The sequence below is a fragment of the Xanthomonas sp. LMG 12462 genome, from assembly GCF_009192885.1.
Lineage (GTDB): Bacteria > Pseudomonadota > Gammaproteobacteria > Xanthomonadales > Xanthomonadaceae > Xanthomonas_A > Xanthomonas_A sontii.
Window position 1 is genome coordinate 1 of record NZ_NMPP01000034.1, and the last position, 52,900, is coordinate 52,900.

The window sequence follows — 52,900 nt, forward strand, 5'->3', positions numbered from 1 at the left end:
CGCGCCACCTTCTCCCGGGGGGAGAAGGGAGCGGAGTGGAGGTGTTGCCGCTGCATGGCGAATTGCCGGTGGAACAGCAGAGCAAGGTGCTGCAGCCGGATCCGCAGGGGCGGCGGCGTGTGGTGCTGGCGACCAACGTCGCCGAGTCCTCGGTGACGCTGCCCGGGGTGCGCGTGGTGATCGACGCCGGGCTGGCGCGGGAGCCGCACTACGATCCCAACAGCGGCTTCTCGCGGCTGGACGTGACCGCCATCGCCCAGGCCTCGGCCGATCAGCGCGCCGGCCGCGCCGGCCGTGTCGCCAGCGGCTGGGCCTACCGGCTGTGGCCGCAATCGCAACGCCTGGAGGCGCAACGCCGCGCCGAGATCCTGCAGGTGGAACTGGCCGGGCTGGCGCTGGAACTGGCCGCCTGGGGCAGCGATGGGCTGCGCTTCGTCGATCCGCCACCGCCCGGCGCGCTGGCCGCCGCCCGCGAGCTGCTGCAGCGGCTGGGCGCGCTCGGTCCGAACGGGACCATCACCACCAGCGGCCGGCGCATGCTCGCGCTGGGCACGCATCCGCGGCTGGCGGCGATGCTGCTGGCGGCCGGCGATGCACGCGCGCAGGCCCTGGCCTGCGACCTCGCCGCGCTGATCGAAGCGCGCGATCCGCTACGCCAGGGCGGCGATGCGCTGGCCGCGCGCTGGCGCGCCCTGGCCGCATTTCGCCGCGGCCGCGTGCCGCACGACGCCAACCGCGGCGCGCTGGCGGCGATCGACGCGGCGGCCAAGCAGTGGCGGCGGCGCCTGCGCAGCGACGCCACCGCGCCGGACAGCGTGGAGGCGCACGAACTCGGCGATCTGCTGGCGCACGCCTTTCCCGACCGCGTCGGCACGCGTCACCCCAGCGATCCGCTGCGCTACCAGCTGGCCAATGGCCGCAGCGTGCGTTTGTTCGACAACAGCGACCTGCGCGGCGAGCCCTGGCTGGTCGCCACCGAGCTGCGCCACGAGGCCAAGGACGCGCTGCTGCTGCGCGCCGCACCGGTGGACGAGCGCTACCTGCGCGCGCAGTTTCCGCAGCGCTTCGCACAGGAAGACGTGGTGCGCTGGGACCCGGAACGGCGCGCGCTCACGGCGCTGCGCGAAACCCGTTTCGACCGCATCGTGCTCGACAGCCGCCCCGCCGGCCGGGTCGAACCGGCGCAGGCAGCCGCGGCGCTGACCGAGGCGGTGCGCGAACTCGGACTGCAGGCGCTGCCCTGGAGCGAGAACCTGTCGCAATGGCGCGCACGGGTGACGGGACTGCGCCAGTGGATGCCGGAACTGGACCTGCCGGACCTGGGCGATGCCGCGCTGCTGGCCAGCCTCGACGACTGGCTGCGCCCGGCCTTCGCCGGCAAGACCCGGCTCGACGCGCTCGGCGAGGACGAACTGGGCGAGGCGCTGAAGGCGCGGCTACCGTGGGACCGCCGCCAGGCCATCGACCGCCACGCGCCGGTGCGCATCGCGGTGCCGTCGGGGATGGAACGGCGCATCGACTACAGCCTGGACCACACCGGGCAGCCGCAGCCGCCAGTGCTGGCGGTCAAGCTGCAGGAGCTGTTCGGCCTGGCCGACACCCCGCGCATCGCCGACGGCCGCGTGCCGCTGCTGCTGCACCTGCTCTCCCCCGGCGGGCGGCCGCTGCAGGTCACCCAGGACCTGCGCAACTTCTGGTCCAGCACCTATCCGGAAGTGAAGAAGGAAATGAAAGGCCGCTATCCGCGCCACCCGTGGCCGGACGATCCCTGGACCGCCACCGCCAGCCATCGCGCCAAGCCGCGTGGCACCTAGTGGGTCTGGCGCACCGCATTCAGCCGGCAGACGAATCCACGGCGCTGCGCTAACGCCCCGTATACGGTAGGCCGGCGACACTGCAGCCCTTCATTCCTGCCAGTAGGGGACGCCCATGAGCAAGCTGACCATCATCACCGATCGCGCCCTGGATCTCGCCAGCCACGCCGGCGACAGTCTCAAGCACTTCGGCCCGCAGGCGAACAAGTGGCTGCAGTCGGGCAAGGCGATGGGCGCGCTCAAGGCGGGCGCCGCGATGGGTGCAGTGAAGACCGGCTCCAAGGTCGCGCGCACCGCCGTGCGCCGCAACCCGGCCATCGCGATCGCCGCTGCCGCCGTGGGTGTGGGTCTGCTCGGCTACGCCATCTACCGCAAGCGCCAGCGCGACAAGGGCGCGCCGATCGAAGGCAATGCGCAGCGCATCGAAGCGGCCAACAAGCGCGGCAACGTGGGTGCGCGCCGCAGCGCCGCCAGCACCCGCGGCACGCGCCGCAATGCCGCAGCGCAGGACGCCACCGAAGAGTGAGATCCGCGCACTGCCGCTGACGGCAGCCGCCGCATGAAACGCAGCGACCGGGAGACATCCCGGTCGCTTTTTTATGGTTCGCCGCGCCTCTACCTTTCCAGCGCAGGAGCGGCTTCAGCCGCGACCGAGGTGTTACCGATGCGCTCCGGTCGCGACTGACGCCGCTCCTACGCGTCATTCGGCACAACACGCACTACAGCGCGCGCCAGGCCCCCGGCGCCAACCCGTCCAGACGGTGCGCGCCCATCGCCGCACGCACCAGGCGCAGGGTCGGCAGGCCGACCGCGGCCGTCATCCGCCGCACCTGGCGATTGCGGCCTTCGCGCAGCACGACCTGCAACCAGGCATCGGGCACGCTCTTGCGGAAACGCACCGGCGGATCGCGCGGCCACAGCGATGGCGGCGCGTCCAGCAACGTCACCTCGGCCCGCGCGGTCGGGCCGTCGTTCAACAGCACGCCGTCGCGCAGGCGCTGCACCTGCTCCGGTTGCGGCGCGCCTTCCACCTGCACCCAGTAGGTCTTGGGCTGCTTGTGCCGCGGATCGGTAAGACGGTGCGCCAGCGCGCCGTCGTCGGTCAGCAGCAGCAGGCCCTCGCTGTCGTAGTCCAGGCGTCCGGCCGCGTACACATCGGCGGGCAGGCCGAACTCGGCCAGGGTGCGCCGCGGCGGCGTGCTGCGGTCGGTGAACTGGCACAGCACGTTGAAGGGCTTGTTGAAGGCGATCAGCATCGACGGGAACGGCGGCGGGCCTGCGCCGCACGGCGCGGCGCAGACATTGTCCCATGCGTCCGCGCCGCGCCGCTCGTGCGCCGGCTCAGCGCTTGACGAACTTCAGGGTCATCCGGTCGCTCTCGCCGATCGCCTGGTACTTGGCATCATCGGCGGCCTCGTGCTGGTTGCTCGGCGGCAGCGTCCACACACCGCCCGGATAATCCTTGGTGTCGCGCGGATTGGCGTTGAGCTCGCTCTTGCCGGCGAGCTTGAAACCGGCCGCCTCGGCCATGGCGATCACCTGCGCCTGACCGACATAGCCGCTCTTGTCGTCGGCCGGCGCGTCGGCCTTGGCGCGGTGCTCGACCACGCCGAGCACGCCGCCGGGCTTGAGCACGTTGTAGAAGCCCTTGAACATGCCCTCGGCCTGGCCGGCCATGCGCCAGTTGTGCACGTTGCGGAAGGTCAGCACCAGATCGGCCGAGCCGGGCGGGCCGAACACCGGTGCGTTCGGCGCATACGCGACGATGCGCGCGCGGTCGTACTGCGCCGGTGCCGCGGCGAACTTCTGCTCCAGGCCGGCGCGCGCCTTCTGCTGGTAGTCGCGGCCGCGCCCTTCCGGCACGGCCGCCGGATCCACCACCGCGGCGATGTACTGCCCGCGCTCGCGCAGGTACGGCGCCAGGATCTCCGCATACCAGCCGCCGCCCGGGGTGACCTCGATCACCGTCTGGGTCGGCTTGATGCCGAAGAACGCCAGGGTCTGGCCGGGATGGCGGTAAGCGTCGCGGGCGACGTTGGCGCGGTCGCGCCAGCTGCCGTTGATCGCCGCCTGCAGGGACGCGTCCGGCGCCGGCAGCGTCGCGGTGTCGGCAGGCTTGATCGCCTGCGCGGCAGGGGCGAGCAAGGCGGTGGCGACGGCCAGGGTACAGGCGCAGGCGAGCGAGGTTCGAAGCGTCATGGCAGGCATCCGCAAGAGGAGGTGGGGCGAGCCTAGCATGCGGCCCGACAAGCCCGAATGTTGCGCTCCCGTTAGCGCGAATCACGCCGGCGGAACGCTGTTTTCGCGAGCATTGGCCGATCCTTCGATCCCCGGCGACTATCCTGTCGCCTTTCCCCACAGTGGAGCGTTTTCCATGCTGCACACGCGCGAACTCGGCCGCTCCGGCCTGCATGCGGCACCGCTGGCGTTCGGCGGCAACGTGTTCGGCTGGAGCGCCGACGCCAAGACCTCCTTCGCCTTGCTCGATGCCTTCGTCGAGGCCGGCTGCAATCTCGTCGACACCGCCGACATCTACTCGGCCTGGGTCCCCGGCAATCGCGGCGGCGAATCGGAAACGCTGATCGGACAGTGGCTCAAGCGCAGCGGCAAGCGCGACAAGGTGCTGATCGCGACCAAGGTCGGCAAGTGGGCCGAACGCCCGGGCCTGTCGGCCGACACCATCGCCGCCGCCGCGGAGGACTCGCTGCAGCGCCTGCAGACCGACGTCATCGATCTGTACCAGGCGCACGCGGACGACGATTCGGTGCCGCTGGAAGCCACGCTGGCCGCGTTCGGGCGGCTGATCGAACAGGGCAAGGTGCGCGCCATCGGTGCTTCCAACTACAGTGCCGCGCGCCTGCGCGAGGCGCTGAACGTCTCCGCGCAATACGGCCTGCCCCGCTACGAAACGCTGCAGCCGGAGTACAACCTGTACGACCGCGCCGGCTACGAGGCCGAGCTGGAGCCGCTGGTGCGCGAACAGGGCCTGGGCGTGCTGTGCTACTACGCGCTGGCCAGCGGCTTCCTCAGCGGCAAGTACCGTCAGGCCGAAGACGCGGGCAAGAGCCAGGCGCGCGGCGCCAGCGTGGTCGCGCGCTATCTCAACGCGCGCGGCCTGCGCATCCTCGCCGCGCTCGACGACATCGCCGGCAAACATGCGGCCACGCCCACGCAGGTGGCGCTGGCCTGGTTGATGGCACGACCCGGCATCGTCGCGCCGATCGCCAGCGCGACCAGCCTGGAGCAACTGCAGGACTTGCTCGCCGCCGCGCGCCTGCAGCTGTCGGCCGAGGACATCGCGCAATTGAATACCGCAAGCGAGGAAACCGCATGACCGCCCCCACCCAGACCACCCGCATCGTCCTCGCCTCGCGTCCGCAGGGCGCGCCGGGCACCGACAACTTCCGTACCGAACAGGCCCCGATTGCGCCACCCGGCCCCGGCCAGGTGCTGCTGCGCAACCGCTGGCTGTCGCTGGACCCGTACATGCGCGGGCGCATGAGCGATGCGCCGTCCTACGCGCCGCCGGTGCAACTGGGCGAGACCATGGTCGGCAGCACCGTGGCCGAGGTACTGCACTCCAATTCCCCCGACCATGCGCCGGGCGATCTGGTGCTGGTGCAGAACGGCGGCTGGCAGACCCATCTGGTCGTCGACGGCGCCAGCCTGCGGCGCAAGCTCGACCCCAACTCGCCGCTGCCGTCGAGCACCGCGCTGGGCGTGTACGGCATGCCCGGCTTCACCGCCTACGCCGGCCTGCACGAGATCGGCAAGCCGCAGCCAGGCGAGACCGTGGCGGTCGCCGCGGCCACCGGCCCGGTTGGCGCCACCGTGGCGCAGATCGCCAAACTGCGCGGGGCCAAGGTCATCGCCATCGCCGGCGGCGCGGAAAAATGCCGCTACCTGCGCGAGGAACTGGGCGTGGACGTGGCCCTGGACCACCGCGCCAAGGACTTTGCCGAGCAGTTGCGCGCCGCCGCGACCGACGGCATCGACGTGTACTTCGAGAACGTCGGCGGCCACGTGTTCGATGCGGTGCTGCCGCTGCTCAACGATTTCGCGCGGGTGCCGGTGTGCGGCACCATCGCCACCTACAACGCCAACGGCGCCTTGCCGCCGGGGCCGGACCGGATGCCGGCACTGATGGGCCAAGTGCTGCGCCAGCGCCTGACCTTGCGCGGCTTCATCGTCAGCGACTTCGTCAAGCTGTACCCGGAGTTCCTGCGCGAGATGGGCGCCTGGCTGGCCGACGGCCGCGTACGCTACCGCGAGCATGTGGTGGACGGGCTGGAAAACGCACCACAGGCCTTCATCGACATGCTGAGCGGCGGCAACTTCGGCAAGCTGGTGGTGCGGCTGGGCGACTGAGGCGACAGGTCTGAGGCAGGGTCGCCGGTGGAAGGAACTTCGGTCCCGACCCACCGAATCACGCCCACCGATCCTCGCACGTCGCGGCTGAAGCCGCTCCCACACGTGCGGAACCGACAGTGTCGGAATCTGCACTGTGGGAGGGACTTCAGTCCCGACGCGCCGAATCCTCCCGATCGGGCCGCATTCCAATCTCTGCGCGTCGCGGCTGAAGCCCCTCCGACATGTTTCATGACGCTGGCGATCGGCCATCTCGCCACACCGCGGCATCGACGCCCGCGGATGCAGCCACTACCATCGGACGCATCGCCGCCGCCGCCGCTTCCATGTCCGAGTCCCCGCGCCCCCCTCGCGCACGCCGCACCGCGCGCGCCGCCACCGCCCCCACCCCGCCCGAGCGCGGCCTGGCCGCGGAACTGATGCGGTGCATCGGCGAATGCGAAGGCGACCCGAACTTCATGACCTCGCTGGCGCGCGGCCTGGCCGTGCTCAGCGCCTTCGGCCAGCACAGCCGCGACGTCAGCATGGCTCAGCTCAGCGCCGACACCGGCATCCCGCGCGCGGCGGTGCGGCGCGTGCTGTACACGCTGGAGAAGCTGGGCTATGCCGGCACCCACGGCCGCGGCTACGTGCTGCTGCCGCGCGCGCTGGGCATCGGCAGCGGCTACCTGTCCACCGCCGCGCTGTCGGTGGCGGCGCAACCGGTGCTGGACGCGCTGCGCGACACCTTGCACGAGTCCTGCTCGCTGGGCGTGCTCGACGGCGACGACCTGCTGTACGTGGCGCGTGCGGAAACCGTGCGCATCATGTCGATCGGCCTGCGTGCCGGCAGCCGCCTGCCGGCGTACTGCACCTCGATGGGCCGGGTACTGCTGGCGGCGCAGCCGGGCGACACCTTGAACAGCTATCTGGAGCGCAATCCGCTGCGCCCGCGCACCGAGCGCACCGTCACCGACCGCGCGCAGTTCCAGGCCCTGCTCGAGCGCGTGCAGCGCGACGGCTACGCGGTGGTGGACCAGGAACTGGAGATCGGCCTGCGCTCGGTGGCGGTGCCGGTGCGCAACCGCCAGGACCGCGTGGTCGCCGCGCTCAACGTCGGCAGCTCGGTGGCGCGGATGACCCTGGGCAGCCTGCAGAGCACGGTGTTGCCGGCACTGCGCTACGCGGCGCAGCAGTTGAGCCGCGTGCTGGACTGACCCGCATCCGCCCCTGCTGGGCACCTTCCTCCGGTGGAAGAAGGAAGAGCCAAAGCCCCTCTCCCCCCGGGAGAGGGGTTGGGGTGAGGGTACGGCGCGCGAAGCGCCGCGCGGATCCGGCTTGCGTGAGGCACCGTCGCAGGACCTACAGCAGGCACACTTCGTCCCGTGCACGACGCGGTCGGCGCTCAACCGTGGGCCGCCGCCATCCTCTGCCGCGACAGCAGCGCCGCGCTCAGTCCGCAGCGTTCGCGCCGCCTTCGGCCGCCTGCTCGGCCAGGATCGGCGCGGCCAGGGCGAAGGCGTGGTTGGCCGCGGGCACGCCGCAATAGATCGCCGCCTGCAGCAGCACTTCCTTGATTTCGTCGGCGCTGACGCCGTTGTTGCGCGCGGCGCGCACGTGCAGCTTGAATTCTTCGTCGTGGCCGCGCGCCACCATCATCGCCAGGGTCAGCAGCGAGCGCGTGTGCCGCGGCAGGCCCTCGCGGGTCCACACCGTGCCCCAGGCGGTGCGGGTGATGAACTCCTGGAACTCCTCGGTGAACGGCGTGCGCGCGGCCAGCGAGCGGTCGACATGGGCATCGCCGAGCACCGCGCGGCGCACCTGCAGGCCGGCGGCGTAGCGTTCGTTCTCGTCCATCGGGGCGACTCCTGAAACGTGGGGAAAAACGGGCGCTGACTACTGCAGCAGGAAGCGCAGCAGCGCGTCGTTGAAGGCGTGCGGCGACTCGACGTTGCACAGGTGGCGGCCGTGCACCTCGGCCTCCTCGCCCTGCGCCACCTGCGCGGCGATGACCTGCAGATCGGCCGGCGGACACACCGGATCGTCGTGCCCGGCCACGGCCAGCACCGGCACGCCGATCTCGCCCAGGCGCGCGCGGAAGTCGGCCTCGGCCAGCGCCTGGCAGCAGCCGATGTAGGCCTGCGCATCGGTGGCGCGGAAGCTGTCCAGGATCGCCTCGACGGTGGCTGGCTGCGCCTCGGCGAAGGCCGCGGTGAACCAGCGCGTGCGGGTGCCGTCGCACAGCGGCGCCAGACCTTCGGCGCGCACCTGCTCGATGCGCGCCTGCCAGCTCTCGGCGCTGCCGATTTTGGCCGCGGTGGCGCACAGGGTGAGGCTGAGCAGGCGCTCGCCCGCGTGCAGGCCCAGCCACTGCCCGGTCAGCCCACCGATCGACAGGCCGCAGAAATGGCTGCGCTCGATCGACAGCGCATCCCAGAGCGCCACCACGTCGCCGCCGAGGTCGGCGATGGCATAGGGCGCCGGCGGTGTGGTGGACGCGCCATGGCCGCGACGGTCGTAGCGCAGCACGCGGAAATGCGGCGACAGCGCGGCAATCTGCGCGTCCCACATGTGCAGGTCGGTGCCGAGCGAGTTGCACAGGGTCAGCCACGGACGGCCTTCGCTGCCGTCGATGCGGTAATGCAGACGATGCGTGGGCAGGTCGAGGATGGGCATGGGCGGCGCTCGCAGGGAAAGTGGAAGGGGCCACGGCGGCACGGAACCGCGCGGCACCGACAAGTCTAGAACGTGGCGCCGACGCTGCGGCAGACAGGCACGGCGCGACGGTTCACGCGCGCGCCTGCGCGGCGAGCACGCGCTCGATCCACACCGCTGCCATGCCGCGCCAGCTGTCGCTGGCGAACAGCGCATCCAGATCCGCCGGCGCCAGCACCGCGGTCACCTGCGGCTCCTCGGCCAGCACCGCGCGCAGGTGCTGCTGCGTGGCCAGCGCGCGGCGCACCGCGGTTTCCACCAGCGCGTGCGCGGCAGTCTTGCCCAGATGCGCAGCCAGGGTCACCGCCACCGCCTCGGCGTAGAGCAGGCCGCCATGGCTGTCCAGATGCGCGGCCATGCGCGCGCGGTCCAGTTCCAGGCCCTCGATCAGCACGCGCACCTGGGCCAGGCTGCCGGCGCTCAGGCGCACCAGTTCCGGCAAGGTTTCCCATTCGGCATGCCAGCCGCCGACCGCGCGCTCGTGTTCCTGCGGCAGCGCCGCGAACAAGGTCGCCAGCAGGCCGGGCGCGCGCGTGGCGGCGGCGATCGCGACCACGCAGCCGACCGGATTGCGCTTGTGCGGCATCGCCGAGGAGCCGCCCTTGCCCGCCGCCGCCGGCTCGAACGCCTCGGCCACTTCCGACTGCATCAGCAGGGCGACGTCGCGGCCGATCTTGCCGAGGCTGCCGGCGAGCAGCGCGAACGCCGCGCCGATCTCGCCGATACGATCGCGCGCCGCGTGCCAGGGCAGCGCCGGCAACGGCAGCCACAATTCCTCGGCCAACGCCTCGGCCACGGCCAGGCCCTGCGACTGCAGCGCAGCCAGGGTGCCGGCGGCACCGCCGAACTGCAGCACCAACGCATCCTCGCGCAGCGCCTGCAGGCGTCGGCGGCTGCGCTGCAGCGCGTCCAGCCAACCCGCGGCCTTCAGCCCGAAGGTCACCGGCACCGCCTGCTGCAACAGGGTGCGCCCGGGCAGCCCGGTGTCGCGCTCGCGCTGCGCCAACGCCGCCAGCGCCGTGCACAGCGCGTCTAGTTGCGCTTCCACGTGGTCGAGCGCGGCGCGCAGTTGCAGCACCGCGCCGCTGTCGATGATGTCCTGGCTGGTCGCGCCCCAGTGCACCCAGCGCGCGGCGTCTTCATTGGCGGCGGTGACCTGCGCGGTGAGCGCCTTGACCAAGGGAATGGCCGGATTGCCGGCCAACGCGGTAGCGGCGGCCAGCGCCGGCAGGTCGTAGCGCGCGGCATCGCAGGCGGCGGCGATCGGCGCCGCTGCGTCGGCAGGGATCACGCCGCAGCGTGCCTGCGCGCGCGCCAGCGCCGCTTCCACGTCGAGCATGGCCTGCAGGCGCGCGCGGTCGTCGAACAGCGCATCGACGGCCGGATCGCCGAACAGCGGACGCAACAGGGACTCGGAGACGCTCATCGGTTCGTAGGCGGTGGAGAGATCATGCAGCGTAACCGCTGCAGCCTGTGCGGGATGTCGCTGCGCTCAGTAGCGGAAGAACACGGTCTCGTGCTCCCCCTGCATGCGCACGTCCCACCGGTAGCGATTGGGCGCCAGCGGTTGCGCGACCAGGGTCGCGCGGCGCTCGGCCGACACCTGCGCCAGGATCGCGTCGCCATCCAGGTTGTCGTCGCCGAAGTACAGCCGGGTCGGCGCGGCGCGCAGCAGGCCGCGCATGAACACCAGCACCACCAGGTGCGGCGCCTGCGGACCCTTGGGCCCGGCGACGCGGCCGGGCTTGACCGTGCGGAAGGCGAAGCGGCCCTGCGCGTCGGTCGGTACCCGGCCCCAGCCATGGAAGGCGGGATCGTGGTCGCCGCGGCGCGGATCGGCGGCATGGTCGTAGATGCCGGCGGCATCGGCCTGCCAGATCTCCAGCAGCGCATCGCCGACCGGTGCGCCGTTGCCGTCGAACACGCTGCCGACGATCTCCACGTGGGTGCCCTGCGCCTGCGCCGGCGCGATCTCGGTGCGGTACAGCGGCTCCAGCCCGATCCGGTAGTAGGGGCCGACCGTCTGCGAAGGGGTTGCCTGGAAACTCATCGCCTCACTCCCAAGGGGTCTGCTTGCGTCCGCGCAGGACGATGTCGAAACGGTAGCCCAGCGCGAACTCGTTGGCGGTGGTCTCCCAGTCGAACGCGGAGACCATGCGCTCGCGCGCCTTCGGGTCCTCCACGCAGTTGAAGATCGGGTCGAACGCCAGCAGCGGATCGCCGGGGAAATACATCTGCGTGACCAGGCGCTGGCCGATGCCGTCGCCGTGCAGCGAGAAGTGGATGTGCGCCGGGCGCCAGGCGTTGTAGTGGTTGCGCCACGGATAGGCGCCGGGCTTGATGGTGGTGAAGCGGTAGCGGCCGTGGTCGTCGGTCAGCACCTGGCCGGTGCCGGTGAAGTTGGGATCCAGCGGCGCGTCGTGCTGGTCGCCGGCGTGCAGGTAGCGGCCGGCGGCGTTGCACTGCCACACCTCGACCACGCTGTTGCGCACCGGCTTGCCGTTCTCGTCGAGCAGGCGCCCGCTGACGATGATGCGCTCGCCCAGCGGTGCATCGGGAAAGCCGACGGTGAGATCGGCGGCGTGTTCGCCGAGGGTGGTGCGGTCCAGGGTCGGGCCGGTCGCTTCGGACAGGGTCAGCGGGATCGCGATCGGATCGCGGGTCGGGCCGCGGGCGCCGGTGGAGGCGTAGGGCGGGTGCAGGTAGGCCGGCTGCGTCCCGGGGTACGGGCGCCGATAGCCGAGCAGGGGATCGATGGGGGTGTCGTCGCGCATCGTGCGGGTCTCGCTGGCTCCGCGCGGAGCCGGTTGGCTGGAAGAATGATGCAGGCGTATGCGGCGCAGCGTCGATGGGGCGAGCGGCTACAGCCGCTCGATCGCCAGCGCCACGCCCTGGCCGACGCCGATGCACATGGTCGCCAGGCCGCGGCAACCACCGCTGGCCTCGAGCTGGCGCAGCAGGGTCAGGGCGAGGCGCGCACCGCTCATGCCCAGCGGATGACCGAGCGCGATCGCGCCGCCGTTGGCATTGACGTGCGCGGCATCGTCGGCGAAGCCGAGTTCGCGCAGGCAGGCCAGGCCCTGCGCGGCAAACGCCTCGTTGAGTTCGATCGCATCGAAATCGCCGATGGACAGCCCCAGCCGCGCCAGCAGCTTGCGCGTGGCAGGCACCGGGCCGATGCCCATGTAGGCCGGCTCCACGCCGGCGCTGGCGAAGCCCAGCACGCGTGCGCGCGGGGTCAGGCCCAGCGCCTGCACCTGCGCGGCGCTGGCCAGCAGCAGCGCGGCGGCGCCGTCGTTGATGCCCGAGGCATTGCCGGCGGTGACGGTGCCCGGCTGGCGAAAGATCGGCTTGAGCCTGGCCAGCGCCTCAAGGGTGGTGTCGGCGCGCGGATGCTCGTCGGCACTGACTTCGACGGTCTCGCCACGCTTCCTGCCCGGCGCGGTCACCGGCACGATCTCGCCGTCGAAGAAGCCGGCGGCCTGCGCGGCGGCGGTGCGCTGCTGGCTGCGCAGGGCGAAGGCGTCCTGGTCCTCGCGCGAGATGCAGTAGCGTGCGGCTACGTTCTCGGCGGTCTCGCCCATCAGCTCCACGCCATACAGTTGCTGCAGCTTCGGATTGACGAAGCGCCAGCCCATGGTGGTGTCTTCGAGCTGCTGGTTGCGGGCGAAGGCACTGTCGGCCTTGCCCATCACCCACGGCGCGCGCGACATCGACTCGACGCCGCCGGCGATGGCCAGGCCCAGCTCGCCGGCGCGGATACCGCGCGCGACGGTGCCGATGGCATCCAGGCCGGAACCGCACAGGCGGTTGACCGTGCTGCCCGGCACGCCGAACGGCAGGCCCGCCAGCAGCAGGCTCATGCGCGCGACGTTGCGGTTGTCCTCGCCGGCCTGGTTGGCGCAGCCCAGGTAGACGTCGTCGAGTTGCGCCGGATCCAGCTGCGGCTGCCGCGCCAGCAGCGCCTGCAGCGGCACCGCACCGAGATCGTCCGCACGCACCCCGGCCAGGGCGCCGCCGTAGCGGCCGATCGGCGTGCGGATGCCGTCGATGATGTAGGCCTCGTTCATGCCGCCTCCGTGGAATCGGTCAGGGTCAGCGCCAGCCCGGTGGCCTGGCGCAGGTCGTCCAGGCTCACGTCCTCGACCAGTTCGAGCACGCGCGCGCCGTCCGGCCCGAGCGCGAACACGCCCAAGTCGGTGTACACCCGCGACACGCAGCGCAGCCCGGTCAACGGATAGCTGCAGGCGTTCACCAGCTTGGGCTCGCCGCGCTTGGTCAGCAGTTCCATCATCACGTAGACCTGCTTGGCGCCGATCGCCAGATCCATCGCGCCGCCGACCGCCGGGATCGCATCGGCCGCGCCGGTGCTCCAGTTGGCCAGGTCGCCGTGCACCGACACCTGGAACGCGCCGAGCACGCACACGTCCAGGCGCCCGCTGCGCATCATCGCGAACGAGTCGGCGTGGTGGAAATAGCAGCCGCCGGTCAGCAGCGTCACCGGCTGCTTGCCGGCGTTGATCAGGTCCAGGTCCTCCTGCCCCGGCGGCGGCGCCGGCCCCATGCCGAGCAGGCCGTTCTCGCTGTGCAGGAAGATCTCCTTGTCCGCCGGCAGGAAGTTGGCCACCGCGGTCGGCAGGCCGATGCCCAGGTTGACGTAGGCGCCCTCGGGGATGTCGCGCGCCACCCGTGCGGCCAGCGCGTTGCGGTCGATGCCGCGGCCGGTCAGTGCGTGCATGCGCCCTCCTGTGCGGTGGCCACCGCCACCACGCGTTGCACGAAGATGCCCGGCGTCACCACCGCTTCCGGATCCAGCGCGCCGAGTTCCACCACTTTCTCCACCTGCACGATCGCGCAGGTCGCGGCCATCGCCATCAGCGGGCCGAAGTTGCGTGCGGTCTTGCGGTACACCAGGTTGCCCCAGCGGTCGCCGTGGTGCGCCTTGATCAGCGCGAAGTCGGCGCGGATCGGATACTCCAGCACGTAGTGGCGACCGTCGATCTCGCGGGTCTCCTTGCCGGCGGCCAGCTCGGTGCCGTAGCCGGTCGGGGTGAAGATCGCGCCCAGACCATTGCCGGCCGCATGGATGCGCGCGGCCAGGTTGCCCTGCGGCACCAGTTCCAGTTCCAGCTCGCCGGCGCGGTAGGCCGCGTCGAAGTGCTGCGAGTCGCTCTGCCGCGGGAACGAGCACACGATCTTGCGCACGCGCTTGTGCTTGATCAGCGCGGCCAGCCCGGTCTCGCCGTTGCCGGCGTTGTTGTTGACGATGGTCAGCTCGCGCGCGCCCTGCGCGATCAGCGCGTCGATCAGCGCATCGGGCATGCCCGCAGTACCGAAGCCGCCGATCATCACCGTGGCGCCATCGTGGATGTCGGCCACTGCGTCGGCGCACGAAGCCAGGGTCTTGTCGATCATCGGCGCCGCTCCACCGTCGCCGGCCGGGGGCGCAGCGCGCGTCGGCGCAAGCGCATTACAAGGTCTGCCACGACATCCTCCTCCAGGTCGGTCCGGGAGGCCACGTTAGGCCGGCACTGGCGGGCGGTCAATCCGATTATCGGATGCACAGTTCGATAAACGAACAATTTAACGATGTGGCAACGGCGCGCCGGCTCATCCCTGTTGTATACATTCGGCCATCGCCGCGTATCGGGCGATGGCGTAAAGGCAGCGCCCGCTCGCCCTCCGCCCGCAACACGCAAGGATCTTCCCCCAGCCTGTTGTATACACAATCGAGGTCGCCGCCATGCAGTCGTCCACTCCGGCATTTCCGCTCAATGCCTGGTACGCCATCGCCTGGGATCACGAGGTCAAGCACGCGCTGCTGCCGCGCAAGGTGTGCAATCTGGACATCGTGCTGTACCGCACCAGCAGCGGCCGCGTGGCCGCGCTCGAGGACGCCTGCTGGCATCGGCTGGTGCCGCTGTCGATGGGCCGGCTGCGCGGCGACGACGTGGTCTGCGGCTACCACGGCCTGGTCTACGACGCGAACGGGCGCTGCGTGCACATGCCCTCGCAGGACACGATCAACCCTTCCGCCTGCGTGCGCCGCTTCCCCACCGTGGAACGGCACCGCTACGTCTGGGTGTGGCCGGGCGACGCGGCGCTGGCCGACCCCGCGCTGGTGCCGGACCTGCACTGGAACGACGACCCGGCCTGGGCCGGCGACGGCCGCACCATCCACGTCAAGTGCGACTACCGGCTGGTGCTGGACAACCTGATGGACCTGACTCACGAGACCTTCGTGCACGGCTCCAGCATCGGCCAGGACGAGGTCGCCGAGGCGCCGTTCGACGTGGTCCACGGCGAACGCAGCACGGTGGTCTCGCGCTGGATGCTGGACATCGACCCGCCGCCGTTCTGGGCCTGGCAGATCGAACATGCGCACGGCTACCGCGGCAAGGTCGACCGCTGGCAGATCATCCGCTTCGAGGCGCCCTGCACCATCGCCATCGACGTCGGCGTGGCGGTGGCCGGCAGCGGCGCGCCGCAGGGCGACCGCTCGCGCGGGGTCAACGGCTACGTGCTCAACACCATCACCCCGGAAACCGATCGCACCTGCCACTACTTCTGGGCATTCGCGCGCAACCATTCGTTGCACGAGCAGTCGATCACCACGCGCCTGCGCGACGGCGTCAGCGGTGTGTTCGGCGAGGACGAGCTGATCCTGGAAGCGCAGCAGCGCGCCATCGACGCGCATCCGGATCACGTGTTCTACAACCTCAACGTCGATGCCGGCGGCATGTGGGCGCGGCGGCTGATCGAGCGCATGGTCGCCGCCGAGCAGCGCAACCAGGACCTGCAGCTGCGCATGGTCGGATGAACCGCCGCCAGGATCCCGGAGCCACCGCCATGTCCGCCGCGCATCCGTTCCGCTCCAGTGCCGCGCAGACCACCCGCGCCCTGCTGAAAGTGCGCGAGCTGATCCTGGCCGGCGCCCTGCCCGCCGGCGAGCGCTTGTCCGAGGTTGCGCTGGTGGAGCGCCTGGGCGTCTCGCGCACGCCGGTGCGCGCCGCCCTGCAGCGGCTGGCCGAGGAAGGCCTGGTGCAGCCGCTGCGTGGCGGCGGCTACGCGGTGCAGGCGTTCGACGAGGCCGATGTGGACGACGCCATCGAACTGCGCGGCACCCTGGAAGGGCTGGCCGCGCGCCGCGCGGCCGAGCGCGGTGCCGAGCCGGCCTTGCTCGCGCGGGCGCAGGCGTTGCTGGCGCAGATCGACGCCGTCCTGGCGACGCGACCGCTGAGCGAGGAGGCCTTCGCCCACTACGTCGACGGCAACGCACAGCTGCACGCGCTGCTGTTCGAGATGGCCGGCAGCGCGCTGCTGTCGCGCGAGTTCGCGCGCGTCGCGCAGTTGCCGTTCGCCTCGCCGAGCAGCTTCGTACTCGAACGCAGCCAAGCCGCCACCGTGCTGTCGATCGCGCAGGACCAACACCGTCAGGTGCTGGACGCGATCGTGCGCCGCGAAGGCGCGCGCGCCGAAGCGCTGATGCGCGAACACGCGCGGCTGGCGCAGCGCAACGCCCACCACGCCCTGCACGACCAGAACGCGCTGGGCCAGATCCCCGGCAGCCGTCTGCTGCGGCGCCGCCCACCCGCCTGATCGCGGCGCACACGCGCCCGTCTCCCCTTCCCGCCTGCCGGACCCCGCCATGCGCAAAGACACCCAGTGGACCACCGCCCGCGTCGTCGCCGTCGCCACGCCGTGCCAGGACGTGCGCGAGATCGTCCTCGATCCCGGTCGCGCCAGCCGCTCCTTTAGCGTGGGCAGCCACCTCGACGTGCGCGTGCGCATCGGCGAGGCCTGGCACGAGCGCTCCTACTCGCTGGTCGGCGAGCCCGCCGCAGACGGCCACTACCGCATCGCGGTGCGCGCGGTGCCCGGCAGCCGCGGCGGTTCGCGGGCGATGTGGGCGCTGGCGCCGGGTGATCAATTGGAAGTTTCCTCGCCCAACAACCACTTCGCGCTGGACGAGACCGCCGAGCACATCGTGCTGGTCGCCGGCGGCATCGGCATCACCCCGATCCTGGGTATGGCGCAACGGCTGGCGCGCGGGCGCATCCCGTTCCAAGTGCTGTACGCCGGCCGCAGCCGCGCCAGCATGGCCTACCTGGAGCATCTGCAGGACCTGCTGGGCGAGCGCCTGCAACTGTTCTGCCCGGAACACCTGGGCCAGCTCGAGCTGGCTGCACAGATCGCACAATGGCCGCGCAACGCCGACGTCTACGCCTGCGGCCCGCTGCCGCTGCTGGACGAACTGCGGAAACGCTGGCGCGACGACGGCCGCGCCCGCGCGCGCCTGCACTTCGAGACCTTCGGCAACAGCGGCAACGCACCGGCGCAGCCGTTCGTGGTGCAGGTGCCGGCGCTGGGCAAGACCGTGCAGGTCGCCGAGAACGAATCGCTGCTGGATGCGCTGAGCGCGGCCGGCGTGGAAGTCATGGCCGACTGCCGCCGCGGCGAATGCGGCCTGTGCGTGGTCGAGGTGCTGGAGGCGGCCGCGCCGCTGGACCACCGCGACGTGTTCCTCAGCGACGAGCAGCGCCACAGCAACCGCAAGCTGTGCGCCTGCGTCTCGCGCGCGCTCGGCGGCAGCGTCAGCATCGACACCGGCTACCGCGCCGACGCGTTCTGACGCCTGCGCGCATTCCCCTCGCAGCACGCAGGCGCCGTCCACGCGGGTGGACGGCGCCTGCCAGCGATCAACGCACGCGACGCGACCTCACTTGGTCGCCGCGTCCCAGTGCTCCTGGATCTTGCCGTTCTGGATGCGGAACATGTCGAACCAGGTGGTCGTGTAGGTCTTGCTGGCGTCCTTGGGATCGGGCAGCGTGCGCACCGACACCAGGGTCACGTAGTCGCCCTCGGCCAGGATCGCCACCAGCGGCAACTGCACGCGCGGCTGGATCGGCGTCGGCTTGACGAAGGAGGTCAGGAACGCCAGGAACGCATCGCGGCCATTGGCCACGTTCGGGTTGTGCTGAATGTAGTCCTTGGCCATGTACATCGGCGCATATTCGGTGTGTCCGGCTTCGAACACGATGCGCCAGAAGTCGTACACCAGGCGCTTGTTGGCGGTGGTGCGCCAGTCCTCGCCGTGCAGCAACTGCGCGTGGTTGGGATTGGCGGTGACCGCGGTCTGCGCGAACGCGGACGCGACCGGGAGCGCAAGCAGCAGCGCCAGCAGACAGGCCTGAAAACGGATCTTCATGGAAGACTCTCCGATGGGGGAACAGGGGGAATGCGCAGTGCCGCTGCGCTACCGCGATGCGCGGCAACGTCGGCACCGGCGCGGCTGCAGCGTAGCAACGCGCCGTGCCTGCGCGAGGCAGGAAATCGCGAAAAGCACGCGGATTTACCGGCTTTTTTCCTGGTCTGGGAGAGTCGCCACAGTTACCTCGACCTCAGAAATGGCGCAGTAACACGCACCTAAAGGTTCGCGTGCAGTGCATGGCGCCGCGATGTGTTGGCGCTCTGCACCGTCATCCATCGGCGCGCTTGATCGCCGTCATCGATCACAATGATCGACGACTCTCATGTCGAGGGTGGGGATTCGGAATTCGGGATTGGAAGAACGCGGAGAAGGACACGATCGACGTGCGCAAGAGACCTAGGACGCGGATTTGCGAATCCCCAATCCCGACTCACCAATCCCAGCCCTAAACCGCCAACGGCAATCCCGCGTAGTTCTCGGCAATGGTCGCGCGTCCGGCGGCACTGCCGAGCAGGTAGTCCAGTTCTGCATCGTGCAGGCGCCGGCTGAACGCGTCCTCTTCCGGGAAGCGATGCAGCATCGTGGTCATCCACCAGGAAAAGCGCTCGGCCTTCCACACGCGCTGCAGGGCCAGTTCCGAATAGCGCTGCAGCGGCGCGTCGCTGCGCTCCTGCTGTGCCTGCGCGAACAGGTGCGCGAGCAGGCCGACGTCGCCGGCAGCGAGGTTCAGGCCCTTGGCGCCGGTCGGCGGCACGATGTGTGCGGCATCGCCGGCCAGGAACAGGCGGCCGTACTGCATCGGTTCGGCGACGTAACTGCGCAGCGGCGCGATGCTCTTCTCCAGCGACGGACCGGTGACCAGCGCCTGCGCCACGTCGTCGGGCAGACGCCGACGCAGCTCGTCCCAGAAGCGATCGTCCGACCAGTCCTCCACCCGCTCGTTCGCCGGCACCTGCACGTAGTAGCGGGTGCGGGTGGGAGAACGCATGCTGCACAGCGCGAAACCACGCGCATTGCGCGCATAGATCAGTTCGTCGGCCACCGGTGGGGTATCGGCCAGCACGCCCAGCCAGCCGAACGGATAGACCCGCTCGTATACGCGCAGCACCTCAGCCGGGATCGCGCGGCGGCTGACCCCGTGGAAGCCGTCGCAGCCCACCACGTAGTCGCAGTCCAGGCGCTGCGTGACGCCATCCTGGACGAAGCTCAGCCACGGCTGCAGCCCGGCGATGTCGTGCAACTGCACATCCTCGACGGAATAGAGGGTGGCGGCACCGGCAGCGCGGCGTGCGTCCATCAGGTCGCGGGTCACTTCGGTCTGGCCGTAGACGGTGACCGCACGGCCACCGGTCGCCGCACTCAGTTCGATGCGTTCGCGGCGCTGCTCCAGCGCCAGTTCGAAGCCGTGGTGGACGATGCCTTCGCGCTGCATGCGCGCGCCCGCACCGGCGGCGCACAGCAGGTCGGCGGTGCCCTGCTCCAGCACGCCGGCACGGATTCGCGACAACACATGCTCGGGCGTCTGCCGCTCGACGATGACGGTGTCGATGCCGTGGCCGTGCAGCAACTGCCCGAGCAGCAGCCCGGCCGGGCCGGCGCCGACGATGGCGACCTGGGTACGCATACGTCCTCCGAAGGATGGGACAGACCCACAGTGTTCCGGTTGCGGCGTGCCGAGGACATGGATCATCGCGACCGATTCCGGTATTTTTCGCCGATGCCCCGCACTGCCTCCGCCGCTGTCGCGTCGCCCGCCACGGTCCCGGCCTTTCGCCTGTACGGCGAGACCGGCGACAGAGGGACATCGGACCTGTTGCACTGGGAATCCATCGCCGCGCGCAGCCGCCTGCACGACTGGCACATCCGCCCGCACCGCCACGGCGATCTGCTGCAGCTGCTGTATCTGCAACGCGGCAGCGCCGGCCTGCACTTGGACGGAACGCAGCAGCGCCTGCGCGGACCATGCCTGCTGCTGTTGCCGCCGCTGTGCGTGCACGGCTTCCGTTTCCAGCGCAACGTGCGCGGCCATGTCGTGACCGTGTCGGCGCCGCTGCGGCAGCGCCTGGCGGCGCAATGGCCGAATCTGGACGAAGCGCTGGCGCGGCCGCTGTGCCTGCCCGCCGGCGATCAGCAAGCGATGCTGGACGCCTGCTTCGCCGCCATCGCCGCCGAACACACACAGCACCGCCCCGGCCGCGAGCCGATGCTGCAGGCGCTGGCCACGCAGGCCTTGCTGTGGGCGGCGCGCGGCGCGCTGGCGGATGCCCATCGCGATCCGCACGATGCCGACCGCGGCGCGCGCCACGTGCGCGCCTATACCGCGCTGATCGACGCGCATTACCGCGAGCATTGGCCGCTGGCCCGCTATGCCGACCGGCTCGGGCTGAGCCGCAGCCATCTCAACGCGCTGTGCCGGCGCCTGGCCGGCGCCTCGGCGCTGGAACTGTTGCAACGCCGGATCATGCTCGAGGCACGGCGCAGCCTGGTCTACACCACCTTGACCGTGCAGCAGCTGGCCGAAGTCCTGGGTTATGCCGATGCGGCGTATTTCAGCCGCTGCTTCCGCCGGCATGCGGGGTGTTCGCCGATCCAGTTCCGGCAGCGCGCGCAGGGGTGACACGACCCGCAGCCAGTACGGAGATCGCGGTGCGGTCGCTTTACTGTGGGAGGGACTTCAGTCCCGACACGTGATCGATGATCGACCAGTCCCGCTTCGTTCGTCGCGGCTGAAATGGCGAGTCACCGCAGAAGCGTCGGGACTGAAGTCCCTCCCACAATGCAGTGTCGGCGCCGGTGCCGGTGCCAGGGCCTTATTGGCCGCGCGTAGCTCAACACGCACGCAACGGAACAATCATCTCTCCCGCAATCAATGCATCCACGAGCACAACCGGGCGCCACATCGACGCCCGGCGACTTGTCCTCAGAACGGATACTGCGGCGCGCTGTCCTGGATCGTCACCCACTGCCAGTGCGTGTACTGGCCCCAGTCTGCCGGGCCGCCCATGCTGGTGCCGTTGCCGGAGGCACCGGTGCCGCCGAACGGGTTGGTGACTTCGTCGGCCACGGTCTGGTCGTTGATGTGCAGCAGGCCGGTGTGCAGGCGTTCGCCCAGCGCCATCGCGCGACCAACCGACGCCGACAGGATGCCGGCCGACAGGCCGTACTCGGTCTGGTTGGCCAGCGCCACCGCCTCGTCGTCGCTGTCGAACGCAATCACGTTGGCGACCGGGCCGAACACTTCCTCCTCGAACGCCGGCATGCCCGGCTGCACGTTCGACAACACCGTGGCCGCATAGAACAGGCCCTCGTGGGTGCCGCCGGCCTCGACCACGGCGCCGGCCGCCACCGAGGCATCGACCACGTCCTTGACGTGCTGCAGCTGGCGCTGGTCGATGATCGGACCGAGCGCCACGTGGGCGGTGGCCGGATCGCCAACCGGCAGGTGCCGCGCCTTCTCGGCCAGGCGCCGGGTCAGTTCGGCGGCGATGCTGCGCTGGACCAGCACGCGGCCGGTGGCCATGCAGATCTGTCCCTGGTGGAAGTACGCGCCGAAGGCGATCGCCGACACCGCCTTGTCCAGGTCGGCATCCTCGAGCACGATCAACGAGTTCTTGCCGCCCAGTTCCAGCGCGGTCTTCTTCAGGTGCTTGCCGGCCAGTTCGCCGATACGGCGGCCGGCGGCGGTGGAACCGGTGAACGCGATCATCGGCACGCCAGGCGCCTCGACCAGCGCCTGGCCGGCATCCGCACCGCCTGGCAGCACGTGCAGCAGGCCCTTCGGCAGGCCGGCCTGCTGCAGCACCTCGGCGATGACGAAACCGCCGGCGTACGGCGTACGCGGATCCGGCTTGAGCACCACCGCGTTGCCGACCGCCAGTGCCGGCGCCACCGAACGCAGCGACAGCACCAGCGGGAAGTTGAACGGCGAGATCACCCCGACCACGCCCAACGGCAGGCGTCGCGCCAGGCTCAGTCGGCCCGGCGCGGTCGGCAGCACCTGGCCCTGCGCCTGCAGCGGCATCGCCGCGGCCTGCTGCAGCAGCACGATCGCCTCGCGCACCTCGTGCTCACCCTTGGGCAGGATGCCGCCGGTCTCGCGGGCGATCAGCGCCGCGGCCGCGGCCGCATGCTGCTGCAATACCTGCGCGGCGCGATGGAACACGGCCGCGCGCTCGCGCGGCGGCGTGGCCGCCCAGGCGCGTTGCGCCTCGCGCGCCTGCGCCACCGCCGCGGCCACGTCGGCGGCATTGGCCTGGCCGACGCGGTGCAGCGGCGTGCCGCTGCCCGGTTCGATCACCTCGAGGACGCCGCCCTGGGCGGCGACCCACTCGCCGTTGAAGATGCGCTCGCTCCAGGTGGATGCGGCGGCCAGAGGTTCGGTGCTATGCATGCTGTGTGCTCTCGTGGAAAGAGGAAGAAAGAGTCGTTCAGAGGGCGGTGGCGGCCAGGCCGCCATCCACCGGCAGGTTGACGCCGTTGATCCAGCGCGCCGCATCGGAGGCGAGGAACACCACCGCTTCGGCGACCTCGTCGGCATAGGCCGGGCGCTTCATCTTGCCGGCATCGGCCTGGACCCGCTCGGGCCCGAGCATGGTGACGAAATCGCCCAGGATCGGCGTGAACACCGGGCCGGGCGCGACGCTGTTGACCCGTACCGAATGCGCGGCGAACCAGTCGCGCGAGCGCAGCAGCGTCCACACGATCAGCGCTTCCTTGAAGTACTGGTAGCAGGTCGCCTGCGGCACCGGATGCGCTGCCAGCCAGTCGCTGCCGGCGGCGTAGCTGTCGGCGGCGGCCAATTGCTTGTGCAGGTCCAGCCGCTGCGGCCACTCGGCGCCGAGGATGGAGGCGATGTTGATGATGCTGCCGCCGGGCACGATGCGCGGCAGCAACGCCTGGCTGAGGTGGCGCAGGCCCAGGTAGTTGACCTTCGCCACCACGTCCACCGGCGCGGTGCCGGGCACGCCGGCGATGTTGGCCAGCGCATCGATGCGCTCGGGCAGCTGCGCCACCAGCGCGTCGATCGAGGCCGGGTCGCCCAGATCGGCCTGGTGGAAGCCGTGCAGGGTCATGTTGACCGGCTGGCGGTCGATGCCGATCACGGTGGCGCCGTGGAAGCGCGCCAGGCGCGCGACCTCGGCGCCGATGCCGGAGGCCACGCCGGTAACGAGGATTGTCTTGTTGTGCAGGTTCATGGCAGCGCGTGTCCGTTGCGAAGTTGGTCAGAAGACGTGGATGTACTGGACGTTGACGTTGTGGCCGGAGGGCGCGTTCTTGACCTCCACCGGCATGTAGAAGTTGGCGTTGAAGATGTTCTTCTGGTCGATCCGCCAGGACAGGCCGGGGCCCAGGTAGAACTGGGTCTGCTTGCTGTCGGCGACGCGTTCGCCATTGGTGCGGTTGTCGCGCAACTGCTTGAGGTAGTAGCCGTTGATGCCCAGGTGCAGGTCCTTGACCACTTCCAGCGAACTGGCGAAGTTGAGCCAGGCGGCGTCGCCGGCCTGGCCGTTGCGGAACACGAAGCCGTCGCCCTGCGGCACGTTGGAGGCCTTGTCGGCGCGGAAGTTGTAAATGTAGTTAAGCCGTCCGCTGATTTCCCAGCGCGGCGTCGGCAGGATGCTGAAGGCCCAGCTCGGCAGCACCGACCAGTAGCCCGCGCCCTGGTTGACGTCGCGGTTGCGGTCGAACTTGCCGATCGGCGCCAGCACATCCAGTTCGAAGCGTTGCGAGAACACCGGGCGGCCATTGCGGATCACCGGTGCCATCTGCAGGTAGGGGCCGATGGTCAGGTCGCCCAGGCCGGCGCCGTTGTCGCGCAGCGCCACCGGGCTGTCGTACGCGAACGACGTATCCAGATCGACCAGCGCCGCCAGTGCGGTGATGCCGAGGGAGCCGCCGAACAGCTTGTAGTCGCTGAGGTAGGCCACCTGGGTCACCCACACCGAGGAGCCGATGTGCGGATCGCGAAACACCGGCACGTCGTCGCCGTGCGCGTCCTTGATCGCGTCGAAGTCGTAGCGGCGCAGGTACTGGATCGCGGTCCAGCCCGGGTTGGGCTTGCTGAAACCGTCGAAGAAACTGGTGCCGCCGGTATTGATACCGGTCGGCAGGGTGGCGCTCTGCGGCACCGATTGCGCGGCCGCTGGGGCGACCCAGGCGATGGCCAGCACGGCGAGCAGAGACAGGCGCGCACGGGCACGCGGCGACGAGGGGACACGGTAGCGGACACGCTTCACGGGCAGGCACTCCAAGCGAAAGGGGAACGGCGGGGTGCGGGGGGACAGGAACGCGAACACGCAGCGCGCGCAGGGCGCGACCACGCGGCGACGCGCGCCGTCAGCGGGACGCTGGCGGCGGGTCGGGAATCAGCGAGAAAGAAGGGCGGGCGGCAAGAACCAGCCGCGCCGCAGGGGGCCGCTACAGGCGGTCGAGTGCGTCCAGCCGGTCCAGCGCCTGCAGCAGCGCGCGTGCCGAGGTCGCGCCGAGCGCGGTGCCGAGCTGCTGCTCCATGCGCACCACTTCGGCTTCGGCCTGCGCCAGCAGCGCCGTGCCGGCGGCGGTCAGATGCAGGTGCTGCATGCGCCGGTCCTGGCGCCCGCGCACCTGTCGCAGCAGTTTGCGCTTGACCAGGCGCGCGACCACGATCGCCAGGTTCGGCGGCGACACGCTCAACACCTCGCCCAGCTGCCGCTGGTTGATGCCGGGATTGGCGTCCACCAGCACCAGCAGCGAATACTCCACCGGCTTCAGCTCGAAAGCGCGCACGCAGTCCTGGAACAGCCGCCGCACCTGCAGTTCGGTGCGGGTGATGCGGTAGCCGATCAGGCTGGTCAGGCGCCGCTGGTCCACGCTGTCCGCCGTGTGCGGATCGGCGGGCAACGCGCTGTTGGACATCTCGAGACTCGGTTTCGAACTCACTGCGCTTCCTGCATGGGGCGTCCTGCGGCCAGGTCACGGCGGCTGCGCACGCATCCGTCGGCGCCGGCCGGCGGTGCCGTCGCCATTGCATTGTAGGGGCATGGCCGCGCATGGTCACAACGCCGCGTCCACGCGCCGCAGCAGCGCCCGGTACGGCGCGGCGGCGGTCCACAGGCACAGCGCGCCGAGCAGCGCCGCACCCATGCACACCACGCCCAGCGACAGCCCGACCTGGCGCTCGTCGGCGAGTACGTGGTCGGTGCCCAGCGCCACCAGGTACGGCCCCAGGCCCAGTCCGATCAGGTTGACCAGCAGCAGGTAGATCGAGGTGACCTGGCCGCGCAGCCGGTTCGGCGTGACCGCCTGCAGGATCGCCGGCGCCAGCGCCACCGGCATGCCCAGCACGAACGTGGTCAGCGCGATCGCCGCCAGCGCCGGCCACGGCCCTGGTGCCACCGCGAACAGCGCACTGCTGATCACCAGCAGCACGGCGCCGACCAGCGAGATCTTCAGTGCCGCGTCGCGGCTGCCGCGCGCGGCCAGGCGGTCGGCCAGAAAGCCGCTGAACAGCATGCCGGCGATGCCGAAGGTGAGGATGATGATGCCGTAGGCCGGGCCGATCTCGCCCGGGGTCCACTGCCAGCGGCGGATGAAGGTGGCCGGCAACCAGGCGGTGATGCCGAAGGTGATCATCGCGATCACGCCGTTGGCCAGGAACAGCGCCACGTACACCCGCGCGTTGTCGCGCAGGTGGCTCAGGTCCGGGCGCACGCTGGGCACTGCCGCGGCCTGCTCGCGCCGCGCCGGCTCGCGCACCGTGGCCATCAGCGCGATCACCGCCAGCCCGGGCAGCGCGACCAGGATGAAGGCCGCCTGCCAGGGCCGGAAGCTGCCCAGCAGCGGCAGCACCACCGTGCTCTCCTTGCTGGTGGCCGCGATCACCAGGCCACCGACGATGAACGCCGCCGCCGAGCCGATGTAGACGCCGGAGGTGTACACGCTCATCGCCCGCGCGCGCTTTTCCGGCGGGAAGTAGTCGGCCAGCATCGAGTACGCCGCCGGCGACAGCGAGGCCTCGCCGACGCCAACGAACACCCGCGCCAGGAACAAGGTGAAGAAGCTGGTGACGTAGGCGCCGGCCGCGGTCGCCGCGATCCATACCACCACGCCGAGCACAATCAGGTTGCGGCGGTTGCGGCGGTCGGCGACGCGGCCCAGCATCACCCCGATCAGCGTGTAGAACACCGCGAAGGCGAAGCCATGGACCAGGCTGAAGGCCGAGTCGGACAGCTGCAGGTCGCGCTTGATCGGCTGCACCAGCAATCCGAGGATCTGCCGGTCGACGAAGGACAGCGTGTAGGCCAGCAACAGCACGATGGTGACGTACCACGCATACAGCGGGCGGTACGGCGCAGGCGATGGCAGCGGATCGCGCATGGAAAGGCTCCGGCTCAGAAGCGCAGGGTCAGGAAGGGGGCGATGTAGAAGGAGTCGCGGCCGCGCACCGGTCCCTCGCGCAGGAACGGCCCGGCCTGGGTGTAGTGGGCGTACACGTCCAGGCTGGCGAAGGCGTTGAATCGGTACTTCACCCACAGCACCGAGCGCGTGCCGATGTCGCGCGCATCGTTGGCGTCGCCCGGCTGCAGCACCCGCCAGCCGGCCGCGTACACGCCGTCGTGCAGGCTCTGCCGCTGCAGCTTGAGCACGTACATGTCGATCCACAGCCGCTCGCTGGGACGCAGCACCAGTTCCGGGCCGATGGCGCGCACGTTGCTGCTGATCATGCTGCCGTCGAACACCGAGGCGCGCGCGTACAGGCCATTGAAGGTGTTCAGTTCGCCATCGCGCGGATCGCGGTCGCCGGAAGACACCTCCATGCGCCAGCCCAGGCGCGGCGACCACGTCGTCGTGGCGAAGGTGTAGCCGCCGAACAGCGTGCCCTGCCAGGCGCGCACGCGCTGGCCGGCGAAATGGCCGCGCTGGCCGATCAGCTCCAGGTCGTAGTCCCAGCCCTGCACGGCGCCGCTCAGGCGCGTGGACAAGGTGTGCCGATGCTCCTCGCCGACCACGCCGCCGTAACGGCGCCCGTCCTGCACGGTGTCCAGGTACAGCGTCTCCAGCAGCGCCGCCTTCGGCTGGCTGGGCGACAGCGGCACTTCGGCGTGTGCGCCCCACAGGCGCTGGTCGCGGTTGGCACGGTCGTCGAAGCTGCCGGTGCGGGTCAGCACCGGGCGCCCCCACAGCAGGCCGCCGCTCCAGCGCGGCTGCCGGGTCAGCAGCCGCACCGCATCGAACGGCATGCGCGAATTGGCCGGGTCGCGCGGATCGAGCAGGCGCTGCCAGGCGTAGGCGATCTGCTGGCGGCCGGCGCGCAGGCGCCAGGCCGGCGCCTTCTGCCCGTCGGACAGTTCGACGAACCCCTGCGCGAGGTCCAGCGGGTTGCGGTCGGTGGCCTGCACTGGCCGCGTCTGCAGGCCGGCGACGCGGCTGTCGGCGAGTTCGCCGAACAGACGCACATACGCCGACGGCCGGTAGTCGGCCCACAAGCGCAGGCGCTGCTGCGCATAGCCGTGCGGATCGGTGGCGAAGCGGCCGAAGCCGGCGTGCTCGCGATAGTCGTACAGCGTGCGGCTCTCGCCGCCGAGGCTGAGCCAGCCGTCGCCGAGCGGGAGGTACTTCCACTTCTCCCAGCCCTGGCGCGGACGCTCGGCCAGCGCCGAATAGTCTTCCTGATCGGCCAGCAGCTTGCCCTGCGGGCCGTTGGGTTCGGCATCGGCCTGGGCGCAGCCGACGCTGCACAACATTGCCAGGCACACGGTACGGGGCGCACGCCGCGCGCGCGCAAGAGGCACAGTCATCGATTCCCTCCCAAGTCTCGAAGCCAGTGGTGCGAAGGAGCGCGGTCCGCTATCCGGTCGCGCGGCCGAGTGGCGCGGTCATGACGGCGGCGCCGCCACCGCGCCCGGTGCGGTGCCGGCGTAGAGCTGTTCGACCAGCTCAGCCCGCGCGCGCAGCACGTTGCGCTGGTTGATCGACCCCTTGTCGGTGATTTCGCCCGCCTCCAGGTTCGGCGGCAGCTCCAGCCACGCCGCGCGCGCGACATGGCTGGCGCTGCCGGTGGCGCTGCGGTTGAGCGTGTCGAGCAGCCGCTGCAGCCAGGCGCGCACAGGCGGCGCCTGCAGCACCTGCGCCGTCTCGGCCTGCGCCGGCAGCCCGGACAGCGCCTGCAGCGCGTCCAGCCGCGGGAACAGCAGCAGGCCGATGGCGTCGCGGTCGGTGCCGGTGACCACCACGTCCTGCACGTACGCGGCGCCTTCCATCAGCACGCGTGTACGCAACGGGCCGACGCTGACGAACACGCCGGAAGACAGCTTGAAGTCCTCGGCCAGGCGTCCGTCGAACAACAGGCCGCGCTCGGGATGCTGCGGATCGATCGGCTTGAGCGCGTCGCCGGAGCGATAGAAGCCTTCCTCGTCGAAGGCCTCGGCGGTCTGCTGCGGCGCGTTCCAGTAACCCGGCATCACGTGCGGCCCGCGGAAGCGCGCTTCCAGCTTGTCGCCGACCGGCACCAGCTTGACCTCGCAGCCCGGCGCCGGCACGCCGACGTCGCCGGGGGTATTGCTGGTGCCGTGGGTGAAGGTGCACGACGGCGCGCATTCGGTCATGCCCAGGCCGGCGAGCATGCGGATGCGCTCGCCGCAATGCGCCTCGGCGATGCGCTCCAGGCGGTCCCACACTTCCTGCGACAGCGCCGCGGCGGCGAAGAAGAACATGCGCATGCGCGACAGGAACGTCTCGCGCAGCGCCGCATCCTGTTCCAGCGCCTGCGCCAGTTGTTCCCAGCCGCGCGGCACGCTCAGGTACACGGTGGGCGCGATCTCGCGCAGGTTGCGCAGGGTCTGCTCGAACAGCGCCGGGGTCGGCTTGCCGTCGTCGAGGTAGAAGCTGCCGCCGTTGTACAGGGCGATGCCGATGTTGTGGCTGCCGCCGAAGGTGTGGTTCCACGGCAGCCAGTCGACCAGCACCGGCGTCTGCCCGAGCACCGGAAAGGTCTGCAGCAGCATCTGCTGGTTCGCGCACAGCATGCGCTGGGTGGTGATCACCGCCTTGGGCAGCAGGGTGGAGCCGGAGGTGAACAGGAACTTGGCGATGCTGTCGGGGCCGCAGGCCGCGAAGGCGGCATCGGCGGCGTCCAGCGCACGCGGCGCCAGCAGATCCTCGAAACGCAGGCAGGCACGATCCCCCACGGTGCCACGCACGCACACCGCCGGGACATCGGTGGGGAACACCGCCGCGATCGCCGGGGCGAACGCGGCGCCGTCGCTGGCGAACAGCAGGCCTGGGCGCAGCACCTCGGCCACATGCCGCAGCTTGGCGAAATCGCGCGACAGCAACGCATAGCCCGGCGACACCGGGCAGTACGGGATGCCGGCGTACATCGCCGCGAACGCGAGCTGCAGGTGCTCCAGGTCGTTGCCGGACAGGATCGCCAGCGGCCGTTGCGCCGACAGGCCCATGTCCAGCAGATGCGCGGCGATGCGGCGGGTGCGCTCGAGCATCTGCGCGTAGCTCAGGCGCCGCCACTGCCCGGCGTCGTCGCGCTGCGCCACGAAGGTGGCATCGGGGGTGTGCAGCGCCCAGTGCTGCAGGCGCTGCAGCAGGTGCCTGGGCAGCGGCGCCAGCGGTTCGCGCGCGCGCAGGCGCAGCACGCCGTCGGCATCGCGGTGGACCTCGGTATCCGCGTGGCTCAGTCCGACAGGACGGTAGCGCGCGGCGGTGGCAACGGACTCAGCGGCATTCATCGGAACCATCCGGGGGAGAGAGACGGCACGGCGTGCGGCAACGCCACCGCGGCCCCGCGGGGCCGCAGGCGACGCGACGGGTCAGCGCTTGTAGGTCTGCAGACCGGGCTTGATGGTTTTGTCGTCCAGGAATTGCTTCAGGCCCTGTTGCCGGCCCTTCTCGGGATCGCGGTGATTGGACTGGTCGACCTTGGCGTACAGGTAGTCCTCGTTCTGCTCCCAGGTCAGCTCGCGGCAGCGCTTGAAGCCGTGCTTGGCGAAGCGCAGCACCACTGGGTTCTTCTGCTGCAGTTCCTGCGCCAGCTTGGTCACTTCCTCACGCAGCTGCGCGCGCGGCACGCTGGCGTTGACCAGGCCCATCTGCGCCGCCTCGGTGCCGGTGAAGGTGCGCCCGGTCATGATGTAGAGCATGGCGTTGCGGTGACCCATGGTGTCGGCGACAGCCTTGCTGACCAGGTTGCCCGGGGGAATGCCCCAGTTGATCTCCGACAACCCGAACACCGCTTCGTCCGCGGCGATGGCCAGGTCGCAGGCGACCAGCGGCGAGAACGCGCCGCCGAAGCACCAGCCGTTGACCGCGGCGATGGTCGGCTTGCTGTAGAAGCGCAGCAGGCGCCACTGCCACTGCGAGCAGTCGCGGCGCATGCGCTCCTGCACGATCTCTTCCTTGCCGTCGGTCTCGCGGAAGTATTCCTTCAGATCCATGCCGGCCGACCAGGATTCGCCGGCGCCGGTCAGCACCAGCACCTCGGCGCTGCTGTCCAGCTCCAGCGTCTCCAGCACGTCGATCATTTCGCGATTGAGGGTGGGACTCATCGCGTTGCGCTTGTCCGGCCGGTTCAGGATGACCCAGGCGATGCCTGCGTCGATCTCGACCTGGACGGTCTGCCAGCGGTCTTGGTAGCTGCTCATGGATAGGCCTGCATGGGGAGGGGGGAGAGAGCGGATCACTTAGGACTGATAATAGTTATAGATCATCATTATTTCGGCGCAAGCTGCAGTGCAGCATGGCGGGCGGCGCTGTGGCGGGAGCATGGCGGCCCGCCCATGGGCGGGGACAGCAACCGCGATACGAATTCTTTGGACTCGCGAAGGGAGCAAGCCATCCCAGGACCTTGGATCCGCCACCGCATCACCGCGAGCCTTCACGCCCAGCGAACGCAATGCTCACAGGGGGCGTTCAGTCCCGGGTTAGCATCCAGCCCACAGGGGTTCCGTCGACACCGGGGTGATGTGATGCACACCGTCTCCGCGCTTGACCAACCGACCCACGCTCGCGTCAGCATCGATCTGGACGCCGAGATGGCGTACTGGCAGCAGGCCCATGCCGAGGGCCGTCTCGGCCGCCAGGGCTTCGCCGACTACGCGCAACTGCTGAAGATCGGTTATGACGTGTACCTGGCCTACCCGCGCGCCAACGAGGCGCAGCTGTACCGCGTGCTGCAGGACGCTTATCACCAGTGCGCGCCGATGCTGTCGGTGCCGTGGGACGAGGCGCGCTGGCTGGTGCGGCATGCCTGGCAGCACCTGGCGCATTCGGGGCGGCGGCACTGAACAGCGCCCAGCGCAGCCCGGCATATCGTCGTTGCCAGGGCAGGAGCGGCGTCGGTCGCGACGGGCGTTACGGGGAATGCCTGTCGCGGCCAACGCTGCTCCTACGCTGCGTCTTCGGTCGCGATGGAAGGCGCCCCCGAAGCGCCGTCTCCCGGCGCAGCGGCGACAACCGGATAGCAGCCCATCGCGCGCTCGGCACACCGCGGCGTGCGCCGCGTGTTGCTGTTGCACGCATCCGGCACCGCATGCGCCTCAACGCGACGAAGCGGGTGGCGAGGCGCTGTGCTCCTTCGCTTCCAGGCGCCCATGGAACGCGTTCGATCCCTTGCCGGGCGCCGTCGCCGCCTCGCCCTCGCTGCGCTTGAGGCGTTGCTTGCGCTGTTCGACCACGCGGCTGGCCAGGGCCACGCGGCGCCCGATCACCATATCGGTCAGCCAGTCGATCAGGTGGCGCGTATAGGCGGCCTGGTGCGCCTTCTCGGTCAGCGCGTGATCGGCGCCGGCGATCATGCGCGTGGTCAGCGAGCGCGCGTTGGAGAACGCTGCCGCGTAGTTGTGCAGTACCTGGCTCGGCACGATGGTGTCGCGTTCGGCCTCCACCAGCAGCACATCGCCGCGATAGCGCTGGCAGGCCGCCAGGGCGCGGTTGTCCGCCGGCGTCACCACGCGGTTGCGGTAGGGCATCAGATCGGGATCGCGGTTCAGCGCGACCTTCGGCCCGTCCCAGTGCGCGTCCTTGTACAGCGCCGGCGAGCGCAGGGCCAGCCACTCCACCGGCCGCTCCAGCGTCAGCAACGCGGCCAGGTAACCGCCGTAGCTCAGCCCAACGACCGCGATCGCGTCCGGATCCACGTGCGGCGACGCCGCCAGGCGATCGTAGGCGGCCTTGATGTCGTCCAGGTTCTGCGCGCGCGTCACCGTCTCGCGCATCGCCGCCAGGCCTTCGTGGCCACGCAGGTCGAAGGTCAGGCACACGCAACCCAGGCCGGCCGCTTCGCGCGCGCGCACCAGGTTGTGATGCTGATTGCCACCCCAGCCGTGCACGAACAGCACGCCGGGCAGGCGGCTGGTCGGGGTCAGCAAGGTGCCGCTGAGCGCCGCGCCGTCGACCGGGATGTCGATGCTGGAAAGTTCGGCTTCCATGGTCAGGTCACGCTGCGCATGTAGCGGTACTTGGTCAGCAGGCCGGTGCGCGGCTCTTCGCCCACGTAGTACACCTGCGCCCCGGCCGGCGGCGGCGGATGCGCGCCATAGCGCTCGACGGTGGCGGCGACCACGCGTTGCAGCGTCGGCGACTGCTGGAACGCAGCGACCGCGGCCAGTTCCGCCGGCGTGGCGCCGCCGACGCGCCAGGACTGCTCGAGGACGCCGCAGGCAATGCTGCCATCGGCAAGCAGCCCCTCGATCACGTCGTAGTTGCGGCGCGACGCATAGAAGCCCGGATAGGCCGCAGCCACCAGCCGGTCGTAGTCGCGTGCCTTCATCACCGCGGTGCGCTGGCGCGGCGGCAACGGCTGCTCCAGCAGTGTGTCGAGGGTGCCGCGGATCACCTGCAGTTCCGAGCCGCCGTACGCCTCGCGGCCGCTGCCGTCGCGGGTGACCGACTGCGTGCCGCAGTAGGCGATGGTGATGCCGGCGCAGTGCGTTTCGCCGACGCTGAAAGTGGTCGGCTGCTGCAGGTGCCGTTCCAGCACCACCCCATGCTCGCGCAACGCATGCGCGGGCAGTGTCGCCAGCGCCGTATCCAGCGCCTGCGCGTCGCCGAGCAGCGCCTGCCCGAGCCCACCGACGCCGTGCGGCAGCTTCAGCCGCACCGGGCCGCCGTCGCACAAACGCGCGTACGCGCGTCGGGCATCGGCAGCGCTGAAGGCGGCGTAGCCCGGCAGCGTGGCGGACGCCAGCGCCGCGCCCAGGTCGGGCTGCCACCCGTCAGGTGACTGCGCATCGATCTCGATCAGCGGATGGCTGATCGCCTTGGTGGCGACGAAGGCGTACGGCACCACGCCGCCCAGCAGATCGGCCGCCGCGTGCACGCCGAGCTGCTCGGCCTGCGCGGTGGTCAGGGTGTCGTCGGGCACGCAGAACGCGCCCGCACCGGCGGCACAGCGCTCGTCGTGCACGGGCAGGTGCATCAGCCGCCCCACTTCGGCGACCACCCAGGCATGCGTGGCTGCCTCGTGGCCCCCGGACACGGTCTCCCGCACCTGGCAGGCGCGGACATTGGCATGCACGGTGGATCGGGCCATGCGGAACGCTCCGTGCGGATTGGAAAGACGCGCTGCCTCAGCCATGGTCGTACCACTGCAGCAGCAACACGGCGGCCGCGGCCAGCGCCAGCAGCGCGGCAACTACGCGCAGCCAGCGGCTGGCGCGCAGTTGCCGCCACCAGGCAGCGGCTTCGGACGTGCCGCTGGCATCGCGCGCGTGTCGATGCTGGGGCGCGGACCCGGAAGGAGGGGCCGCAGAGTGGCGGTCGTCGTGACGCATGGCGCAAGGCTGTCGCGCGGGCTGTCGCATGGGGGTGAACGCGATGTGGTGCGCGTGTCATCGCGCGAAAACCAGGGCCGGCCGCGTCCGGTCAACCGCATCATCGCGTCGGCGATGCGCGTCGCGCTTGCGGTAAAGACGACTCAGTGCGAGCACACAGTCGGTGCGAGCAATAGCGTCATCACGGTCGATCGTCAGCGCAGCAACGCACGAACGCTGTGGTCGACACCGTACTCAGACCGCCGCCGTCGCCGTGGCATGGTGAGCGGGCAAGCGGGCATCGATCCGGTGCTTGCCGGCCAGCGCCTGCATGCCCTGCAAGGTGGCCTGCACCGCGCTGGCATAGCCGCTGCGCCACAAGTCGGCGCGCGACTGCCGCGATGCTGCCGCATTCAGTGCCAGTGCGAAGGCCTGCACGCGCGGATCGGCCAGCGCGGCGCGCTCCAGGAAGGGCTGCTCCGGGGCGATGACGTCGACCGGGGCCAGCCAGGCGTCGGCGACCAGCTCGGCCACGCCGGCGCGGTGCGAGAGCTGGTGCATGGCAGTGAGCGTTTCGTGCAGCATTTCCAGGCACGCCCATTGCCACAGCGCGGCCTTGTACTGCGGGTCGGCCTGGTCCAGGGCGGACAAGGCGCCATCGACATGATCGATGCGAAGATCCTGCATGACCGACTCCACGATACGGCGTTGCGATCCGCACATTCTGCGCGGCGAAAGTGAGCGCAACGTGAGTCGTGCGGCGGCAGCGTACAGGCGGTCACAACGGGCGCGGCGGCAGCCATCGCGTATACTGGCCGCGCGCCTGCTCGCGCCGCTCTCTCACTACGCGCTTCCCATGACGCCACCCTGACACCCGCAGCTTGCATCGGCCCGCCTCGACGGCAGGCCGCAAGTTGTTGGTTTTCCATTGCATACAGCGAGCGCTGCCCTGCGACAGGGCGGTGTCGGGAGCGTTTACCTTGAAATTTTCCTCTTCCCTGCGCCAGTCTTGGTGCGGCAATCTCCGTGGCGACGTGCTCGCCGGCCTGGTCGTGGCATTGGCGCTGATTCCCGAGGCGATCGCGTTCTCGATCATCGCCGGCGTCGATCCCAAAATCGGCCTCTATGCCGCCTTCTGCATCTGCGTGACCATCGCCTTCGCCGGCGGGCGCCCCGGCATGATTTCCGCCGCCACCGGCGCGATGGCGTTGCTGATGATCGGCCTGGTCAAAGAGCACGGCGTGCCCTATCTGCTCGCGGCCACGCTGCTGACCGGCGTGCTGCAGATCCTGGCCGGGCTGTTCAAGCTCGGCGCGCTGATGCGCTTCGTCTCGCGCTCGGTGATCACCGGCTTCGTCAATGCGCTGGCGATCCTGATCTTCATGGCGCAACTGCCCGAGCTGATCGGCGTACCGGTGCCGGTGTATCCGCTGGTGGCGCTGGGCCTGCTGCTGATCTACGGCCTGCCCTGGCTGTCGCAGCGCAGCTTTCCCGGCATCGGCCTGTGGTTGCTGGTGCTGGGCGCGGCCCTAACGGCAGGCAGCATGGCGCCGTGGACGCTGCTGCCGGTCGCCGTGGGCGGTGCCACAGTGCTGCTGCTCGGGCACCGCTGGACGCGTGGCCTGGCGGTGCCGCCGCCGCTGGTGGCGATCGTGCTGCTGACCGGGCTGGCGCTGTACTTCGGCATCCACGTGCCCACCGTCGGCGACAAGGGGCAACTGCCCGATCGCCTGCCCAGCCTGCTGCTGCCGAGCGTGCCGTGGACGCTGGAGACGCTGCGGATCGTGTTTCCGGTATCGGCGACGATGGCGGTGGTCGGCCTGCTCGAGTCGATGATGACCGCGCAGATCGTCGACGACATGACCGACACGCCCAGCGACAAGAACCGCGAATGCGTGGGCCAGGGCGTGGCCAACATCGTCAGCGGCTTGTTCGGCGGCATGGCCGGCTGCGCGATGATCGGGCAATCGGTGATCAACGTGAAGTCCGGCGGGCGCGGCCGCCTGTCCGCATTGATCGCCGGCAGCGTGCTGTTGCTGCTGGTGGTGTTCGCCGGCGCCTGGGTGCGGCAGATCCCGATGGCCGCGCTGGTGGCGGTGATGATCATGGTCTCGGTGGGCACGTTCAGCTGGCGCTCGCTGGCGCAATTGCGCACCCATCCGACCAGTTCCAGCGTGGTGATGCTCGGCACCGTCGCGGTGACCGTGGCCACCCACGACCTGGCGCGCGGCGTGCTCACCGGCGTGCTGCTGTCGGCGCTGTTCTTCGCGCGCAAGGTCGGGCGCATGCTGCACATCGCGCGCAGCGAGGACGCCGATGGCGGCCACACCTACCGCATCCGCGGCCAACTGTTCTTCGCCTCGGCCGGCGGCTTCGCCGGTGCCTTCGACTTCGCCCATGCGCCAACGCGGGTCACCCTGGACCTGAGCGACGCGCATGTCTGGGACATCAGCGCGATCGGCGCGCTGGACCAGGTGGTGATGAAATTTCGCCGCCACGGCGCGCAAGTCCACGTGCTGGGACTGAACCCGGACAGTGCAGCGATGGTCGGGCGGCTGGGCAGACACCAGCGCGATGACGTGGAAAGCGTTCCACTGCATTGAGGCCCGGCCGGGACGATCGTGTCGGCACGGCGCAGCGCGCGGTCACGCCGCGCGCCGTCCCGCGTGCCGACATGGCGACGACATCGGCCGATTAGCATCGAACTGCTAACGGCCATGCAGGAGATCCGCCGATGTCACTGGACCACTGGCAACTGCCGCCACACGACTGGGTGCCCAACCACCCGTTCCTGCCAGTGCTGCACTACCGGCAGTGCGTCGGCACCCTCGACGCCGACGGCTTCGAACGCCGCTTCGCCGCGCACGGCTGGCCCCCGCAATGGCGCGACGGCATCTACGACTATCACCACTACCATTCCACCGCGCACGAAATGCTCGGCGTCGCCCGCGGCAGCGCCCGCGTGCTGCTCGGCGGCCCGGTCGGCATCGAGGTCGCGCTCGCTGCCGGCGATGCGCTGCTACTGCCGGCCGGGACAGGCCATTGCCGGCTGTCGGCCAGCGCCGACTTCATGGTCGTCGGCGCCTATCCCGACGGGCAGGATTGGGATATCTGCCGGGAAGCGCCTACGGCCGAGATGCTGCAACGGATCGCCAACGTGCCTTTTCCAAGCAGCGATCCATTGCTCGGGGCGGAGGGGCCGTTGCTGAAGCATTGGAAGAGACCAGTCGACGTCGACTGACTGCGTCGTCGCACGGGATCATGCTTGCCTCGAAGTCGGCCCCGCCGCCCAGACATCGCACGCCGGATCGAACTCGGTCGTCGCTGCGTGCTCGGAGCGCCAGCCGAAGCCGCAGATCGCCATGACGCTCTGGCGCATCGGATCCAGGTCCAGCGCCTTGCCGAGATCGACATCATTGATGGCGGAGGTGACGAACGCGCCCAACCCCAGATCGGTGGCAGAGAAGTACAGCGCCTGTGAGATGTGGCCGACGTCCAGGGTCAGCGCGCGATAGGCCTTGGCATGCTGGCGATACTTACAGAACGTCCGGTTGAGTCCATCAGGACAACCAAGAAGCGCCAGGATGTGGATCGCTTGCTTATCAGCTTGGCGATCTAAATTACATATTTTTTGCTACGTAAGAACGGCAATGGATGCCCCGACCGAAGACTTGACGGATCAGAGCGAAGATGAATTGACATCCTCTACAGTCCGTCTAGCATCAGATGGCCTAGGTTCAACCTAAGCACACACCTCTAACGTTGATCGAGGAAGGGTATGGGCACAGCTTTATTGCAACAAAATGAAGAGGCTCTGGCCTCCCCGACAAGCCCTTTGCAGGGAAAAATTCCACTTGACGAGAAGGTCGCTGACCGCCTATTGGATCTCTTGAGCACCGACAATCAGTTCCGTGCACTTTTCAAGAAAGATCCTGTCGCTGGACTTGTCCAAGCTGGACATGTATTTGCGATCAACAAGGCGGAAAATCGCACCAAGGAAGTCCAATTTTTGCCCTTTCTTCGATGCTTGCTTGTCGGAAAATTGGCCAGCAAAAAAGAAATCTCTCGGTCTAGAGACGACATCAGAGCATTCCTAACGAGCGCAGGCACTCACACGGTTGTTCATGCTTTGGAATCGGGCAGAGTAGAAGCCTTCTTCAGGAAGTGAAGCTAGCGAAGGCTTCGCGGGCGCGCCAGCCAAAAGCTGGCGCGCCCGTGACTCCGCTATCGACCTAGCCATACCTCGTTAAGCGGATCAAACTCAGTCGTCGTCATCGACTTTGACCTCCAACCAAATCCGCAAATGGCGAGCGGCCCCTCAAGCAAAGGATCAAGTCCGAACGCATTTTCGACGTTGACGTCGTTTATAGCAGAGGTCACGAAGGCACCTAGTCCGAGCTGTGTTGCGCTAGAGTAAATCGCCTGGGAGATATGACCTACATCCAGTGTTACCGCGCGGTACGCTTTCGAATGAAACCGATACTTCCAGAAACTGCGCGCGTATCGAGGCGCAAGGATAAGCTGAACATGCGCCCCCGCAAACCAGTGTTGCCCCGCCAACATCTCCGTCGTCAAGGTGGCAAGACAGACGGATGGGATAGAAAGCAATTCCAACTTATGTTCAACAGGATGATAGTGGTAGAGACCCGGCGCAATGCCCTCTACCCGCTGCATGACTAAGTAAACCTCGGTCGGATGCAATCCGCCAGCCGAAGGAACATTCTTTTTTACGAATGCAGTATCTTCCTGAAGGCGAACAACTGCTTGGGCCATCACCACCCTCTGCATCATTCGTGAAAAAATGTCGATCGGAAGCTCTTTCTCCTGGTCGAAATTTCTGCACGTCGCTCTAGTCGCCATGAGCTTCTCGTACTCATCGGCCGCAAGCCTGGGAAGTTCTATGTCCCCCGCCGAATGAGATCTGGATATCACTTCTGGAGGCGGCGGGCCAAGTTTATCGCGCAACTCCGGCGCAGTGGTCAACTTGTTGGCTTCCATGGAGGCGACGCTGTCAAGATCCTTCCAGCGACAAAACTTGTGCAGCATGGCCGCAGCGGGCCACCAATACGCTGAGCGCACGACGTCATCGCGATCCCGAATCGCCTTGTGAGCTTTTGTGTCGCCGACGAGTAAACCCTTCTTCAAAAGAGCGTCAATCAAATCAATCGCCTGAGAAGCGAAGGATTTTTTATTTATCCAGTCGCTTGGACTGATACTTCCCAAAATCTCCCTCTCTTCCTGATTGACTTCCACTTCATCATCCAGGTGTGGTGCGAGCGCCAGCCAGCGGATCTGACGACTAAGGCCGGCGCCGCCAGAAAATAGTGACATCAAGTCAAAATCGACCGATTCCCTAGGCTCAAAAAATACAATCGCGCAGCGGCGAAGCTTCATAGCATCCTCATTGCAAATTCATAGCTAAACTTTATCTCGCCTCTGCCGATAGATAGGCGTTACACCGCGTACCTTGAAGATTCGAACCCCACTTTACAATAGAGAAAATTGATCATGACAAGCAATTCCTCGCATTCCTCTCCGCTAGACCCTGCAGGTGCCTCGCGGTTACTCGACGCGCTGATTACAGATGACGCTTTCCGCACGGCTTTCCAAAATGACCCCGTCGCGGCACTCGCCTCCATTGGCATTTTACTAGATGCCGATGCCGACACGAGTTGCTTAGAAGTAGGAATAATGGCAACAAAAGAAGAGCTGATCGCCACCAGAGAACTCCTTCTGGCGTATCTCATCTCGGACATGGCATTTCACAATCCACACTGCTTTGAGGCCGACCAGGTTGAAAAATACCTAAAGGCTGGCGGTTGATCGCTCGGCAGTGAGGCCCAGCCCCTTAACTCGTGTCGATGCCGCAGCGGCGTCGATCACATTAAGGGGCTGGAAGATGGAGCTACCCGAGACTTCAGCATACCCGCGCCCCCTACCCAGAAAAATCGCGCGATCCTGCACGAGAGCTGCTTTGGAGTCACCAATTATTTCCAATGCATCCCTCATTACGACTCTGGACTGGAACAGCTCTTTACCGTTGAGCTGTGACTGCAACAGAGCGACGGCGCGACGTGGACTTCCCTCTTGTAAGAATTGCTTTGCTTTGATCAAGACAATCATTCTATGAGCTGTAGCATCGCCGGAAATCTCGCCCATATGGATGAGCTCTTGCAATTCTTCAGGTGCCTGTTTGAATCCGGAACGTTGCAACAAATACACGGACGCCAAGGCCAACGCCATGTAGTCTGATCTCTCTACAGGCGACTTCAGAGAAACACTTTTGGATAACTCTCTTGCACACTTGAGAAGTTCATTTTGCAAAGCTCCGTCTTCCCTCTTATTGATTCGCAAAGATAATGCGATCAATTTAAAGTCATAATATAGCAATTCGGAATCCGCCTTGATATGCGCGGCTTTCTCCTCCGCGACAGACGCAGCCTCTGCCAGATTCCCACGCTGAGCAAGAACAACGATACGCGTGATGACATCGGTCGGACTAGCGGCGGCTACTCTCCTATCGCCCTGTTGATCAATCAAACTCTGGGCTGCCGGAAGATCTCCATAGGCGGCCAAGGCAAGAGCGCTCCCTAGCCCAGCGGATGGGCCGAACTCCTGATCAGACTGTCGGAAGTACTCCATCGACTCTCTTAGCCGGCCCTGCCCCAGTTCAGCCCTGGCCAACTGGGCCAAGGCATAACCGCGCAATGGATTATTTGCCGCTACCGCGGACTTCAGGTACTTGATTGCCTCTAAATAATCACCATCCTCCATTGCAGCCCACGCATAATTCGCGGCGCCAGCGTAATAATCGGGATACAGCTGAGCCAAGAGCTTCCACCTACGAGCGGGATCATCGCCCTTCTTCGGATAGTACTGAGACTTCCACGCGAGCAAATAAATCTGGTCTCGCTTTGGAAGACGATCCAGATGGCTCAGCGCAGCACGAAGGTGCGGCTCGGCTGACGCTGGTTCGGCCCGACTCGCGTAGACCCTCATGATGGCGGCGTGAGCAAGCGCGAAATCCTTATCCAGTTCGAGTGCCCGCGTGAAATACTCAATCGCCAAGTCGTTTTCTTTTCGGGCGTAGGCATCAACGCCCAGCGCATAAGCACGTAGCGCGTCGATACTGGAGGTACTCACTTGTGGCAACGGTTGAGCACTCTGCGCAATCGATTCCATCGCTTCGCCCAGCTTGTCTCGCAGCTGGATAGTAACGTTGTCGATTGAGGCCAGTGCGGAATCCAGGCCTTTCCCGTCTTTCGATAATGCCAATACTGTTACACCACTTGTGGGATCAACGACGTCGACGCTCACCCTCAGTCGCCCACCTACCTCGGCAACCGTTGGCAAGAGCACGGCTTTCGCTCCATCTCGCTGCGCAATTTCCGACGCAGTAGCCCGGTCAATGCGGCTGTCCGGACTACGCCGCATTCGTATCAAGGTATCCCGCACCTTGAGATCGCTCAGCAGATTCACGTAACGCGACTGCTCGAGGCTGATCCGGAATGCCTGATCCAGCGATTCGTCGAGTACCTGATTGCCCGTCAGATTCCGCAAATCCCCCACCACTACCCAGTCGCGTTCGGCGAAGGCGATGGCCGGCTGCGGGCGGGTGACGAACCAGGCGCCGACGGCGAACGCGGCGATCAGCGCCGCTTCCGCCGCCAGCGCCGCCGGCCGCCGCCACAGCGGGATGTCGCGCCAGGCCTTGGGCGTGGGCTTGGGCGCGCGCAGCGGGGTGTGGCCGATCTCGCCGACTTCGTAGATCTCCAGCGGGGTCGGCACGCCCTTGAAGCGCCAGCGGCCGTGCGATTTCCACAGCAGGCGCTCGCCGCGTTCGCCCAGCTCGCGCGCGGCGCGGTGGGTCAGCGACTCGGCCACCGCCGACAGCAGGATCTGCCCGGGCCGGGCCAGGGTCATCAGCCGCGCCGCGGTCGGCTTGGCCAGGCCTTCCACTTCCAGTGGCTTGGCGCCCACCTGCACGGCCGCATCGCTGTTGCGCCAGGTCAGCACTTCGCCCACGTGCAGGCCGGCGCGCACCTTCAGGTCGAGCTTGCGGTGCGCGCCCAGGTCGCGCAGGCCGCGGCTGTAGTCCAGGGCGAACCCAAGGCCGTCGATCGGCCGTTCGAACAGCAGCAGCAGGCCATCGGAGCGGTCGATCAGGCGGCCGCGCCAACGCTGCTGCAACTCCAGCACCAGCGAGTCGTGCCGCTTGAACAGGTCGGCCGCATTGGCGTCGCCGAGCTTTTCCACCAGCGCAACCGAATCGCACAGGTCGGTCAGCAGCAGGGTACGAAGCTGCGGGACCTCGGGCTGCAGTGCGGTGGCATCGGTCATGGCGGCGGCTCGGCGGGGACGCGGTAGCTCAGCAGGGGGCAGAGGCGAGGTCGTGCCAGTACAGCCGGTTGCCGCCCTGGCGCTTGGCTTCGTACAGCGCCGCATCGGCGTTGGCGTACCAGTCGTTCCAGTCCGAATGCGGATCGACCCGGCTGATGCCGATGCTGACCGGACAGATGTGCGGCGCCGGGTGCGGTACGCCCAGCAGGTTCTGCACGGTGGCGAGCACGAACTCGCCGATGCGGCGCAGGTCCTCGACCGTGCCGGCGGCCACCAGCAGGCAGAACTCGTCGCCGCCCAGGCGGCACGCCGTGTCGTCCGGCCCGGCCACCGAGCGCAGGATGTTGGCGACGTTCTGCAGCACGCGGTCGCCGACTAGGTGGCCGTGGGCATCGTTGATGTGCTTGAAGCGGTCGCAGTCGATCAGCAGCAGGCCCGGGCCGGGCGAGCGGCCATCGCGGCGACACTCCTGCAGGCGCAGGATCAGTCCGCGGCGGTTATGCAGGCCGGTCAGTTCGTCGGTCCGCACCAGTTCCTCGGTCTGGCTGAGCTGGTGGGTGGTGGCGTAGAGGTTGTCCAGCGCCGCTTCCAGGTCGCGGTTGCGCCGGCGCAGCTGACGGATCAGGGTCTGCTCGTTCATCACCACGCGCATGATCGTGCGGCGCAGGAAGTAGGCGACCACGCCCGGGTCGCGCTCGACCAGGCGCTGGAAGTCGTCGTGGTCCAGTTCCACCAGGGCGCCGTCGCTGGCGGCGAGCGCGTCGGCGCTGCGCATGTGGTTGCCGATCAGCAGGCCCAGCTCGCCGAAGAACTCGCCATGGCCCAGGTGCTTGACCACCAGGTCCTCGCCGAAATCCAGATCGATCACGCCGCTGGTGATCACGAACATCGCGCTGCCGCCGTCGCCGCGGCGGAACAGCACGTCGCCGGCACGCACCGTCCGGGCGCGACCGAACTCGGAAAACAGACGCAATTCTGCGGCGGTCAGCACCGCCAGCTCGTTCGGCTTCGGAGCGACCGCAGCGTTCGAAATTGTGCCGCGTGCGGTGGATGCGGCGCTGTCGCAGCTCATCCGGCCCCCTAATGTGACGTCGCTGGCCCTGTCCGCGGAGCATAGCACCTACACGCCGCGCTCACGATACGTTTCACAGGCAATCTCGCCCCTGCAAGAGACATCGCAAGCCGCCGCTGCGGCGATCTGTCGCACGCGGTAGACAGCGCCGTTCCGCCGACGGCAGCGCAAAAAAAGCCCGGGCGAACCCGGGCTTCCCACCTCCTGCCAGGGAGGGGCGATCGATCGGCGCGCCTGGCTGCAGGTCAGGCCGCTTTCTCGCCATGGAACTGCTCTTCCTCGGTCGAGCCCTTCAGCGCGGTGGTCGAGGACTGGCCCTGCTGAATCGCCTGGGTCACCGCATCGAAGTAGCCGGTGCCGACCTCGCGCTGGTGCTTGACCGCGGTGAAGCCGCGATCGGCGGCGGCGAACTCGGCCTCCTGCAGTTCGACGAAGGCGCTCATCTGCCGGCGCGCGTAGCCGTGCGCCAGGTTGAACATCGAGTAGTTCAGCGCATGGAAGCCGGCCAGGGTGATGAACTGGAACTTGTAGCCGTAGCTGGCGATCTCGCGCTGGAACTTGGCGATGGTGGCGTCGTCCAGGTTCTTCTTCCAGTTGAAGCTGGGCGAGCAGTTGTAGGCCAGCAGCTTGCCGGGGAACTTGGCGTGGATGGCCTCGGCGAACTTGCGCGCGAACTCCAGGTCCGGCTTGCCGGTCTCGCACCAGATCAGGTCGGCGTAGGGCGCGTACGCCAGGCCGCGGCTGATCGCCTGGTCCAGGCCCTTGTGGGTACGGAAGAAGCCCTCGACCGTGCGCTCGCCGGTGGTGAACGGGCGATCGTTGGGGTCGATGTCGCTGGTCACCAGGTCGGCGGCCTCGGCATCGGTGCGCGCCACCAGCAGGGTCGGCACGCCCATCACGTCGGCGGCCAGGCGCGCGGCGTTCAACTTCTCGATCGCCTCGCGGGTCGGCACCAGCACCTTGCCGCCCATGTGTCCGCACTTCTTCACCGAGGCCAACTGGTCCTCGAAGTGCACGCCGGCCGCGCCGGCCTCGATCATCGCCTTCATCAGCTCGAAGGCGTTGAGCACGCCGCCGAAGCCGGCCTCGGCATCGGCCACGATCGGCTGCAGGAAGTCGATCTCGTCCTTGCCTTCGGCGTGGTGCAACTGGTCGGCGCGCAGCAGGGTGTTGTTGATGCGCTTGACCACCGCCGGCACCGAGTCGGCCGGGTACAGCGACTGGTCCGGGTACATCTGCCCTGCCAGGTTCGCGTCGGCGGCGACCTGCCAGCCGGACAGGTAGATGGCGTTGAGCCCGGCCTTGACCTGCTGCATCGCCTGGTTGCCGGTCAGCGCGCCCAGCGCGTTGACGAAATCCTTCTCGTGCAGGTACTTCCACAGCTTCTCGGCACCGAGCCGGGCCAGCGAATGCTCCACGTGCACCGTGCCGCGCAGGCGCACCACGTCGGCGGCGGTGTAGTTGCGGGTGATCCCGGCCCAGCGCGGATCGGTGTCCCAGTCGCGCTGGATCTGTTCGGCGGTCTGCAGCGTGGTGCTCATCTGGCGTTCTCCTCGAAATGGATGCAGCGATGAAACGGTGGGGGTGTGCCGGATAACGAGCTTGGAAGGCTCGGCAGGGATCAGACGCAGGGACATCGCTCTCACGATTCCCCATTCCCGACTCCCCACTCCCGGCTTCAATCAATCAACTGATAGGCCGGCAAGGTGAGGAAGTCGGCCAACGCCTCGTCGCGCGTCAGCCGATCCAGCAGCGCGATGGCCTCGTCCACGCGCGCCCCGCCCGGCAGCAGCGCGCGCTCGCCCAGCCGTGCCGGCAACTGCCGCAGGCAGGCGTCGAACAGGGCGAAGTCGATGGCGGTGCCGTCGTCCAGGTGCAGGCCGCCCACGTGCAGCCACTGCCACAGCTGGCTGCGGCTGATCTCGGCGGTGGCGGCGTCCTCCATCAGGTGGTGGATCGGCACGCAGCCGTTGCCGTCCAGCCACGCCGCCAGGTAGCGCACGCACACTTCGATGTTGCCCTCGAAGCCGGCGCGGGTGATGGTGCCGGTGGACGGGGCGATCAGCGTGTCGCGGTCGGCCTGCACGTCATCGCGGCGCACCGCGTGCTGGTTCGGCGTGCGCATGTGCTCGTCGAACACGGCGCGGGCGATCGGGATCAGCGCCGGGTGCGCCACCCAGGTGCCGTCGTGGCCGGCGGTGACCTCGCGCAGCTTGTCCGCGCGCACCCGCGCCATCGCCTGCTCGTTGGCCACCTCATCGTGGCCGATCGGGATCTGCGCGGCCATGCCGCCCATCGCATGCGCGCCGCGGCGGTGGCAGGTGCGGATCAGCAGTTCCGAATAGGCCTTCAGGAACGGCTGGGTCATGGTCACCTGACCGCGCTCGGGCAGCACCCGGTCCGGATGCCGGCGGAAGGTCTTCAGGTAGGAAAAGATGTAGTCCCAGCGGCCGCAATTCAGGCCGACGATGCGCCCGCGCAGCGCATGCAGGATCTCGTCCATCTCGAATACCGCCGGCAGCGTCTCGATCAGCACGGTGACCTTGATCTGGCCCTGCGGCAGGCCGAGCATGTCCTCGATGTGGGCCAGCGCGGTCTCCCACAGCGCCGCTTCCTCCATCGACTGCAGCTTGGGCAGGTACAGATAAGGACCGCGGTCCTTGGCCTGCAGCGCGCGACCGTTGTGGAAGGCGAACAGCGCCGCATCGAACAGGCCGCCGGCCAGCGGCTGACCATCGACCAGCACGTGCTTCTCGTCCAGGTGCCAGCCGCGCGGGCGCACGATCAGCACCGCCTGCTCCTCGTAGGGCCGCAACGTATAGCGCTTGCCCGGGCTGCCGTCGCGCGCGGCCGGCGCGGTGAAGGTCAGGGTCCCGGCCACCGCCTCGGCCAGCGCGCGCTGGCCGGCGACCAGGTTGCGCCAGGTCGGCGCGGTCGAATCCTCGAAGTCCGCCATGTACACCTTGGCGCCGGAGTTCAGCGCGTTGATGACCATCTTCGGATCGGTCGGGCCGGTGATCTCGACCCGGCGGTCCTGCAGCGCCTCGGGCAGCGGCGCCACCTGCCAGTCGCCCTCGCGGATCGCGCGGGTGTCGTCGCGGAAGTCCGGCAGGCCGCCGGCGTCGAAGAACGCCTGGCGCTCGCGCCGCGCGGCCAGCCGCGCCTGCCGCTCCGGCTCGATCGACCGGTGCAGCGACACCAGCAGGGCCAGCAGCGGCGGCGGCAGCAAAGCGTCCTGACCGGCCAGCGAGGCGGTCAGGGCGATGCCCGGCGTGGAGCGCGTGGACGGGTCGGGAGCGGCAGCGAAAGCGGGGGCGGACATGTGGGGATTCCTCGATGTTTCCGGGGCTCCACCGTGCTGCCGACGCATGTATTTGACAAAGCAGTTTTGTCAATGATTTATATAAGTAAGACTTATATCTATCACGTCATGGCTACGAGCAACGCCGCAACCCCGCGATTTCCCTACAAATCCGACCGGCTCAAGCCGCTGCGCGCGTTCTGCCAGACGGTGCGCCTGGGCGCGGTGTCGCGGGCCGCGGAGGCCTTGTTCGTCAGCCAGCCGGCGGTGACCCTGCAGTTGCAGGCGCTGGAACGCGAACTGGGGGTGGTGCTGTTCGAGCGCAGCGGCCGGCGCCTGGTGCCCAGCCGCGAGGGCCAGTTGCTGTACGAGATGGCGCAGCCGCTGGTGGAGAGCCTGGACCGGCTGGAGGCCGACTTCCGCGAGAAGGCGCGCGGGCTGGACGCCGGCGAACTCAACGTCGCCGCCAACAGTTCCACCATCCTCTACCTGCTGCCGAAGATCGTGGAGGCCTTCCGCGCCCGCCACCCGCAGGTGCGGCTGACCCTGCACAACGCGATCAGCGCCGACGGCACCGACCTGCTGCGCGAGGACGCGGTGGACCTGGCGGTCGGCTCCATGCTCGACGTGCCGGCCGACCTCAGCTACGCCCCGGTGTACCGCTTCGAACAGTTGCTGATCGCCCCGCACGACCATCCGCTGGCCCGCAAGCCGAAGCTGACCCTGGAGGACCTGTCGCCGTACCCGCTGATCCTGCCGCCGCGGCGCCAGGTCACCTACCGCCTGGTCGACCTGGTGTTCCAGCAGGCGCGCGTGCCCTACACCGTGGCGCTGGAGGTCGGCGGCTGGGAAGTGATCAAGCAGTACGTGGCGATGGGCATGGGCGTGTCCATCGTCAGTTCGATCTGCCTCACCGACGCCGACCGCGCGCGCCTGGCCACCCGCGCCCTGGGCAATTACTTCCCGGCGCGCAGCTACGGCGTGGTGGTGCGCAAGGGCAAGTATCTGTCGCCGCAGGCGCGCGCCTTCATCGAGCTGATCCAGCCGGACCTGTTCACCCCGCGCGGCTACGACGAGAGCGGGCCGTCGGAGCGGTAGCCGCGCACGGCCGCGCGTCAGCGGCGCCCTTGGGCTCTGCTACCGTGGCGGCACGCCCGCTGCACACCGATCGCCCGTGTCGCTGCCCTCCCGCTACGCCGAAGCCGACGCACCCCCGGCGCTGCGCGACCGCCTGCGCTGCAGTTGGCGATTCCGCCAGGGCGAAGCCGAGACCGCCGCGACGCAGGTGCTGCCGGATGGCTGCGTCGACCTGATCTGGGACGGCCGCGCCCTGTTCGTCGCCGGGCCGGACCGCCGCGCCACCGATGCCAGATTGGCGCCAGGCAGCGTGCTCACCGGCGTGCGCCTGGCCGCCGGTGCCGGCGCCAGCCTGCTCGGCGTGCCGCTACACGCCATTGCAGACCAGCGTGTGCCGCTGGAGGCGCTGTGGGGCGTCCGCGGCCGCGACTGGCAGGCACGGATGGAAGACACCGCCGATCCGCTGACGGCTTTGCACACGCTGTGCGCGAGCCGGCCGCTGCACCGCGACTCCGCGATGGCCTGGCTGTTCGCACAACTCGCCGGCGACGCACCGCCGCGGCTGGACTCGCTGACCCATGCGCTGGGCGTCAGCGAACGCACCTTGCGGCGACGCAGCCACGACGCGTTCGGCTACGGCGCCAAGACCCTGGAGCGCATCCTGCGCCTGCAACGCTTCCTGGGCCTGGTCCGCCAGCATCCCAGCCTGACCGCGGCCGCCCTCGAGGCCGGCTACGGCGACGCACCGCACCTGGTGCGCGACAGCCGGCAACTGACCGGCCTGCGCCCGCGCGACCTGGTGCAGCGGCACGCGCGCTGAGCTGGCCGTTTTCGCCAAGCCGGCGGCCGCACGGTGGTCGATACTGGCGCCCCGTCCAAAGGAACCGCCCATGTCCCGCGCCGAGCAACACCACCGCATCGACTATCTGGAATTCGCCGTCGCCTCGATCGCCGCGGCCAAGGCCTTCTACGGCCAGGCCTTCGACTGGACCTTCCAGGACTACGGCCCGGACTACTGTGAATTCCGCGACGGCCGCCTGAGCGGCGGCTTCTTCCACGGCACGCCGCAGCCCGGCGGCGCCCTGGTGGTGCTGTACTCCAACGACCTCGCCGCCACCCAGGCGCGCATCGAAACCGCCGGCGGCCGCATCGTGCGCCCGCTGTTCGACTTCCCAGGCGGGCGCCGCTTCCACTTCGCCGACCGCGACGGCTACGAACTGGCGGTGTGGTGCGAGGGCTTGTGACGGCACCGCGGCACCAGCAGGTTGCCTCCGCAGGAGCGGCTTCAGTCGTGACGGGCACTCCCGGTAACGCCTGTCGCGGCTGAAACCGTTCCTACGGATCAGGTCGCGTCATTGTGCGCGGTGCCCTACAGCCGCGCCCACTCGAATCCCTCGCCGCGGCGGTAGAACACCGCCAGCGCCTTGCCGTAGACGCTGTCGGCATCGACGAAGCCGAAATAGCGGCCATCGAAACTGTCGCCGCGATGATCGCCCATGACCAGCAGTTTGCCGGGCGGCACCCGCACACCGTGCAGGTCCGGGCCTCCGCCCGCGTCCAGATCCAGCCGCGCGATGCGCGCGCCGAAGCGCTCCGCATCGTCCGTGGCGCCCACCTGCAGCGGCTGGCCGTTGATGGCGAGATGGCCGTCGCGCACGTCGACGCGATCGCCCGCCACCGCCACCACGCGCTTGATCAGGCGGGTGCCGTCGTGCGGCGAATCGAACACCGCCACATCGCCGCGCTGCGGCCGGCCGCGTTCGAACACGCGGTATTCGGTGAACGGCACGCGCAGCCCGTAAGCGCTCATGTCCACGGCGACGCGATCGCCGGGCTGCAGCGTCGGCTGCATCGAGCCGGAGGGCACCACATAGTGATTGGCGAAGGACGACCGCGCGGCGGTGAGCAGCAACAGCATCACCACCATCGGCAGCAGTTCCTTGCGGCTCCAGCGCGCGGCGCGCTGCAGGCGGGTGGCGTGCGGATCGGCGTGGGTCATGGGGCACCTGGGATGAGCGAGGGCGGCACGGGATGTGTCATCGCGACAGTGCGCGCTCGGCGGCTCGCGGGGCCAGTGACGAAAGGCATGGCGCCGCCCGACACAGACGCCTGCCGACACCATGCAGGCAGCAACTACTTGCAGTGCGGAAACTCGCCCACTTTGACGACCGGAGGCAGACGTTCCTCGTTTCCGCCATCACTCCCTTGCTCGCCATTGAGGTACCTGATCCGGACTCCTTTACCGTCGCGACGCACCGCGTAAAGCGGTTCGCTCCGGTCGGAGTACACCACGAGCTCTCCGTCTTCGACGCGCGTCGACAACAAGGCCGGCGTCAAAGGCCCGCCCTCGTAGCGCTGGATCAACAGCCGAGTGCCATCGACGGCAGGCAGGATCCATAGCGTCGTCCCTAGCAACTCCCCCTCTTCCTCGATGCGACAGACGTTGGAGAAGCCTTGCGGCCGCGATGCGCTGAAATGCGCCGGCCCCGTCGCCGCGCCCACCAAGAGCGCCATGGCAAACATCATGCTTCGATACTCCCATGCGTCAGATGGATAAATCAGCAGCGATCATGCCGCACTGTCGAGACACGTTACCAGGGCGATTCGGGCATGCCCTTCCCCCGGCCGCAGCGCGCGTCAGCGTGCGAGCAAAATCAACGGCGGTCACGCCGTCGGCCGATGCCTACGGCATGACCTCGATGCGGTTGGACGTAGCGGCCCTGAGGGAACCCACCTGATCGGAAACATTCGCGGAAGTTTTCGCCGGAAGTTCGCGGTATCGCAACAACGGCTGCACAGCCACCAGGTAGCGGCGTCCAGGCACGATCCGGTAGTTCCGGGACAGATCCACCGCCGCGGATTTCGACTCGCCCGGACCCAGGATCACGTCGGGCCTCGAACCCGGCAGCTGGCTCACGTAGATGCCGCGGTAGGCCACAGCGCTTCCGTCCTCCTGCAGCACTCGTAACACATTCGCTTGCAGTCGCCCGTCGCGGTTCACCTCGGGGATATCGGCATCCGGAACCGCGATCGGCTGATCGCCCACGTTGGCCAGGGTGATCGTGATGACCGCTGTGCCCGTGCTCTCACTGGCTGCTTGCGCGTGTTCCAGTCGGATGTCCAATCGCCCTGCGGCAGACGCCGCAAAACAGGCGCCCAGCAGCGCCACACCGACAATCCAGCGTCCCTTCATGACCATCTCCTTGTGGATGGAGTATCCGGACACTCCAACAAAAAACGGGATGGCCGCAAGGCCATCCCGTTCTCGACACACCCGGTCGGCGCAGCGCCGATCAGTTCTTCAAGCCGCGGTTTTCCAGCAGCGGCTCGACGCTGGGGTCCTTGCCGCGGAAGTCGCGGTACAGGGTGGCCAGGTCGACGGTGTTGCCGCGCGAGAGGATCTTGGCGCGGAAGATGTCGCCGTTGGCGCGGGTCAGGCCGCCGTGCTCCTTGAACCACTGGAACGCGTCGTCGTCGAGCACTTCCGACCAGAAGTAGGCGTAGTAGCCGGCCGAGTAGCCGCCGCCCCAGATGTGGTCGAAATAGGTGGTGCGGTAGCGCGGCGGCACTTCCGGCAGGTCCACCTTGTACTTCTTCAGCGAGTCGGCCTCGTACTTGTCCACGTCCTGCAGCGGCGCGTCGGCCGGCAGGGTGTGCCAGGACAGGTCGAGCAGCGCCGCCGACAGGTACTCGGTGGTGGCGTAGCCCTGGTTGAAGGTGCGCGACTTCTTGATCTTCTCCACCAGGTCGGCCGGCATCGCTTCGCCGGTCTGGTAGTGCTTGGCGTAGTGCGCGAACACCTTCGGATCCGACGCCCAGTGCTCGTTGAACTGCGAGGGGAACTCGACGAAGTCGCGCGAGGTGGCGGTGCCGGCCAGGGTCGGGTACTTCACGTTGGAGAACATGCCGTGCAGCGCATGGCCGAACTCGTGGAACATGGTGGTGACGTCATCGAAGCTCAGCAGCGCCGGCTGGCCGGGAGCGGGCTTGGTGAAGTTGCAGACGTTGTAGACCACCGGCTTGGTGCCGGTGAGGCCGTTCTGGCCGACGAACTCGTCCATCCAGGCGCCGCCGGACTTGCTGTCGCGCTTGAAGTAGTCGGTGTAGAACAGCGCCAGCGACTTGCCGTCCTTGTCGAACACTTCATAGACCTTCATCCCGTCGTGGTAGGTGGGGATGTCGGTGCGTTCCTTGAAGGTGAGGCCGTACAGCTGGTTGGCGGCGTAGAAGACGCCGTTCTGCAGCACGTTGTCCAGTTCGAAGTACGGCTTGATCTGCGCTTCGTCGAGGTCGTACTTGGCCTTGCGCACCTGCTCGGCGTAGAAGTCCCAATCGGCGGCGGTGAGCTTGAAGCCGCCCTTCTGCGCGTCGATCACCTTCTGCATTTCCGCGGTCTCGCTGCGCGCCTTGGCGGTGGCGGCAGGCACGGTGTCGGTGAGCAGCTTCAGCGCCGCGGCCGGGGTCTTGGCCATCTGGTCGCTGAGGCTGTAGGCGGCGTAGCTGTCGAAGCCGAGCAGCTTGGCCTTCTGCGCGCGCAACTGCGCCAGGCGCTGCACGGTCTGGCGGGTGTCGTTGGCGTCGCCCTTCTCGGCGCGCGACTGCGAGGCGGCCATCACCTGTTGGCGCAGGTCGCGGTCCTTCAGCGAGGCCAGCACCGGCTGCTGGGTGGTGTTCTGCAGGGCCAGCAGGTACTTGCCGTCGAGCTTGCGCGCGGTGGCGTCCTGCGCGGCCGAAGCGATGTCGCCGTCGGACAGGCCGTCGAGCTTGGCCTTGTCGTCCACCACCACCGCACCGGCGGCGGTGGCCGCGACCAGCTTGGTGTGGAACTGCGTGGCCAGGGTGGTCTCTTCGACGTTGAGCTTGCGCAGGGTGGCCTTGTCGGCGTCGGACAGCTGCGCGCCGGCACGCACGAACTCCTGGTATTCGTACTCGACCAGGCGCTTCTGCTCCGGGTCCAGGGTCAGCGTGTCGCGCTGGTCGTACAGGCTCTTGATGCGCGCGAACAGCTTCGGGTCCAGGCTGATCTCGTCCTGGTGCGCGGCCAGCTTGGGCGCGATCTCTTCCTGGATCTTCTGGCGGGCATCGTTGGTGTCGGCCTGGACCAGACCGAAGAAGATGCGCGACACGCGGGTCAGGGTCTCGCCGCTGCGCTCCATCGCTTCCAGGGTGTTGGCGAAGGTGGCCGGCTCCGGGTTGTCGGCGATCTTGCGGATCTCGGCCAGGTGCTGCTTCATGCCCTCTTCGAAGGCCGGCAGGTAGTCGCTGTCCTTGATCTTGTCGAAC

50 protein-coding genes and 1 pseudogene are annotated in these 52,900 nt (G+C 68.6%); 17 read left to right on the forward strand and 34 right to left on the reverse strand.

What is annotated here, in order from left to right; genetic code table 11:
• Together hrpB and CEK69_RS09815 are read left to right on the forward strand one after the other, a co-directional pair.
• Positions 1 to 1,814, forward strand: a 1,814-nt coding sequence (gene hrpB, locus CEK69_RS09810; protein WP_152245299.1) for an ATP-dependent helicase HrpB, incomplete at its 5' end; no start/stop codon positions are given.
• Positions 1,815 to 1,929: 115 nt separating this feature from the next.
• A complete protein-coding gene (locus tag CEK69_RS09815; protein WP_017908157.1) occupies positions 1,930 to 2,340 on the forward strand; it encodes a hypothetical protein in 411 nt (136 codons plus the stop codon).
• Positions 2,341 to 2,533: 193 nt separating this feature from the next.
• On the opposite strand, the gene CEK69_RS09820 is transcribed toward CEK69_RS09815, so the two are convergent.
• Positions 2,534 to 3,070: a pseudouridine synthase gene (locus CEK69_RS09820; RefSeq protein WP_017908156.1), complete on the reverse strand. Its 537-nt coding sequence runs from the start codon at positions 3,068 to 3,070 to the stop codon at positions 2,534 to 2,536.
• Positions 3,071 to 3,155: 85 nt separating this feature from the next.
• Positions 3,156 to 4,013, reverse strand: coding sequence for a class I SAM-dependent methyltransferase (locus tag CEK69_RS09825; protein WP_152245301.1), 858 nt, complete (start codon positions 4,011 to 4,013; stop codon positions 3,156 to 3,158).
• 175 nt (positions 4,014 to 4,188) lie between these two features.
• Here CEK69_RS09825 and CEK69_RS09830 point away from each other — a divergent pair, with 175 nt between their 5' ends.
• From CEK69_RS09830 to CEK69_RS09840, 3 genes are all read left to right on the forward strand, one after another.
• Positions 4,189 to 5,148 carry an aldo/keto reductase gene (locus CEK69_RS09830; protein ID WP_152245303.1) on the forward strand — a complete coding sequence of 320 codons (960 nt, stop codon included), beginning with the start codon at positions 4,189 to 4,191 and terminating at the stop codon, positions 5,146 to 5,148.
• Complete coding sequence (locus tag CEK69_RS09835) at positions 5,145 to 6,182, forward strand: NADP-dependent oxidoreductase (protein ID WP_152245305.1); 1,038 nt, start codon at positions 5,145 to 5,147, stop codon at positions 6,180 to 6,182. The genes CEK69_RS09830 and CEK69_RS09835 overlap by 4 nt, the downstream gene beginning before the upstream one ends.
• A 326-nt stretch (positions 6,183 to 6,508) precedes the next feature.
• Positions 6,509 to 7,378 carry an IclR family transcriptional regulator C-terminal domain-containing protein gene (locus tag CEK69_RS09840; RefSeq protein ID WP_152245307.1) on the forward strand — a complete coding sequence of 290 codons (870 nt, stop codon included), beginning with the start codon at positions 6,509 to 6,511 and terminating at the stop codon, positions 7,376 to 7,378.
• 235 nt (positions 7,379 to 7,613) lie between these two features.
• Here CEK69_RS09840 and pcaC read toward each other — a convergent pair whose 3' ends face one another.
• From pcaC to CEK69_RS09880, 8 genes are all read right to left on the reverse strand, one after another.
• Positions 7,614 to 8,018: a 4-carboxymuconolactone decarboxylase gene (pcaC, locus tag CEK69_RS09845; protein ID WP_017908151.1), complete on the reverse strand. Its 405-nt coding sequence runs from the start codon at positions 8,016 to 8,018 to the stop codon at positions 7,614 to 7,616.
• Between the two features lie 39 nt (positions 8,019 to 8,057).
• On the reverse strand, positions 8,058 to 8,837 hold the full coding sequence (gene pcaD, locus CEK69_RS09850) for a 3-oxoadipate enol-lactonase (protein ID WP_152245309.1): 780 nt from the start codon (positions 8,835 to 8,837) through the stop codon (positions 8,058 to 8,060).
• Positions 8,838 to 8,949: 112 nt separating this feature from the next.
• A complete protein-coding gene (locus CEK69_RS09855; protein WP_152245311.1) occupies positions 8,950 to 10,302 on the reverse strand; it encodes a 3-carboxy-cis,cis-muconate cycloisomerase in 1,353 nt (450 codons plus the stop codon).
• A 66-nt stretch (positions 10,303 to 10,368) separates the two neighbouring features.
• A complete protein-coding gene (gene pcaG / locus CEK69_RS09860; protein WP_152245313.1) occupies positions 10,369 to 10,926 on the reverse strand; it encodes a protocatechuate 3,4-dioxygenase subunit alpha in 558 nt (185 codons plus the stop codon).
• 4 nt (positions 10,927 to 10,930) lie between these two features.
• Positions 10,931 to 11,650 carry a protocatechuate 3,4-dioxygenase subunit beta gene (pcaH, locus tag CEK69_RS09865; protein WP_152245315.1) on the reverse strand — a complete coding sequence of 240 codons (720 nt, stop codon included), beginning with the start codon at positions 11,648 to 11,650 and terminating at the stop codon, positions 10,931 to 10,933.
• 87 nt (positions 11,651 to 11,737) lie between these two features.
• Positions 11,738 to 12,946, reverse strand: coding sequence for a 3-oxoadipyl-CoA thiolase (gene pcaF, locus CEK69_RS09870; protein WP_152245317.1), 1,209 nt, complete (start codon positions 12,944 to 12,946; stop codon positions 11,738 to 11,740).
• A complete protein-coding gene (locus CEK69_RS09875) occupies positions 12,943 to 13,614 on the reverse strand; it encodes a 3-oxoacid CoA-transferase subunit B (protein ID WP_193313950.1) in 672 nt (223 codons plus the stop codon). The genes pcaF and CEK69_RS09875 overlap by 4 nt, the downstream gene beginning before the upstream one ends.
• Positions 13,602 to 14,291 carry a 3-oxoacid CoA-transferase subunit A gene (locus CEK69_RS09880; RefSeq protein ID WP_017911717.1) on the reverse strand — a complete coding sequence of 230 codons (690 nt, stop codon included), beginning with the start codon at positions 14,289 to 14,291 and terminating at the stop codon, positions 13,602 to 13,604. The genes CEK69_RS09875 and CEK69_RS09880 overlap by 13 nt, the downstream gene beginning before the upstream one ends.
• 328 nt (positions 14,292 to 14,619) lie before the next feature.
• Between CEK69_RS09880 and CEK69_RS09885 the strand changes: the two genes are divergently transcribed.
• The 3 genes from CEK69_RS09885 to CEK69_RS09895 are packed head-to-tail and all read left to right on the forward strand — an operon-like array spanning position 14,620 to position 17,508.
• A complete protein-coding gene (locus CEK69_RS09885; protein WP_017916012.1) occupies positions 14,620 to 15,696 on the forward strand; it encodes an aromatic ring-hydroxylating dioxygenase subunit alpha in 1,077 nt (358 codons plus the stop codon).
• A gap of 29 nt (positions 15,697 to 15,725) precedes the next feature.
• Positions 15,726 to 16,475, forward strand: coding sequence for a GntR family transcriptional regulator (locus tag CEK69_RS09890; RefSeq protein ID WP_152245319.1), 750 nt, complete (start codon positions 15,726 to 15,728; stop codon positions 16,473 to 16,475).
• Between the two features lie 49 nt (positions 16,476 to 16,524).
• Positions 16,525 to 17,508 (forward strand): PDR/VanB family oxidoreductase, encoded by a 984-nt coding sequence (locus CEK69_RS09895; RefSeq protein WP_152245321.1) that lies wholly within the window; start codon positions 16,525 to 16,527, stop codon positions 17,506 to 17,508.
• A gap of 87 nt (positions 17,509 to 17,595) precedes the next feature.
• On the opposite strand, the gene CEK69_RS09900 is transcribed toward CEK69_RS09895, so the two are convergent.
• Positions 17,596 to 18,084: a nuclear transport factor 2 family protein gene (locus tag CEK69_RS09900; RefSeq protein ID WP_017911713.1), complete on the reverse strand. Its 489-nt coding sequence runs from the start codon at positions 18,082 to 18,084 to the stop codon at positions 17,596 to 17,598.
• Between the two features lie 448 nt (positions 18,085 to 18,532).
• On the reverse strand, positions 18,533 to 19,711 hold the full coding sequence (gene pobA / locus CEK69_RS09905; protein ID WP_152245323.1) for a 4-hydroxybenzoate 3-monooxygenase: 1,179 nt from the start codon (positions 19,709 to 19,711) through the stop codon (positions 18,533 to 18,535).
• A gap of 93 nt (positions 19,712 to 19,804) precedes the next feature.
• Between pobA and CEK69_RS09910 the strand changes: the two genes are divergently transcribed.
• Positions 19,805 to 20,704: a helix-turn-helix domain-containing protein gene (locus CEK69_RS09910; protein ID WP_152245325.1), complete on the forward strand. Its 900-nt coding sequence runs from the start codon at positions 19,805 to 19,807 to the stop codon at positions 20,702 to 20,704.
• A gap of 303 nt (positions 20,705 to 21,007) precedes the next feature.
• Here CEK69_RS09910 and CEK69_RS09915 read toward each other — a convergent pair whose 3' ends face one another.
• From CEK69_RS09915 to CEK69_RS09950, 8 genes are all read right to left on the reverse strand, one after another.
• Positions 21,008 to 22,477: a benzaldehyde dehydrogenase gene (locus CEK69_RS09915; protein WP_152245327.1), complete on the reverse strand. Its 1,470-nt coding sequence runs from the start codon at positions 22,475 to 22,477 to the stop codon at positions 21,008 to 21,010.
• Between the two features lie 37 nt (positions 22,478 to 22,514).
• A complete protein-coding gene (locus CEK69_RS09920; protein ID WP_152235708.1) occupies positions 22,515 to 23,282 on the reverse strand; it encodes a coniferyl-alcohol dehydrogenase in 768 nt (255 codons plus the stop codon).
• 27 nt (positions 23,283 to 23,309) lie between these two features.
• Entirely contained in the window at positions 23,310 to 24,272 is a 963-nt protein-coding gene (locus tag CEK69_RS09925) for a transporter (RefSeq protein ID WP_081613532.1), read from the reverse strand.
• 232 nt (positions 24,273 to 24,504) lie between these two features.
• Positions 24,505 to 24,981, reverse strand: coding sequence for a MarR family transcriptional regulator (locus tag CEK69_RS09930; RefSeq protein ID WP_017908083.1), 477 nt, complete (start codon positions 24,979 to 24,981; stop codon positions 24,505 to 24,507).
• 138 nt (positions 24,982 to 25,119) lie between these two features.
• Positions 25,120 to 26,442 (reverse strand): MFS transporter, encoded by a 1,323-nt coding sequence (locus tag CEK69_RS09935; RefSeq protein WP_152245329.1) that lies wholly within the window; start codon positions 26,440 to 26,442, stop codon positions 25,120 to 25,122.
• A 14-nt stretch (positions 26,443 to 26,456) separates the two neighbouring features.
• A complete protein-coding gene (locus CEK69_RS09940) occupies positions 26,457 to 27,863 on the reverse strand; it encodes an alginate export family protein (protein WP_226975114.1) in 1,407 nt (468 codons plus the stop codon).
• A gap of 78 nt (positions 27,864 to 27,941) precedes the next feature.
• On the reverse strand, positions 27,942 to 29,807 hold the full coding sequence (locus CEK69_RS09945) for a feruloyl-CoA synthase (protein ID WP_152245331.1): 1,866 nt from the start codon (positions 29,805 to 29,807) through the stop codon (positions 27,942 to 27,944).
• A gap of 81 nt (positions 29,808 to 29,888) precedes the next feature.
• Positions 29,889 to 30,719 carry a p-hydroxycinnamoyl CoA hydratase/lyase gene (locus CEK69_RS09950; protein WP_152245333.1) on the reverse strand — a complete coding sequence of 277 codons (831 nt, stop codon included), beginning with the start codon at positions 30,717 to 30,719 and terminating at the stop codon, positions 29,889 to 29,891.
• A gap of 324 nt (positions 30,720 to 31,043) precedes the next feature.
• On the opposite strand from CEK69_RS09950, the gene CEK69_RS09955 reads away from it, so the two are divergent.
• Entirely contained in the window at positions 31,044 to 31,361 is a 318-nt protein-coding gene (locus tag CEK69_RS09955; protein ID WP_152182349.1) for a hypothetical protein, read from the forward strand.
• A 252-nt stretch (positions 31,362 to 31,613) separates the two neighbouring features.
• Here the strand turns inward: CEK69_RS09955 and CEK69_RS09960 are convergent, their stop codons facing one another.
• The 4 genes from CEK69_RS09960 to CEK69_RS09975 form a co-directional block, all read right to left on the reverse strand.
• Positions 31,614 to 32,504 carry an alpha/beta fold hydrolase gene (locus CEK69_RS09960; RefSeq protein WP_017911877.1) on the reverse strand — a complete coding sequence of 297 codons (891 nt, stop codon included), beginning with the start codon at positions 32,502 to 32,504 and terminating at the stop codon, positions 31,614 to 31,616.
• Between the two features lie 2 nt (positions 32,505 to 32,506).
• Complete coding sequence (locus CEK69_RS09965; protein ID WP_152245335.1) at positions 32,507 to 33,607, reverse strand: DUF3182 family protein; 1,101 nt, start codon at positions 33,605 to 33,607, stop codon at positions 32,507 to 32,509.
• A 37-nt stretch (positions 33,608 to 33,644) separates the two neighbouring features.
• Positions 33,645 to 33,848, reverse strand: coding sequence for a hypothetical protein (locus CEK69_RS09970; RefSeq protein ID WP_152245337.1), 204 nt, complete (start codon positions 33,846 to 33,848; stop codon positions 33,645 to 33,647).
• Between the two features lie 234 nt (positions 33,849 to 34,082).
• Positions 34,083 to 34,514 (reverse strand): hypothetical protein, encoded by a 432-nt coding sequence (locus CEK69_RS09975; RefSeq protein WP_152245339.1) that lies wholly within the window; start codon positions 34,512 to 34,514, stop codon positions 34,083 to 34,085.
• Positions 34,515 to 34,807: 293 nt separating this feature from the next.
• Between CEK69_RS09975 and CEK69_RS09980 the strand changes: the two genes are divergently transcribed.
• Together CEK69_RS09980 and CEK69_RS09985 are read left to right on the forward strand one after the other, a co-directional pair.
• Positions 34,808 to 36,430, forward strand: a complete 1,623-nt coding sequence (locus CEK69_RS09980; RefSeq protein WP_152245341.1) for a SulP family inorganic anion transporter — start codon at positions 34,808 to 34,810, stop codon at positions 36,428 to 36,430.
• Positions 36,431 to 36,561: 131 nt separating this feature from the next.
• Positions 36,562 to 37,068 (forward strand): cupin, encoded by a 507-nt coding sequence (locus tag CEK69_RS09985; protein WP_152245343.1) that lies wholly within the window; start codon positions 36,562 to 36,564, stop codon positions 37,066 to 37,068.
• 18 nt (positions 37,069 to 37,086) lie between these two features.
• Here CEK69_RS09985 and CEK69_RS09990 read toward each other — a convergent pair.
• A pseudogene (locus CEK69_RS09990) lies at positions 37,087 to 37,383 on the reverse strand (nitroreductase family protein); the annotation flags it as partial.
• Between the two features lie 222 nt (positions 37,384 to 37,605).
• Here CEK69_RS09990 and CEK69_RS09995 point away from each other — a divergent pair.
• On the forward strand, positions 37,606 to 37,995 hold the full coding sequence (locus CEK69_RS09995; protein WP_081616395.1) for an NHLP-related RiPP peptide: 390 nt from the start codon (positions 37,606 to 37,608) through the stop codon (positions 37,993 to 37,995).
• A 56-nt stretch (positions 37,996 to 38,051) separates the two neighbouring features.
• Here CEK69_RS09995 and CEK69_RS10000 read toward each other — a convergent pair whose 3' ends face one another.
• Positions 38,052 to 39,221 (reverse strand): putative peptide maturation dehydrogenase, encoded by a 1,170-nt coding sequence (locus tag CEK69_RS10000; RefSeq protein WP_152245345.1) that lies wholly within the window; start codon positions 39,219 to 39,221, stop codon positions 38,052 to 38,054.
• Between the two features lie 114 nt (positions 39,222 to 39,335).
• On the opposite strand from CEK69_RS10000, the gene CEK69_RS10005 reads away from it, so the two are divergent.
• Complete coding sequence (locus CEK69_RS10005; RefSeq protein WP_152245347.1) at positions 39,336 to 39,650, forward strand: NHLP-related RiPP peptide; 315 nt, start codon at positions 39,336 to 39,338, stop codon at positions 39,648 to 39,650.
• Here the strand turns inward: CEK69_RS10005 and CEK69_RS10010 are convergent.
• From CEK69_RS10010 to aceB, 4 genes are all read right to left on the reverse strand, one after another.
• Positions 39,633 to 42,167 (reverse strand): putative peptide modification system cyclase, encoded by a 2,535-nt coding sequence (locus CEK69_RS10010; RefSeq protein WP_152245349.1) that lies wholly within the window; start codon positions 42,165 to 42,167, stop codon positions 39,633 to 39,635. The genes CEK69_RS10005 and CEK69_RS10010 overlap by 18 nt on opposite strands.
• A gap of 28 nt (positions 42,168 to 42,195) precedes the next feature.
• Positions 42,196 to 43,239, reverse strand: a complete 1,044-nt coding sequence (locus CEK69_RS10015; protein WP_017908068.1) for a GGDEF domain-containing protein — start codon at positions 43,237 to 43,239, stop codon at positions 42,196 to 42,198.
• Between the two features lie 245 nt (positions 43,240 to 43,484).
• Positions 43,485 to 44,780, reverse strand: coding sequence for an isocitrate lyase (aceA, locus tag CEK69_RS10020; protein ID WP_017908067.1), 1,296 nt, complete (start codon positions 44,778 to 44,780; stop codon positions 43,485 to 43,487).
• A 137-nt stretch (positions 44,781 to 44,917) separates the two neighbouring features.
• Positions 44,918 to 46,561 (reverse strand): malate synthase A, encoded by a 1,644-nt coding sequence (gene aceB, locus CEK69_RS10025; protein ID WP_152245351.1) that lies wholly within the window; start codon positions 46,559 to 46,561, stop codon positions 44,918 to 44,920.
• Positions 46,562 to 46,669: 108 nt separating this feature from the next.
• Between aceB and CEK69_RS10030 the strand changes: the two genes are divergently transcribed.
• The 3 genes from CEK69_RS10030 (at position 46,670) to CEK69_RS10040 (ending at position 48,861) form a co-directional block, all read left to right on the forward strand.
• Positions 46,670 to 47,638 (forward strand): LysR family transcriptional regulator, encoded by a 969-nt coding sequence (locus CEK69_RS10030; protein WP_152245353.1) that lies wholly within the window; start codon positions 46,670 to 46,672, stop codon positions 47,636 to 47,638.
• A 76-nt stretch (positions 47,639 to 47,714) separates the two neighbouring features.
• On the forward strand, positions 47,715 to 48,437 hold the full coding sequence (locus tag CEK69_RS10035) for a helix-turn-helix domain-containing protein (protein WP_017908064.1): 723 nt from the start codon (positions 47,715 to 47,717) through the stop codon (positions 48,435 to 48,437).
• 70 nt (positions 48,438 to 48,507) lie between these two features.
• On the forward strand, positions 48,508 to 48,861 hold the full coding sequence (locus CEK69_RS10040) for a VOC family protein (protein ID WP_017915790.1): 354 nt from the start codon (positions 48,508 to 48,510) through the stop codon (positions 48,859 to 48,861).
• A 125-nt stretch (positions 48,862 to 48,986) separates the two neighbouring features.
• On the opposite strand, the gene lepB is transcribed toward CEK69_RS10040, so the two are convergent.
• The 4 genes from lepB to dcp form a co-directional block, all read right to left on the reverse strand.
• Positions 48,987 to 49,616, reverse strand: a complete 630-nt coding sequence (lepB, locus tag CEK69_RS10045; RefSeq protein WP_152245355.1) for a signal peptidase I — start codon at positions 49,614 to 49,616, stop codon at positions 48,987 to 48,989.
• A gap of 134 nt (positions 49,617 to 49,750) precedes the next feature.
• Entirely contained in the window at positions 49,751 to 50,143 is a 393-nt protein-coding gene (locus CEK69_RS10050) for a hypothetical protein (RefSeq protein WP_152245357.1), read from the reverse strand.
• 157 nt (positions 50,144 to 50,300) lie between these two features.
• Positions 50,301 to 50,810, reverse strand: coding sequence for a hypothetical protein (locus CEK69_RS10055; RefSeq protein WP_226975115.1), 510 nt, complete (start codon positions 50,808 to 50,810; stop codon positions 50,301 to 50,303).
• Positions 50,811 to 50,910: 100 nt separating this feature from the next.
• Positions 50,911 to 52,900 (reverse strand): peptidyl-dipeptidase Dcp (dcp, locus tag CEK69_RS10060; RefSeq protein WP_152245361.1); only part of this gene is annotated, 1,990 nt, incomplete at its 5' end.

What these genes read in the sequence shown, in the direction of transcription:
- CEK69_RS09815 (WP_017908157.1), top strand. Translation starts at nt 1,930, where the DNA reads ATGAGCAAGCTGACCATCATCACCGATCGCGCCCTGGATCTCGCCAGC.
- CEK69_RS09820 (WP_017908156.1), bottom strand. Translation starts at nt 3,070, where the DNA reads ATGCTGATCGCCTTCAACAAGCCCTTCAACGTGCTGTGCCAGTTCACC.
- CEK69_RS09825 (WP_152245301.1), bottom strand. Translation starts at nt 4,013, where the DNA reads ATGACGCTTCGAACCTCGCTCGCCTGCGCCTGTACCCTGGCCGTCGCC.
- CEK69_RS09830 (WP_152245303.1), top strand. Translation starts at nt 4,189, where the DNA reads ATGCTGCACACGCGCGAACTCGGCCGCTCCGGCCTGCATGCGGCACCG.
- CEK69_RS09835 (WP_152245305.1), top strand. Translation starts at nt 5,145, where the DNA reads ATGACCGCCCCCACCCAGACCACCCGCATCGTCCTCGCCTCGCGTCCG.
- CEK69_RS09840 (WP_152245307.1), top strand. Translation starts at nt 6,509, where the DNA reads ATGTCCGAGTCCCCGCGCCCCCCTCGCGCACGCCGCACCGCGCGCGCC.
- pcaC (WP_017908151.1), bottom strand. Translation starts at nt 8,018, where the DNA reads ATGGACGAGAACGAACGCTACGCCGCCGGCCTGCAGGTGCGCCGCGCG.
- pcaD (WP_152245309.1), bottom strand. Translation starts at nt 8,837, where the DNA reads ATGCCCATCCTCGACCTGCCCACGCATCGTCTGCATTACCGCATCGAC.
- CEK69_RS09855 (WP_152245311.1), bottom strand. Translation starts at nt 10,302, where the DNA reads ATGAGCGTCTCCGAGTCCCTGTTGCGTCCGCTGTTCGGCGATCCGGCC.
- pcaG (WP_152245313.1), bottom strand. Translation starts at nt 10,926, where the DNA reads ATGAGTTTCCAGGCAACCCCTTCGCAGACGGTCGGCCCCTACTACCGG.
- pcaH (WP_152245315.1), bottom strand. Translation starts at nt 11,650, where the DNA reads ATGCGCGACGACACCCCCATCGATCCCCTGCTCGGCTATCGGCGCCCG.
- pcaF (WP_152245317.1), bottom strand. Translation starts at nt 12,946, where the DNA reads ATGAACGAGGCCTACATCATCGACGGCATCCGCACGCCGATCGGCCGC.
- CEK69_RS09875 (WP_193313950.1), bottom strand. Translation starts at nt 13,614, where the DNA reads ATGCACGCACTGACCGGCCGCGGCATCGACCGCAACGCGCTGGCCGCA.
- CEK69_RS09880 (WP_017911717.1), bottom strand. Translation starts at nt 14,291, where the DNA reads ATGATCGACAAGACCCTGGCTTCGTGCGCCGACGCAGTGGCCGACATC.
- CEK69_RS09885 (WP_017916012.1), top strand. Translation starts at nt 14,620, where the DNA reads ATGCAGTCGTCCACTCCGGCATTTCCGCTCAATGCCTGGTACGCCATC.
- CEK69_RS09890 (WP_152245319.1), top strand. Translation starts at nt 15,726, where the DNA reads ATGTCCGCCGCGCATCCGTTCCGCTCCAGTGCCGCGCAGACCACCCGC.
- CEK69_RS09895 (WP_152245321.1), top strand. Translation starts at nt 16,525, where the DNA reads ATGCGCAAAGACACCCAGTGGACCACCGCCCGCGTCGTCGCCGTCGCC.
- CEK69_RS09900 (WP_017911713.1), bottom strand. Translation starts at nt 18,084, where the DNA reads ATGAAGATCCGTTTTCAGGCCTGTCTGCTGGCGCTGCTGCTTGCGCTC.
- pobA (WP_152245323.1), bottom strand. Translation starts at nt 19,711, where the DNA reads ATGCGTACCCAGGTCGCCATCGTCGGCGCCGGCCCGGCCGGGCTGCTG.
- CEK69_RS09910 (WP_152245325.1), top strand. Translation starts at nt 19,805, where the DNA reads ATGCCCCGCACTGCCTCCGCCGCTGTCGCGTCGCCCGCCACGGTCCCG.
- CEK69_RS09915 (WP_152245327.1), bottom strand. Translation starts at nt 22,477, where the DNA reads ATGCATAGCACCGAACCTCTGGCCGCCGCATCCACCTGGAGCGAGCGC.
- CEK69_RS09920 (WP_152235708.1), bottom strand. Translation starts at nt 23,282, where the DNA reads ATGAACCTGCACAACAAGACAATCCTCGTTACCGGCGTGGCCTCCGGC.
- CEK69_RS09930 (WP_017908083.1), bottom strand. Translation starts at nt 24,981, where the DNA reads ATGTCCAACAGCGCGTTGCCCGCCGATCCGCACACGGCGGACAGCGTG.
- CEK69_RS09935 (WP_152245329.1), bottom strand. Translation starts at nt 26,442, where the DNA reads ATGCGCGATCCGCTGCCATCGCCTGCGCCGTACCGCCCGCTGTATGCG.
- CEK69_RS09940 (WP_226975114.1), bottom strand. Translation starts at nt 27,863, where the DNA reads ATGACTGTGCCTCTTGCGCGCGCGCGGCGTGCGCCCCGTACCGTGTGC.
- CEK69_RS09945 (WP_152245331.1), bottom strand. Translation starts at nt 29,807, where the DNA reads ATGAATGCCGCTGAGTCCGTTGCCACCGCCGCGCGCTACCGTCCTGTC.
- CEK69_RS09950 (WP_152245333.1), bottom strand. Translation starts at nt 30,719, where the DNA reads ATGAGCAGCTACCAAGACCGCTGGCAGACCGTCCAGGTCGAGATCGAC.
- CEK69_RS09955 (WP_152182349.1), top strand. Translation starts at nt 31,044, where the DNA reads ATGCACACCGTCTCCGCGCTTGACCAACCGACCCACGCTCGCGTCAGC.
- CEK69_RS09960 (WP_017911877.1), bottom strand. Translation starts at nt 32,504, where the DNA reads ATGGAAGCCGAACTTTCCAGCATCGACATCCCGGTCGACGGCGCGGCG.
- CEK69_RS09965 (WP_152245335.1), bottom strand. Translation starts at nt 33,607, where the DNA reads ATGGCCCGATCCACCGTGCATGCCAATGTCCGCGCCTGCCAGGTGCGG.
- CEK69_RS09970 (WP_152245337.1), bottom strand. Translation starts at nt 33,848, where the DNA reads ATGCGTCACGACGACCGCCACTCTGCGGCCCCTCCTTCCGGGTCCGCG.
- CEK69_RS09975 (WP_152245339.1), bottom strand. Translation starts at nt 34,514, where the DNA reads ATGCAGGATCTTCGCATCGATCATGTCGATGGCGCCTTGTCCGCCCTG.
- CEK69_RS09985 (WP_152245343.1), top strand. Translation starts at nt 36,562, where the DNA reads ATGTCACTGGACCACTGGCAACTGCCGCCACACGACTGGGTGCCCAAC.
- CEK69_RS09995 (WP_081616395.1), top strand. Translation starts at nt 37,606, where the DNA reads ATGGGCACAGCTTTATTGCAACAAAATGAAGAGGCTCTGGCCTCCCCG.
- CEK69_RS10000 (WP_152245345.1), bottom strand. Translation starts at nt 39,221, where the DNA reads ATGAAGCTTCGCCGCTGCGCGATTGTATTTTTTGAGCCTAGGGAATCG.
- CEK69_RS10005 (WP_152245347.1), top strand. Translation starts at nt 39,336, where the DNA reads ATGACAAGCAATTCCTCGCATTCCTCTCCGCTAGACCCTGCAGGTGCC.
- CEK69_RS10010 (WP_152245349.1), bottom strand. Translation starts at nt 42,167, where the DNA reads ATGACCGATGCCACCGCACTGCAGCCCGAGGTCCCGCAGCTTCGTACC.
- CEK69_RS10015 (WP_017908068.1), bottom strand. Translation starts at nt 43,239, where the DNA reads ATGAGCTGCGACAGCGCCGCATCCACCGCACGCGGCACAATTTCGAAC.
- aceA (WP_017908067.1), bottom strand. Translation starts at nt 44,780, where the DNA reads ATGAGCACCACGCTGCAGACCGCCGAACAGATCCAGCGCGACTGGGAC.
- aceB (WP_152245351.1), bottom strand. Translation starts at nt 46,561, where the DNA reads ATGTCCGCCCCCGCTTTCGCTGCCGCTCCCGACCCGTCCACGCGCTCC.
- CEK69_RS10030 (WP_152245353.1), top strand. Translation starts at nt 46,670, where the DNA reads ATGGCTACGAGCAACGCCGCAACCCCGCGATTTCCCTACAAATCCGAC.
- CEK69_RS10040 (WP_017915790.1), top strand. Translation starts at nt 48,508, where the DNA reads ATGTCCCGCGCCGAGCAACACCACCGCATCGACTATCTGGAATTCGCC.
- lepB (WP_152245355.1), bottom strand. Translation starts at nt 49,616, where the DNA reads ATGACCCACGCCGATCCGCACGCCACCCGCCTGCAGCGCGCCGCGCGC.
- CEK69_RS10050 (WP_152245357.1), bottom strand. Translation starts at nt 50,143, where the DNA reads ATGATGTTTGCCATGGCGCTCTTGGTGGGCGCGGCGACGGGGCCGGCG.
- CEK69_RS10055 (WP_226975115.1), bottom strand. Translation starts at nt 50,810, where the DNA reads ATGAAGGGACGCTGGATTGTCGGTGTGGCGCTGCTGGGCGCCTGTTTT.